Source organism: Streptomyces sp. R44 (genome assembly GCF_041053105.1).
Classification (GTDB): Bacteria; Actinomycetota; Actinomycetes; order Streptomycetales; family Streptomycetaceae; genus Streptomyces.
Window position 1 is genome coordinate 1,011,445 of record NZ_CP163444.1, and the last position, 57,671, is coordinate 1,069,115.

At 73.8% G+C, this 57,671-nt stretch carries 45 protein-coding genes (2 of these 45 only partly in view); 22 read left to right on the top strand and 23 right to left on the bottom strand.

Annotation, left to right across the window (positions count from 1 at the left end; translation table 11 throughout):
• From AB5J54_RS04850 to AB5J54_RS04875, 6 genes are all read right to left on the bottom strand, one after another.
• Positions 1-848: the 5' portion of a sigma-70 family RNA polymerase sigma factor gene (locus AB5J54_RS04850; RefSeq protein ID WP_369142634.1), read on the bottom strand. It extends 628 nt beyond the left edge of the window; 848 of the gene's 1,476 nt are visible here — the first part of the coding sequence; the start codon lies at positions 846-848; its stop codon lies beyond the left edge, outside the window.
• An 88-nt stretch (positions 849-936) separates the two neighbouring features.
• A complete protein-coding gene (locus tag AB5J54_RS04855) occupies positions 937-1,230 on the bottom strand; it encodes a hypothetical protein (protein WP_369142635.1) in 294 nt (97 codons plus the stop codon).
• 143 nt (positions 1,231-1,373) lie between these two features.
• Positions 1,374-3,593, bottom strand: a complete 2,220-nt coding sequence (locus AB5J54_RS04860; protein WP_369142636.1) for an NADP-dependent isocitrate dehydrogenase — start codon at positions 3,591-3,593, stop codon at positions 1,374-1,376.
• A 43-nt stretch (positions 3,594-3,636) separates the two neighbouring features.
• Positions 3,637-4,707 (bottom strand): phosphatase PAP2 family protein, encoded by a 1,071-nt coding sequence (locus AB5J54_RS04865; protein ID WP_369142638.1) that lies wholly within the window; start codon positions 4,705-4,707, stop codon positions 3,637-3,639.
• Positions 4,708-4,776: 69 nt separating this feature from the next.
• The gene (locus tag AB5J54_RS04870; protein WP_369142639.1) at positions 4,777-5,070 is read right to left on the bottom strand and encodes a hypothetical protein; all 294 of its coding nucleotides are present in this window, start codon (positions 5,068-5,070) and stop codon (positions 4,777-4,779) included.
• A gap of 44 nt (positions 5,071-5,114) precedes the next feature.
• A complete protein-coding gene (locus tag AB5J54_RS04875; RefSeq protein WP_369142640.1) occupies positions 5,115-6,956 on the bottom strand; it encodes a glycoside hydrolase family 15 protein in 1,842 nt (613 codons plus the stop codon).
• Positions 6,957-7,155: 199 nt separating this feature from the next.
• On the opposite strand from AB5J54_RS04875, the gene AB5J54_RS04880 reads away from it, so the two are divergent.
• The 4 genes from AB5J54_RS04880 to AB5J54_RS04895 all read left to right on the top strand — a co-directional run bounded on the left by AB5J54_RS04880 (position 7,156) and on the right by AB5J54_RS04895 (position 12,361).
• Positions 7,156-7,944, top strand: a complete 789-nt coding sequence (locus AB5J54_RS04880) for a glycosyltransferase family 2 protein (protein WP_369142641.1) — start codon at positions 7,156-7,158, stop codon at positions 7,942-7,944.
• A 506-nt stretch (positions 7,945-8,450) separates the two neighbouring features.
• Positions 8,451-10,295 carry a glycosyltransferase family 4 protein gene (locus tag AB5J54_RS04885; RefSeq protein WP_369142642.1) on the top strand — a complete coding sequence of 615 codons (1,845 nt, stop codon included), beginning with the start codon at positions 8,451-8,453 and terminating at the stop codon, positions 10,293-10,295.
• The gene (locus AB5J54_RS04890; RefSeq protein ID WP_369142643.1) at positions 10,277-11,149 is read left to right on the top strand and encodes a PIG-L deacetylase family protein; all 873 of its coding nucleotides are present in this window, start codon (positions 10,277-10,279) and stop codon (positions 11,147-11,149) included. Before AB5J54_RS04885 ends, AB5J54_RS04890 begins: the two co-directional genes overlap by 19 nt.
• A gap of 117 nt (positions 11,150-11,266) precedes the next feature.
• Entirely contained in the window at positions 11,267-12,361 is a 1,095-nt protein-coding gene (locus AB5J54_RS04895) for a glycosyltransferase family 4 protein (protein ID WP_369142644.1), read from the top strand.
• A 25-nt stretch (positions 12,362-12,386) separates the two neighbouring features.
• On the opposite strand, the gene AB5J54_RS04900 is transcribed toward AB5J54_RS04895, so the two are convergent.
• The 5 genes from AB5J54_RS04900 to AB5J54_RS04920 all read right to left on the bottom strand — a co-directional run bounded on the left by AB5J54_RS04900 (position 12,387) and on the right by AB5J54_RS04920 (position 20,035).
• Positions 12,387-13,163, bottom strand: a complete 777-nt coding sequence (locus tag AB5J54_RS04900; RefSeq protein WP_369142645.1) for a class I SAM-dependent methyltransferase — start codon at positions 13,161-13,163, stop codon at positions 12,387-12,389.
• Entirely contained in the window at positions 13,163-17,641 is a 4,479-nt protein-coding gene (locus AB5J54_RS04905) for an aminotransferase class I/II-fold pyridoxal phosphate-dependent enzyme (RefSeq protein WP_369142646.1), read from the bottom strand. The genes AB5J54_RS04900 and AB5J54_RS04905 overlap by 1 nt, the downstream gene beginning before the upstream one ends.
• Positions 17,642-17,761: 120 nt before the next feature.
• Complete coding sequence (locus AB5J54_RS04910; RefSeq protein ID WP_369142647.1) at positions 17,762-18,796, bottom strand: LacI family DNA-binding transcriptional regulator; 1,035 nt, start codon at positions 18,794-18,796, stop codon at positions 17,762-17,764.
• 95 nt (positions 18,797-18,891) lie between these two features.
• On the bottom strand, positions 18,892-19,221 hold the full coding sequence (locus tag AB5J54_RS04915; RefSeq protein ID WP_369142648.1) for a putative quinol monooxygenase: 330 nt from the start codon (positions 19,219-19,221) through the stop codon (positions 18,892-18,894).
• A 46-nt stretch (positions 19,222-19,267) separates the two neighbouring features.
• Positions 19,268-20,035, bottom strand: coding sequence for an IclR family transcriptional regulator (locus AB5J54_RS04920; RefSeq protein ID WP_369142649.1), 768 nt, complete (start codon positions 20,033-20,035; stop codon positions 19,268-19,270).
• A gap of 484 nt (positions 20,036-20,519) precedes the next feature.
• On the opposite strand from AB5J54_RS04920, the gene AB5J54_RS04925 reads away from it, so the two are divergent.
• Together AB5J54_RS04925 and AB5J54_RS04930 are read left to right on the top strand one after the other, a co-directional pair.
• Positions 20,520-22,310 carry a VanW family protein gene (locus AB5J54_RS04925; protein WP_369142650.1) on the top strand — a complete coding sequence of 597 codons (1,791 nt, stop codon included), beginning with the start codon at positions 20,520-20,522 and terminating at the stop codon, positions 22,308-22,310.
• A gap of 103 nt (positions 22,311-22,413) precedes the next feature.
• On the top strand, positions 22,414-23,445 hold the full coding sequence (locus tag AB5J54_RS04930; protein ID WP_369142651.1) for a serine hydrolase domain-containing protein: 1,032 nt from the start codon (positions 22,414-22,416) through the stop codon (positions 23,443-23,445).
• On the opposite strand, the gene AB5J54_RS04935 is transcribed toward AB5J54_RS04930, so the two are convergent.
• Positions 23,442-26,309: a BTAD domain-containing putative transcriptional regulator gene (locus tag AB5J54_RS04935; RefSeq protein ID WP_369142652.1), complete on the bottom strand. Its 2,868-nt coding sequence runs from the start codon at positions 26,307-26,309 to the stop codon at positions 23,442-23,444. The genes AB5J54_RS04930 and AB5J54_RS04935 overlap by 4 nt on opposite strands.
• A 141-nt stretch (positions 26,310-26,450) precedes the next feature.
• On the opposite strand from AB5J54_RS04935, the gene AB5J54_RS04940 reads away from it, so the two are divergent.
• The 4 genes from AB5J54_RS04940 to AB5J54_RS04955 all read left to right on the top strand — a co-directional run bounded on the left by AB5J54_RS04940 (position 26,451) and on the right by AB5J54_RS04955 (position 30,607).
• Positions 26,451-27,896 carry a glyceraldehyde-3-phosphate dehydrogenase gene (locus AB5J54_RS04940; RefSeq protein ID WP_369142653.1) on the top strand — a complete coding sequence of 482 codons (1,446 nt, stop codon included), beginning with the start codon at positions 26,451-26,453 and terminating at the stop codon, positions 27,894-27,896.
• Between the two features lie 59 nt (positions 27,897-27,955).
• The gene (locus AB5J54_RS04945) at positions 27,956-28,732 is read left to right on the top strand and encodes a DUF817 domain-containing protein (RefSeq protein WP_369142654.1); all 777 of its coding nucleotides are present in this window, start codon (positions 27,956-27,958) and stop codon (positions 28,730-28,732) included.
• Between the two features lie 200 nt (positions 28,733-28,932).
• The gene (locus tag AB5J54_RS04950) at positions 28,933-29,136 is read left to right on the top strand and encodes a cold-shock protein (protein WP_150210372.1); all 204 of its coding nucleotides are present in this window, start codon (positions 28,933-28,935) and stop codon (positions 29,134-29,136) included.
• Between the two features lie 94 nt (positions 29,137-29,230).
• Positions 29,231-30,607, top strand: a complete 1,377-nt coding sequence (locus AB5J54_RS04955) for a DEAD/DEAH box helicase (RefSeq protein WP_369142655.1) — start codon at positions 29,231-29,233, stop codon at positions 30,605-30,607.
• 61 nt (positions 30,608-30,668) lie between these two features.
• Here the strand turns inward: AB5J54_RS04955 and AB5J54_RS04960 are convergent, their stop codons facing one another.
• The 4 genes from AB5J54_RS04960 to AB5J54_RS04975 form a co-directional block, all read right to left on the bottom strand.
• Positions 30,669-31,277: a hypothetical protein gene (locus AB5J54_RS04960; RefSeq protein ID WP_369142656.1), complete on the bottom strand. Its 609-nt coding sequence runs from the start codon at positions 31,275-31,277 to the stop codon at positions 30,669-30,671.
• A 115-nt stretch (positions 31,278-31,392) separates the two neighbouring features.
• Complete coding sequence (locus AB5J54_RS04965; RefSeq protein ID WP_369142657.1) at positions 31,393-33,957, bottom strand: MDR family MFS transporter; 2,565 nt, start codon at positions 33,955-33,957, stop codon at positions 31,393-31,395.
• Positions 33,958-34,073: 116 nt separating this feature from the next.
• Positions 34,074-35,621, bottom strand: a complete 1,548-nt coding sequence (locus tag AB5J54_RS04970; RefSeq protein ID WP_369142658.1) for a PQQ-binding-like beta-propeller repeat protein — start codon at positions 35,619-35,621, stop codon at positions 34,074-34,076.
• 39 nt (positions 35,622-35,660) lie between these two features.
• Positions 35,661-36,209, bottom strand: a complete 549-nt coding sequence (locus tag AB5J54_RS04975) for a hypothetical protein (protein ID WP_369142659.1) — start codon at positions 36,207-36,209, stop codon at positions 35,661-35,663.
• Positions 36,210-36,383: 174 nt separating this feature from the next.
• On the opposite strand from AB5J54_RS04975, the gene AB5J54_RS04980 reads away from it, so the two are divergent.
• The 7 genes from AB5J54_RS04980 to AB5J54_RS05010 all read left to right on the top strand — a co-directional run bounded on the left by AB5J54_RS04980 (position 36,384) and on the right by AB5J54_RS05010 (position 45,198).
• Positions 36,384-39,506, top strand: a complete 3,123-nt coding sequence (locus AB5J54_RS04980) for a BTAD domain-containing putative transcriptional regulator (RefSeq protein ID WP_369142660.1) — start codon at positions 36,384-36,386, stop codon at positions 39,504-39,506.
• A gap of 121 nt (positions 39,507-39,627) precedes the next feature.
• Positions 39,628-41,067, top strand: coding sequence for a hypothetical protein (locus tag AB5J54_RS04985; protein WP_369142661.1), 1,440 nt, complete (start codon positions 39,628-39,630; stop codon positions 41,065-41,067).
• A gap of 43 nt (positions 41,068-41,110) precedes the next feature.
• Positions 41,111-42,364 (top strand): AAA family ATPase, encoded by a 1,254-nt coding sequence (locus AB5J54_RS04990; RefSeq protein WP_369142662.1) that lies wholly within the window; start codon positions 41,111-41,113, stop codon positions 42,362-42,364.
• Entirely contained in the window at positions 42,361-43,683 is a 1,323-nt protein-coding gene (locus tag AB5J54_RS04995) for a VWA-like domain-containing protein (RefSeq protein ID WP_369142663.1), read from the top strand. Before AB5J54_RS04990 ends, AB5J54_RS04995 begins: the two co-directional genes overlap by 4 nt.
• Before the next feature lie 123 nt (positions 43,684-43,806).
• Complete coding sequence (locus tag AB5J54_RS05000) at positions 43,807-44,244, top strand: DUF3995 domain-containing protein (RefSeq protein WP_369142664.1); 438 nt, start codon at positions 43,807-43,809, stop codon at positions 44,242-44,244.
• Complete coding sequence (locus AB5J54_RS05005; RefSeq protein ID WP_369142665.1) at positions 44,231-44,752, top strand: RNA polymerase sigma factor; 522 nt, start codon at positions 44,231-44,233, stop codon at positions 44,750-44,752. The genes AB5J54_RS05000 and AB5J54_RS05005 overlap by 14 nt, the downstream gene beginning before the upstream one ends.
• An 8-nt stretch (positions 44,753-44,760) precedes the next feature.
• Positions 44,761-45,198 (top strand): hypothetical protein, encoded by a 438-nt coding sequence (locus tag AB5J54_RS05010; RefSeq protein ID WP_369142666.1) that lies wholly within the window; start codon positions 44,761-44,763, stop codon positions 45,196-45,198.
• On the opposite strand, the gene AB5J54_RS05015 is transcribed toward AB5J54_RS05010, so the two are convergent.
• The 6 genes from AB5J54_RS05015 to AB5J54_RS05040 form a co-directional block, all read right to left on the bottom strand.
• On the bottom strand, positions 45,195-45,617 hold the full coding sequence (locus AB5J54_RS05015) for a VOC family protein (RefSeq protein WP_369142668.1): 423 nt from the start codon (positions 45,615-45,617) through the stop codon (positions 45,195-45,197). The genes AB5J54_RS05010 and AB5J54_RS05015 overlap by 4 nt on opposite strands.
• Before the next feature lie 135 nt (positions 45,618-45,752).
• The gene (locus AB5J54_RS05020; RefSeq protein ID WP_369142669.1) at positions 45,753-47,168 is read right to left on the bottom strand and encodes an amidase; all 1,416 of its coding nucleotides are present in this window, start codon (positions 47,166-47,168) and stop codon (positions 45,753-45,755) included.
• A 77-nt stretch (positions 47,169-47,245) separates the two neighbouring features.
• The gene (locus AB5J54_RS05025) at positions 47,246-48,331 is read right to left on the bottom strand and encodes a chitinase (RefSeq protein WP_369142670.1); all 1,086 of its coding nucleotides are present in this window, start codon (positions 48,329-48,331) and stop codon (positions 47,246-47,248) included.
• 138 nt (positions 48,332-48,469) lie between these two features.
• Positions 48,470-49,285 carry a ribonuclease BN gene (locus tag AB5J54_RS05030; protein ID WP_369149222.1) on the bottom strand — a complete coding sequence of 272 codons (816 nt, stop codon included), beginning with the start codon at positions 49,283-49,285 and terminating at the stop codon, positions 48,470-48,472.
• A 135-nt stretch (positions 49,286-49,420) separates the two neighbouring features.
• Positions 49,421-50,116, bottom strand: coding sequence for a DUF6766 family protein (locus tag AB5J54_RS05035; protein ID WP_369142671.1), 696 nt, complete (start codon positions 50,114-50,116; stop codon positions 49,421-49,423).
• A gap of 81 nt (positions 50,117-50,197) precedes the next feature.
• Positions 50,198-50,605: a hypothetical protein gene (locus tag AB5J54_RS05040; RefSeq protein WP_369142672.1), complete on the bottom strand. Its 408-nt coding sequence runs from the start codon at positions 50,603-50,605 to the stop codon at positions 50,198-50,200.
• Positions 50,606-50,746: 141 nt separating this feature from the next.
• Here AB5J54_RS05040 and AB5J54_RS05045 point away from each other — a divergent pair, with 141 nt between their 5' ends.
• Complete coding sequence (locus tag AB5J54_RS05045; RefSeq protein WP_369142673.1) at positions 50,747-51,100, top strand: PRC-barrel domain containing protein; 354 nt, start codon at positions 50,747-50,749, stop codon at positions 51,098-51,100.
• Between the two features lie 25 nt (positions 51,101-51,125).
• Here AB5J54_RS05045 and AB5J54_RS05050 read toward each other — a convergent pair whose 3' ends face one another.
• A complete protein-coding gene (locus AB5J54_RS05050) occupies positions 51,126-52,337 on the bottom strand; it encodes an MFS transporter (RefSeq protein ID WP_369149223.1) in 1,212 nt (403 codons plus the stop codon).
• A gap of 55 nt (positions 52,338-52,392) precedes the next feature.
• Between AB5J54_RS05050 and AB5J54_RS05055 the strand changes: the two genes are divergently transcribed.
• The 4 genes from AB5J54_RS05055 to AB5J54_RS05070 form a co-directional block, all read left to right on the top strand.
• Positions 52,393-53,811, top strand: coding sequence for a PLP-dependent aminotransferase family protein (locus tag AB5J54_RS05055; protein WP_369142675.1), 1,419 nt, complete (start codon positions 52,393-52,395; stop codon positions 53,809-53,811).
• Positions 53,812-54,086: 275 nt separating this feature from the next.
• Positions 54,087-54,686, top strand: a complete 600-nt coding sequence (locus AB5J54_RS05060) for an RNA polymerase sigma factor (RefSeq protein ID WP_369142676.1) — start codon at positions 54,087-54,089, stop codon at positions 54,684-54,686.
• Positions 54,683-55,042 carry a hypothetical protein gene (locus tag AB5J54_RS05065; protein WP_369142677.1) on the top strand — a complete coding sequence of 120 codons (360 nt, stop codon included), beginning with the start codon at positions 54,683-54,685 and terminating at the stop codon, positions 55,040-55,042. The genes AB5J54_RS05060 and AB5J54_RS05065 overlap by 4 nt, the downstream gene beginning before the upstream one ends.
• Before the next feature lie 312 nt (positions 55,043-55,354).
• On the top strand, positions 55,355-57,671 hold the beginning of the coding sequence (locus tag AB5J54_RS05070) for an SDR family NAD(P)-dependent oxidoreductase (protein WP_369142678.1). Its footprint extends 7,091 nt past the window's final position; 2,317 of the gene's 9,408 nt are visible here — the first part of the coding sequence; it begins with the start codon at positions 55,355-55,357; its stop codon lies beyond the right edge, outside the window.

The window sequence follows — 57,671 nt, forward strand, 5'->3', positions numbered from 1 at the left end:
CGGCCGCCCCGTACGGAAGGGGTCTCCGCGTACGCCGTGTACTCCACCGCGGGTGCGTCCGCGAGCTTCGCCGCGACGGTGAGCGGCGGCACGAGGCCGATGCCGACGAGGAGGCCCTCGACGGGGGCGAGTCCGCTGCGGCCGGTCGCGCGGGAGGCGCAGGCGGCGCAGCCGCGCAGATGGCGGGCGATCCGCTTGCGCCAGAGCGGGGAGGGCCGGCCGTCCCAGGCCGTGAGCATCTCGGTGAGCTCCGGGCAGGGCGGCATCGCGTCCAGGGCGCGGACCACCGCGCGTCCGGTGTCGAGGCGTTCCCTCATCCGCTGGACGCGGACGGCGGCGTGCGCCGGGGTGACGCCGAGGCCTTCGGCGAGCTCGGCGCGGGTGAGTTCGCCGGCGGCCTCCAGCCACCACAGCGCGAGGAGTTCGGCGTCGTCCTCGTCGAGCCAGCGGGTCGCGCGGGCCACGTCGCGGCGCTGCCCGGAGAGGCCGAGGCGGAGGATGGTGAGCTCGGTGAAGTCCCCGGCCGGGTCCGCGAGCTCCGCGGCCCGGTCGAGGCCGGGGACGGGCCCCCGACGGCGTTCCTGCCAGCGGCGCCGTATGCCGTTCATGGCGATGGCGACGAGCCAGGACCGGAAGCGCGACGGGTCGCGGAGGCCGGTGAGGCCGTCGAGGGCGCGGACCATCGTCTCCTGGACGATGTCGTCCGTGTCGGCGTGGCCGTCGAGGGCCCGGCCGACGATGTTGTGGACGAGCGGAAGATGGTCGCGGACCAGGGTGTCCCTGGCGTCCGCGTCACCCGCCCTGGCCGCCTTGACCAGCGCGGTGGTGCGTCGCTCGTCGCTGTGCATGGGTCTGCTCCCTCATCCCTGGTCCGAGTCCCCCGTCGTCAGGAGACCCGTGGGCAAGGGAGGGATAACACTTTCCGATGGCCGACGGCTACCGCGGTGGTGCCGCGGGCAGGGTCGGGACCGTGGCCCCGTTCCCCTCCCGGACGGCCGCCACGACGGCGTCGTGCAGCTCGCGGCTCTCCTCCTCCGAATCGCACGGAACGGGACTGCCCGACATGGTGAACCAGTCGGACGCGCCGCTGTACTGCACGGCCACGCGTGCCTCGCGATCGGCGAACGTCGTGTGCACGGTCACATCGCCCGTGAGGACACCCGCCTCGTCGGTCAGCACCCCACCTCGCCCGGTGTAGACACCGGCGGTCGTCCAAGATGCCCAGCTCATGCCCTCCAGGGTCACACCGGTGGGTGAGATGCGCCACCGACGGGACCGCCCCGGCCGGAGGGATTCCGGCCGGGGCGGTACGGGTCGCGCGCCGAGGCGGTACGGGTCGTCGCGCGCCGGGGCGGACGACGGTCCGCGCCGGATCAGGCGAGGGACGCGACGGCCTCGTTGAACGTGGCGGACGGGCGCATCACGGCCGCGGCCTTGGCCGGGTCGGGCTGGTAGTAGCCGCCGATCTCGGCCGGGGAGCCCTGGACGGCGATCAGCTCGTCGACGATCTTCTGCTCGTTGGCGGTGAGCGTCTCGGCGAGCGGGGCGAAGGCCTTCGCCAGCTCCGCGTCCTCGGTCTGGGCGGCCAGCTCCTGGGCCCAGTAGAGGGCCAGGTAGAAGTGGCTGCCGCGGTTGTCGATACCACCGAGGCGACGGGTCGGCGACTTGTCCTCGTTGAGGAAGGTGCCGGTGGCGCGGTCGAGGGTGTCGGCGAGGACCTGGGCGCGGCTGTTGCCCGTGGTCGTCGCGAGGTGCTCGAAGGAGGCGGCCAGGGCGAAGAACTCGCCGAGGCTGTCCCAGCGGAGGTAGTTCTCCTTGACGAGCTGCTGGACGTGCTTCGGGGCGGAGCCGCCGGCGCCGGTCTCGAAGAGGCCGCCGCCCGCCATCAGCGGGACGACCGACAGCATCTTGGCGCTGGTGCCCAGCTCCAGGATCGGGAAGAGGTCGGTCAGGTAGTCGCGCAGGACGTTGCCGGTGACCGAGATGGTGTCCTCGCCGCGGCGGATGCGCTCCAGGGAGAACTTGGTGGCCTCGACCGGGGAGAGGATCTTGATGTCCAGGCCCTCGGTGTCGTGCTCCGGCAGGTACTGCTCGACCTTGGCGATGAGCTGCGCGTCGTGGGCGCGGTTCTCGTCCAGCCAGAAGACGGCCGGGGCGCCGGTGGCGCGGGCGCGGGTGACCGCGAGCTTGACCCAGTCCTGGATGGGCAGGTCCTTGGTCTGGCAGGCGCGGAAGATGTCGCCCTCGGCGACCTCCTGCTCCAGGAGGACGGTGCCCTCGGAGTCGACGAGGCGGACGGTGCCGGCCTGGGCGATCTCGAAGGTCTTGTCGTGGGAGCCGTACTCCTCGGCCTTCTGCGCCATGAGGCCGACGTTCGGGACGGAGCCCATGGTGGACGGGTCGAAGGCGCCGTGGGCACGGCAGTCCTCGATGACGGCCTGGTACACGCCGGAGTAGCTGTGGTCCGGGAGGACCGCGAGGGTGTCGGCCTCCTGGCCGTCCGGGCCCCACATGTGGCCGGAGGTGCGGATCATGGCCGGCATCGAGGCGTCGACGATGACGTCGGACGGCACGTGCAGGTTGGTGATGCCCTTGTCGGAGTCGACCATCGCCAGGGCGGGGCCCTCGGCGAGCTCGGCCTCGAAGGAGGCCTTGATCTCGGCGCCGTTCGGGAGGGCGTCGAGGCCGTTCAGGACGGTGCCGAGGCCGTCGTTCGGGGACAGGCCGGCGGCGGCGAGCGCCTCGCCGTACTTCGCGAAGGTGTTCGGGAAGAAGGCGCGGACGACGTGGCCGAAGACGATCGGGTCGGAGACCTTCATCATCGTGGCCTTGAGGTGCACGGAGAAGAGCACGCCCTCGGCCTTGGCGCGGGAGACCTGCTCGCCGAGGAAGGTGCGCAGGGCGGCGGCGCGCATGACGGCGGCGTCGACGACCTCGCCGGCGATGACCTTCAGCGGCGCACGGAGCTCGCTGACGGTGCCGTCGGCGGCGGTGAACTCGAAGCGGAGGGTGTCGTCCTTGGCGATGGCGACGGACTTCTCCGTGGAGGCGAAGTCGTTCTCGCTCATCGTGGCGACGTTCGTCTTGGACTCGGGGGTCCAGGCGCCCATGCGGTGCGGGTGGTTCTTGGCGTAGTTCTTGACCGAGCCCGGCGCGCGGCGGTCGGAGTTGCCCTCGCGCAGGACCGGGTTGACGGCCGAGCCCTTGATCTTGTCGTAACGGGCGCGGACGTCCTTGTCCTGGTCCGTCTGCGGGTCGTCCGGGTAGTCCGGGAGGGCGTAGCCCTGCGCCTGGAGCTCGGCGATCGCGGCCTTCAGCTGCGGGATGGACGCCGAGACGTTCGGCAGCTTGATGATGTTGGCGCCGGGCGTCTTGGCCAGGTCGCCGAGCTCGGAGAGGGCGTCGGCGATGCGCTGGCCCTCCTCCAGGAACTCGGGGAAGACGGCGATGATGCGGCCCGCGAGGGAGATGTCACGCGTCTCGACCGTGACTCCGGCCTGCGAGGCATACGCCTGGATCACGGGCAGGAACGAGTACGTCGCCAGGGCGGGCGCCTCGTCAGTGTGGGTGTAGATGATGGTCGAGTCAGTCACCGGGTGCTCCGCTCCACGTCTGCGTATGCGAGATTGCTCGACATCAAGATATCTCGTGATCGTGCTCCTCGGTAAAGGGCCCCACGAGCTCGGCGTCGCGGGGGACGCCGGCGGCCTCCACGAAGGGCCCGCCGAGCCGGTACGCGGCGGGGGCGCCGTCCACGTCGACGCGCCGGAGCACGGCGAGCAGGATCAGTCCGGTGGCGGCGACGACGCCGGCGGCGAGGGCCTGGCCGCAGCGGTGCGCGAGCCGGAGCTCGGCCGGGTCGTACGGGGCGGTGGCGGGCAGCGCGAGGGTGTCGCCGAGCAGCCAGAGCCCCGCTCCGAGGCCGCCCAGGGCCAGCAGGGCGAGCGGGACGGTCACCGGGAGACCGGGCAGGGCGGGTCCCCGGCGCGGGCCGGGGCGGACCTTGCCCCGGCGGGCGATGACGGCGAGGAGGCCCGAGGTCACGGCGAGGACGACGAGGGCGGCGGCGATGACGTCGCCGGGCCGGTGCTGCCCCGCCGCGAGGGTGTACGCGCCGACGGCGACGGCCCAGAGGGTGGCGGCGCCGACGGCCAGGGCGCGCTGCCGGTAGGGGGCGACGAGGACCAGGCCGAGGGCGATGCCGACGGCGAGCGTGCTCTGGGCGCTGGGGAAGCCGCTGGTGGCGAGGCCGGCGGTGTCGGCGAGCCGGGGGCGGGGGGCGTACCGCTGGAGGAGTCCGGTGACGGCGAGGGCGGTGACGACCGCTCCGGCGGCGGCGCCGGTGAGGGCGTACCGCTTGCGTATGAGGCCGGTGGCGAGGAGGAGGACGCAGCCGAGGACGAGGGAGACGGTGGTGGCCCCGGCGAGGGAGGGATGCTCGCGGAGCAGGGTGGCGGCGGCGGGGTCGGCGCGGCGGCCGGTGACGGCGGCGTCGCCCCAGCGGCGGCCGGTCGCGGTGAGCACGAGTCCCGCGTAGATGACCGTGAGGAGGAGGACGGCCCCGAGGCAGGCACGGCGGGTCCGGGTGCGGACCCGTGTGCTGAACGAGCCGGCGGCTTCGCCGGCCACGGCGGCGTACCACCAGGTGTCACCGGTCTCCAGCGGCCTCGGGGAGCCGCCGGCGCGGAGCCTGTCGTAGGAAGCCATGCCCCGATTCGAACCCATGCGCGCCCGTGGCGCCCGCTGGACTCACCCGAACGACACGTCGGAGGCGGGTCAGGCGTCCTGGCGCGGGCGCTGGGAGAGGACGAGGAGGATCAGTCCGGCGAGGAGGAAGCCCAGGGCGATGCCCTGGACGGTGGAGCGCGCTCCCCGGTCGTCGAGGAGCGCGGTGGCCGCCTGGAGCGCCAGCGCGGCCCCCATCGACAGCTGGGCCCAGCCGAAGAGTCGCGGCCGGTGGACGTAGCCGCGCTGCCAGGGCATCACCCAGCCGCTGCGGAGCGTGGCCGTCCCGCCGACGAGAGCCAGCAATGCGACCACGGCGCTCGGAATCGCCATGTACCAGGACACGGTCCCCCCTCGATCTTCCAGCACCGCGCCGGAAGTCGACGCGATCATGCCACAGCGAGCCGGCCGGCGCGGTCGCGGTCGTGGCGGCGTGTGCCGTAGAGGGTGAACGCCGTGTTCACCAGGGCGACATGACTGAGCGCCTGGGGCATGTTGCCGAGCTGACGGCCGGCCACCGGGTCCCATTCCTCGGCGAGGAGCCCGACGTCGTTGCGGACGTCGAGGACCCGCTCGAAGACGGCCCTCGCCTCGTCGGCGCGGCCGGTCACGGCGAGGGCGTCGGCGTACCAGAACGTGCAGGCGACGAAGCTCCCCTCGGTGCCGCCGAGGTCGTCGAGCTCGTGCGTGCCGCCGTCGCGGGCGTCGCCGTACCGGCGCAGGAAGCCGTGGTCGTCGAGCCGTTCCATCGCCCGGACGGTGCCGAGGACACGGGGGTCGGCGGCCGGGAGGAAGCCGAGCCGGGGGATCAGCAGGGCGGTGGCGTCGACCTGCCGGCTTCCGTAGTACTGGGTGAAGGAGCCCTGTTCCTCGCTCCATCCGCGGGCGCAGATCTCCGCGTGCAGTTCGGTGCGGAGCGCCTGCCAGCGTGCGAGGGAGCCGCGCAGTCCGGCGAGGCGGGCGAGGCGGACGGCACGGTCGGCGGCGACCCAGGCCATGACCTTGGAGTGGACGAAGTGGCGGCGCGGGCCCCGGACTTCCCAGATGCCCTCGTCGGGTTCGCGCCAGCGCTTGCCGAGGTACTCCAGGAGCGAGGCCACCAGGGACCAGGCCGCGGGGTCGAGGTCGACGCCGGCCCGGACGGCCGAGTAGACGGTGCTGAGGACCTCGCCGTAGATGTCGAGCTGGAACTGGCCGACGGCGGCGTTGCCGAATCTGACGGGGCGTGAGTTCTCGTAGCCGGGCAGCCAGTCGGCGTACGTCTCGGGCAGCCGCCGCTGCCCCTCGACCCCGTACACCGGCTGGAGGTCGGCGGGGTCGCCCGCGACGGCGCGCAGCAGCCAGTCGGTCCAGGCCAGGGCCTCCCTGCGGTATCCGCTGCGGAGCAGACAGGAGAGGGTGAAGGTGGAGTCGCGCAGCCAGCAGAAGCGGTAGTCCCAGTTGCGGCCGCCGCCGACGGACTCGGGCAGCGAGGCGGTGGCGGCGGCGACGATGCCGCCCGAGGGGGCGTAGGTGAGGGCCTTGAGGGTGAGCAGGGAGCGGAGCACGGCCTCGCGGGCGGGCCCTTCGTAGCGCAGGTTCGCTGCCCAGTCGTTCCAGAAGGCGAGGGTACGGGCGAGGGCGGCGGCGACACCGGCGGGCGAGGCGGGCGGCGGCGCGGGGGCGTACGAGGGGCTCCAGCCGAGGACGAAGGCGACCCGGCGGCCGGCCGTGACGGTGAACTCGCAGCTCGTACGGTCGGGGGTGACGTCCAGTTCGACGCCGGGCCCGCAGGAGAGGTGGGCGGCGTCCGGCCCGGCGAGGGAGACGACGGTGCGCCGGTCCTTCGCGCGGGTCCAGGGCACGATGCTGCCGTGGTCGAAGCGGACCCTCAACTCGCCCCGTACGGCGACCCGTCCGGCGACCCCCTCGACGATGCGGACGATCCTCGGGGAGTCCTCGCCCGGGCTGCGGGGCGGCATGAAGTCGGTGATCCGGACGGTTCCGGAGAGGGTCTCCCAGACGCTGTCGAGGACGAGCGTGTCGCCGCGGTAACTCCTGCGCGTACAGCGGCCGTTGCCGACGGGGGCGAGGATCCATCGGCCGTGGTCCGGCTCGCCGAGGAGGGCGGCGAGGCAGGCGGGCGAGTCGAAGCGGGGTGCGCACCACCAGTCGACGGACCCGTCGGTCCCGATGAGCGCGGCGGTCTCCAGGTCACCGACGAGGGCGTAGTCCTCAATTCGCCCTGCCATGACCGGATTGTATTCCTCCGGGGGATCGCGTGCAGAAACAACCTGGTGACAGGGGGGAATGACCCGGCGGCAGAGCGGGTCATCCTTTCGCGCGGGTCCGCATATCCTTCCGCTCTTCTTGACGGCGTCGCCCCGGGCGCAGGATTCTGAGAACGCGGGCCGGCCATCGAGAGGCCGGGCCGGCGAGAAGGCCGTACCGATGAGTAGCGATTCGCATGCGCATCCCCTGCGCCGGTCGACCGACCGGGCACCCGGTTCTGGCACCCTGACGGTGAGCCTCGTCCTCACGGCCCGTCCGGACGGCGGGGACCCGGGAGCGGCGCTCGACCGGATCCTCGACCAGGTGCCGTCGAGCGTGCGGGAGGTCGTCCTGATCGGCGGACCCGCCGGAGGGACCGAGGAGCGCGCCGGGCTCGGCGTGCTCCGGCTCGGGGCCTGGGACTTCACCCGCGGCGACATTCCGCACGCGGCCCTGCTCGCCGCGACCGGGGATCTGGTCGTTCTGATGAACGCCGACGGAAGCATGTCGCCGCAGGAGATCCCGCATTACCTGCATTACCTGGAAAGCGGTTACGACTTCGTCAAGGGATCGCGTTTCATCGCGGGCGGGGATTACGCCGACTATCCGCTGTCACGGCGGATCGGGCACCGCGCTCTGCTGCGGGTCGCCCGCCGCCTCTACGGCCAGCACCTGACGGATCTCTGGTACGGATTCTGTGCGTTCCGGCGCCCCTTCGTCGACCTCCTCGACCTGCGCGAGGACGGGGTGGAGCTCGGCGCCGAACTCGTCACGCACGCGCTGCACTACGGGCTGCGCGTCGCCGAGGTGCCGAGTCTCGAACTGCCCCGCCGTCACGGCCCGTCGCATCCCCGCACGATCCGCGACGGCGCCCGTATCCTCGGCGCCCTCCTCCAGGAGCGACCGCACAACGCCCTGTCGCGCCTCACGCGGACCCCTTTGCGCGGCTCGCGGGACGCTTCCGGTTGACGAAACGGCCCCAAGGGTGCTAACGCTGAGATGAGCAACATTTCTGGACAAACCAGACAGTGAGCGCACACCCTCGGCAGGGTCGGTTGCCGGAAGAGGCTCGTCGTGACCTCCATCCATTCCAGCCGGACGCCGGTGGCACCCGTGCCGCACCCCCTGCGGCGGGTGACCGACTGGCCCCTCGCCGATGCCCGGCACCGCTCGCTCTGCCGCCCCCCGCACCGTCCGACGGCCCATCCCGCCCGCCGCGCCACCGACCGGATCGGCCGCCATGTCCCCGCGCCCCTGTGCCTGACCCGCAGGCCGCGCGGCGCAGGGCGGCGACGGCGCGCGCGTACGGCCCACACCCGCACCGCGCGACGGAGTCGCGGCTCCGGCCGATCGTCCGGCGCGTCCGGCTCATCAGGCTCACCCGGCCCCTTCGGCGGGTGCGGTGCGACCCACCGCGCCGCCCCTTTCCGCGCCCCCGCCCCGGTGCGGGCCCGGAAGCCGGGGAGGCGGGTGCCATGACCGGCTTCCGCGGACCCCTGCTCGTCGCCGTGTCGGGTCCCGACGACGCGGGCACGTCCTCGCTGGTGCGCCGGCTCGGGAGACTGCTCCGCGAGCGCGGCGTCACCGTCGTCACCGTCCATGGCCACGGCTGCTTCCTGTGCCGCCGACTCCCGGTTCCGCCACGCGTGAGGGAGACCGGGGAACCGGGTGGGGGCGGGTGGGCACGGCGCGCCTCGGATCCCGAGCGCCGGGGACCCCGGCTGCGCCGTGTCCACGCGCTCCTCGAAGCCGCCGAGCTCGCGGCCCGGATCGCCGCGGCCCGGCGGTTCGCGCGGGCGCGGGCCCACGGCGGGCAGGCCGTGGTCGTCACCGACCGCGGCCCGCTGGACGGCCTGGTGAGGTTCGACCCGCCGGCCTCCTCCGGGACGGCGTCCGCCTTCTGCCGGATCGCCGCGGGCTACGCCCTGACGCTGCTGGTGGAGACGGGGCCCTGGGCCCGGCCGGTCCGCGGCCGGGAGGAGACCGAGGGATCACCGGCCGCCCGGTGGGGCCGCTACCGGAGCTGGTCGCTGCGGCTGACGGGCATCGCGCGCCTCGACGGCGCACGGGCCCCGTCCCTGGTGGCGGGCGCGGCCCTGGAGCGGATCCTCGACACGGTGTGGGAACGGGAGCGGGTGGTCGCCGAGCCGGAGCCCGAGCCGGCCGGGGAGCGGCGGCACGTGGTGCTGTCGGTCTACGACGACGCGGACGACCCCGCCCACCGGGGCGAAGGGCCGCTGCTCGCGGGCAAGGTGGCGCGGCGGCTCGCCGAGGACTTCCGGGTGACCATCGTGACGGCGGGCCGACGCGGCGGCACCGAGGACCGGGACGGCATCCGGTACGTCCGGCTCCCGGTGGGCCGGGCGGGCCCACGCACCGGAAGGCTGCTCTTCCTCGCGATGCTGCCGTTCGCGGCCCGGCGGATCCGGCACGACCTGTGGCTGGAGAACTTCACTCCCCCGTACTCGACGAGCTTCCTGCCCCTGACGACCCGCGCCCCCGTGGTCGGCATCGACCACGGGGGCGCCGAGGCCCCGTGGTGGCGCCACCACGTGCCGTTCTTCCTGGTGGAGCGGCTCGGCCTGCGCTGCTACCGGCACATCGTGGTGACGAACGCGGCGGACGGATCGGTGATCCGCAGGCTCAGCCCCCGGGCCGACGTACAGGTCGTTCCCAACGGGGTGGAACAGCCCTTCCCTGACGAGGCCCGGCTGGGCGCCGGGCAGTTCATCCTCTTCCTGGACCGGATCGACACCTGGGTGAAGGGCCTCGACCTGCTGATCGACGCCTACGACCGGGCCCGGCCGCCGCTCGACCTGCTGCTCGCGGGCACGGGTCCCCCCGCGGAGGAACGCCGGCTCACCGCGCTCCTCGCCGCCCACGCCCGCGGCCCCGAACCCCGGATCCACTGGGTCGGACCCGCCGGAGAGGCCCGCAAGCGCCAGCTGCTGCGCGACAGCGCCTTCCTGGTGATGCCGTCCCGGCACGAGACCTTCGGTCTGGTGGCCCTGGAGGGCATGGCGTACGGCAAGCCGGTGCTGCACTTCGACCTGCCGGCGCTGCGCTGGATGCGCGACGGCGGCGACGTGGCCGTCCCGCCGTTCGACGTGGCGGCGTTCGGGGCGCGCATGACCGAACTGGCGACGGACACGGCGCTCCGGCGCCGACTGGGCCACCGCGCCGGGATCGCGGCGCGGCACTACACGTGGGACGAGACGACGGGCCGCTATCTGGCCCTGGCCCATCGGCTGCTCGACTCACCCGCCGCCGCGCGGCGGCCGAGGAAGAGGGGTGCGTCGTCATGGCAGACGACCCGCTGACCGGATTCGTCCGCACCGTCCTGGGCACCGGCGTCCCGATGCTCGTGCTCTCACCGCATCTGGACGACGCCGTGCTGTCCTGCGGCGCGCTGCTCGGCTGGGCGGGGCGGCGGGCCCCGGTGACGGTCGCGACGCTGTTCACGGAGGCCGCGCCGCCTCCGTACACCCTCTCCGCCCGGCAGTACCTGAAGCGGGCCGGGGCCCGGGACGCGCAGGAGCTGTTCGCCGACCGGCGCGCGGAGGACCGGCGGGTCCTGGAGCTGCTCGACGCCGACTGGCGCCATGTCGGCCTGGTCGACGGGCTGTTCCGGCGGCTGCCGCGGATCGGCCCGGGCACCGCCCGGCTGTCCCGGGTGCTGCCCGAACTGGCGCATGTGTACCCCACGTACCGCCTGCACCTGTCCCGGGGCCGGGTCTCCTCGTACGACGCCGAGACGCTGCGCGTGGCCGGGGAGGTCGTCGACGCGCTGCTGCCCGCCCGCTCCGGCGGCCTGGTGCTCGCGCCCCTCGGCGTGGGCGGGCACGCCGACCACGTCCTGGCCCGCACCGTCGCGGAGCGCAGCGGCCGCCGGGTCGTGTACTACAGCGAGTTCCCGTTCAACCAGACGGCCGCCGCCGACGCGGAGTTCACCGGCCGGCACCGTCTGGTGGCCCGCGCCTGGGAGCGTGACCTCGACCGGAAGGCGGAGCTGATCCGCGGCTACCGGACGCAGACCGGGACGCTGTTCCCCGGGGGCGGCATCCCGCGGGCGCCCGAGGTGTATCTGCTGCCCGAGGCCGCCGACCCCGCCGTGTCCTGGGAATCCGATCGCCTGCGCGGCACCCGGGCCCGGACCGCGGGAGGTGTGGGGTGACCGCCCCGGACACCGTCCCCGTCCTCGCGCCCGGCGCGGGCGGGCGGGCGGGGGTCGCGTGCCGGCGGCCCTCCCCGCTGTGCCGGGCGCCGGGACCGGACGCCTCGGAGGTGCCCGATGCCGCGCCATGAGCGGCGGCCCCGTGTCCTGCTCCTGACCGCCGGCGCGCTGGACGGTCCGGAGGCCTGTGGCGTGCGGCTGGCCGCCGACGTCCTCGGGGCCCTGCCCGACGTGGACTTCGTCTGGTTCACCCAGGGGCCGCGACGGCGCCAGGCCCCGCCGGAGCGCGGGCGGCCGGTCCGCGTCCTGTCCCGGGACGGCGGGCCGCACATCACCCTCCGCGCGCAGTCGGCGCTCGCCGGGGCCGTGTTCGCCCGCCGGGTCGACCTCGTGCACGCCTTCCTGAGCATCGGCCGCGCCTTCCCCGCCTTCTCCTGGCTGCGCCCGCTGCTGCTCAGCGGACGGCCGGTGGTGCACACCGTGCCCGGGGTGACCGACAACCGCTCCCTGCGGCGCGCCCGGCCGCTCGGGACCACGGTCGCCCTGTCCGAGTCGATGGCCCGCCGGCTGCGGGCGGCGGAGTTCGGGGACGTCCGGGTGGTCCCGCCCATGGTCCGGCTCGACGAGTGGCCGTACCTGCCGCGGCCCGAGGGCTTTCCCGTGGTCCTCTTCGCCGGTCACCACGACCCGCACGGCGGGGCGGAGATCGCGATCGAGGCGGCTGCGGTGGCCCACGGCGAGGGGGCCAGGTTCCGGCTGGTGCTCGCGATGCGGGGACGGCCGGGGCAGGACGCCGAGGCCCTCGACGAGGCGCTGCGGGAGCGGGCCGGCGCGGCCGGGCTGCCCGAGGTCGACGTCCGCGGATACGTCGACGACATGCACGCCCTGCTGGCCTCCGTCCAGGTGCTGCTGTTCCCGCCGGCCCGGCTCGGCGGCCACGCGGACATCCCGCTCACGGTGCTCCAGGCGCTGGCCTCCGGGCGGCCGTCGATCCTCAGCGACCTCCCCCAGTTCGCCGACTTCGGCCATGCCGTGCTGCGGGCCCCGGCGGGCGACGCGCGCCGCACCGGGCAGCAGCTGGCGTGGCTGCTCGACCAGCCGCGCTCCTGGGACATGCTCGCGGAGCGGGGGCGGGCCCTGGTCGAGGACCACTTCGGCCCCGAGCGCTTCGCCGCCCGGTACGCGGCGCTCTACCGGGAGCTGCTGGCCTGACGGCCCGGCCTCACCCCCGTACCGGTCACGGCGAACCGTCCGGCCGGGTCGCCGAGAGGAGCAGGACGCCGGTGTCCCCGTACTCGGGCAGGGTGCGGTCCTTCGCGAGCCGGGTGATCCGCAGGCCGGTGGTACGGGGGACGAACACGGCCCGCAGGGCGGGCTCGTCGACCGGGCAGGCGGGCCAGACCGGGCCGGTGCCGATGCGGTAGCTGGGCATCTGCTCCATGAAGGCGGCGATGAGCGTCCCGCCGGGCCTGACGGCGCGGACGAAGGCGTCGCAGACGGCGGTGAACTCGCCGAAGTCCTCGGTGACGCTCTCGGCGACGAAGTTCATCGAGGCGAGGTCGTACGTGCCGGGGACCAGGTCGTCGGCGGTGCCCCGGACGACCCTGACCCGGTGGAGCGCCTCCGCGCACTCCGCCGGGAGGGCGGGGTCGAGGGAGCGGCACAGGGCGTAGAAGGGCCGCCAGCTGTCGTCGATGCCGTACGTGAGCTGTGCGCGCAGATAGCGGACGCTGGCGGCGCTGGGCTCGACGGCGTCGACGCCGCGGCTCGCGGCGCCCGCGAGCATCAGCGGGTACAGATTGGGTCCGGCGCCGAGCTCCACCGTGCGGGAGAGGCTGCCGGGGGTGAAGCGCCGGTAGACGGCGGCGTGATGGCGGATGACGCCGATGTCGCAGGGGTGGAGCCTGCGGTAGTTCTCGGCGAGGTAGGCGTCGACCGGCCAGGCGTTCCAGTCGGCGTCCCGGTTGCGGCGGACCCGGCCCGTCTCCTGGGGGCCCGGCGGATTCAGGTCCATCACTCCTCCGCGGGCCTTCCGGCGGTGACGGAACGGGAGGCCTCGGCGGGCTGCAGCGCGAAGCGCGCGGCGAGCTGTGTGAGGGCGGTGCACAGCTGGTCGATCTCCTCGTCGGTGTTGGCGGCGGTGATCTGGACGCGGAAGCCGACCCGGTCGCGCGGGACGAGCGGATAGGACGCGAGCGTCACGTAGATGCCGTGCTCCCAGAGGAAGGTGGCGACGGCGTCGAGGTCGCGGGCGTCGCCGAGCGGGATCTCCACGATCGGCAGGCCGTCCGTGTTGGGGGTGGCGATGCCCAGGGCCCGCACATGGTCGAGGACGCGGGCCGTCCTGCGGTAGAGGCGGGCCCTGATCTCGTCCCCCCGCTCGTCGTTCAGTTCGAGCCCGGCGAGGGCGGTGGCGAGCGAGGCGGTCGGCGAGGGCCCCGAGTAGAGGTACGGGGCAGCCGCCACCTTGAGGTGGTCCTTGAGCCACCTCGGTACGGCGAGGAAGGCGAGCAGCGAGGAGAAGGCCTTGGAGAAGCCGCCGACCAGGACCAGGTTGTCGTACGTCTCGCCGACATGCCGGACGATGCTGTTGCCGCGCGAGCCGTACGGGCTGCTCTCGCCATCGCGGCGCTCGCCGATGACGCCGAAGCCGTGCGCGTCGTCGACGTACAGCAGGGCGCCGTTCTCCCGGCAGATCCGGGCCAGGACGGGCAGGTCGGGGAAGTTGCCGGTCATGCTGTTGACGCCGTCCATGCAGACGAGCCGGCCCGCCTCCGGGGGCGCGCCGCGCAGCAGCGCGGCCAGCTCCTCCGGCTGGTCGGCGCGGAAGCGGTGGATCTCGGCGCCCTGTCCCCGGGCGCCGACGCAGCCGTCGTACACGGTGCGGTGGGCCTGCGCCTCGACGAAGACCTGTCCGGTGCCGGCGAGGAGCGGGATGACGGACTGGTGGATGAGGGTGATGGTGGGCAGCAGCAGGGTGTCGGGGGCGCCGAGGAGTTCCGTGAGCCGCTCCTCGATGCGGGGGTAGAGCCGGGGGCTGCCGATGAGCCGGGACCAGCTGGGGTGGGTGCCCCACCGCCGGACCTCGGGTTCGATGGCCTCGATGATGGCGGGTTCGAGGTCGAAGCCGAGGTAGTTGCAGGAGGCGAAGTCGATGAGCCAGTCGTCGCCGACGCGGATGCGGCGGCCGTCGACCTCGTCGATGACGGCGTCGCACATGAGGCTGGTCCGCTGGAGGTGCTCCAGGTCCCGCCAGCGGGACTCGCGCGGGGGCCGGACGGTGCGGACCGCCGGGACGGGGCCCGCGAGCCGGACGGCGGGGCGGGCGGTCGGCCCGGTGGCGGCGGGCGGGGAGCGGTGCAGATAGGACTCGGTCTGGTGGGCGGTCATGGGGCGGGCGAAGAGGTAGCCCTGCCCGTACCGGCAGCCCATCTGGGCGAGCAGTGCCCGCTGTTCCTCGTGCTCGATGCCCTCGGCGACGACCTGGAGGCCGAGGACGTCGGCGATGCGCACGATGCCCTCCACGAGCGCCACCTGCTGCAGGTCGGTGGTGATGTCGTCGATGAACGACTTGTCGACCTTGAGGACGTCGATGGGGAACTCGCGGAGGTAGCTGAGCGAGGAGAATCCGGTGCCGAAGTCGTCGATGGCGATGCCGACGCCCAGCTCCTTGAGGGCGGCCATGGTGGTCCGGATCTGGGCGTCCTTGCGCATCAGTACGGTCTCGGTCAGCTCCAGGAAGAGCGAGTCGGGTGCGAGCCCGGAGGAGTGGAGGGCGCGCCGCACCTCTTCGAGGAAGCCGGGGTCGCGGAACTGCCGCGGGGAGACGTTCACATTGGCCCGCAGCGGCGACTGGCGGGGGTGCATGCGCTGCCAGCGCGCGATGTCGAGGGCCGCGTGTTCGAGGACCCAGGCGCCGAGCGGCATGATGTGGCCGCTCTCCTCGGCCAGGGTGATGAACTGGTCGGGCGGCACCATGCCGCGTCGGGCGTGCGGCCAGCGGATGAGCGCTTCGAGGCCGGCCGTGGCGCCTTCCTCCACCTCGACGATCGGCTGGTAGCGCAGGGCGAAGGCGTGGTCGGCGATGGCGTTGTCCATGCCCGCCTGGAGTTCGTGGCGGGCGACGAGCCGGGAGTGCAGCTCGGGGTGGAAGAGCCGCCACCGCTTCTTGCCGGCGGCCTTGGCCGCGTACAGGGCGAGGTCGGCGTGGCCGAGGAGCTCCTCCGCGTGCGCGCTGTCGAGCACGGTCGCGATCCCGACGCTGGTCGACACGGAGACGGCGCCGTCGGTGAGGTGGAACGGCTGGCTGAGGGTGTGCACGATCTCGGCCGCGAGGGCCTCGGCGTCGCGGGGCTCGCGCGCGCCCTCGATGAGGACGGCGAACTCGTCGCCGCCGAGCCGGGCCGCGGTGTCGGTGAGCCGCAGGACCGAGGTGAGGCGGCGGGCGACGGCGACGAGGAGTTCGTCGCCGACGGAGTGGCCCATGGTGTCGTTGACGACCTTGAAGTCGTCGAGGTCGACGAAGAGCATGCAGGTCAGGGTGGACTCGCGGCGGCCGCGGAGCAGCGCCCGCTCGATGCGTTCGAGGAGGAGGACGCGGTTGGGGAGCCCGGTCAGCGAGTCGTGGAACGCCCGGTGGGTCAGCTCCCGTTCCAGCTTCCGCTGCTCGGTCACGTCCCGGAGGGTGAGGACCAGGCCGTGGACGGTGCGCTCGTCGCGCAGGTTGCTGCACCGGACCTCGACCTCCAGTTCGCCCGAGCCGCCGTGCAGCAGCTTCCAGTCGTCCCGGGCGTCGGCGGCGCCGCGGGCGCGCGCGTCGGCGACGAGACGCAGGGCGCTCGCCGTGTCGGCGGGGGCGAGGAGGTCGACGAGCGGGGTCCCGGGGAGCAGCGAGCGGCCGAACATGGACTCGGCGGAGGGGCTGGCGTACCGGATGCTGTCGTCGTCGTCGACGATCAGGATGACGTCCGAGGTGTTGTGCACGAGGGTGCGGAAGTAGGCCTCGCTGGTGCGGCGGTTGACCTCTTCGCTGAGCCCGAAGCGTTCGAGGGCCAGGGCCGCCTGGGAGGCGAGGGACTGGGCGGGTGCCGCGATCTCCGCGAGCTTCTTCTCCGGTCCCGCGAAGAGCATCACGCCGAGCACCGGTTCGCCTCCGGCGGGGACCTGGAGCTCGAGCGGGCACAACAGGGCGTGCGACTCGGGCGTGATCTCGGCTGTGATGGACGGGTCGAGGCGGGTCACCGGGAGCAGCCGGGCCCCTTCGGCGACCAGCTCGGGCCAGGGGGTGCCGCGGGGCCGGATCAGCTCGTCGGTGCGGCAGCTCCAGGGGTGTTCCGCGGTGGCCACGGCGGTCAGGCCGCCGCGGCGGTCCCGGGTGAGCAGCAGGACCCGGTGGGAGGGGCCGGGGCCGAAGAGGGTGGCGGAGGCCGTCTCGACCGCTCCGGCGACCTCGCGGGGGCTGAGGGCGGCGACGAGGGAGGCGGCGGCGACCCTGAGGCTGCGTTCCCGGGCCTCGGCCTTGCCGTGGTCGAGCATCATGCCCCAGAGCCGGGCGAGGACGAGCAGGAACATGATCGCCGAGAAGATCGCGATGACGCCGATGTCCTCGTTCCGGTCGTGGCGCAGGGACTGCAGGAGCAGCAGGACCGGGGCGACGAGGGAGGCTCCGGCGAGCAGCGCGAGCCGCCGCTCGGCGATGCGCGGGGTCGGTTCGGGGGCGGTCTCGGTCAGGCCGGTCATGGAGGGGTGGAGGGCGGCGAGGCCCCAGGCGGTGAAGAAGACGACCCAGCCGAGGTCCCAGGGGGTGCCGACCATCCAGGTGCCCTTGAGCTGGAGGATGCCGTAGATGACGTCCGACGCCAGGATGCCGCAGGTGCCGAGGGTGAGGAGCTGCACGGAGCGGGAGCGCAGTCCGCCGGGGACGAGGAGCCGGGCGAGCATCGCCAGCATCAGCACGTCGCCGAGGGGATACGCGATGGAGATGGCCTTCTCGGTCCAGGTCATGTCCTCGCTTCGGGCGAGCGGGGTGATCAGGTTGACCCAGCAGAGCAGCGCGAGGCCCGAGGTGAGGATCAGCGCGTCGAGGAGGACGGCGAGGTCACGGCCGACGGCCCGGTAGCGGATGAACCCGAACAGGCCGACGGCGAACAGGGGATACGTGGCCAGGTAGAGGGCGTCGGCGATGGACGGGAAGGGTCTGGTCTGGCCGAAGAAGGCCTCCAGGGCGTTGTACGCGGTGTCGCCGCTCACGAAGGTGAGGTTCGCCGCGGCCAGGACCAGCCAGGGCCAGCGGCGGGCGGGCCGGTGCAGATGGACGCCGACGAGGATGGCGACGACGCCGCTGAGCCCGATCAGCGCCCAGAGGGTGGTGTGGCGGGCGGGGATCTCCAGGTACGCGACGGTCAGCAGGGTCACGAACAGGAGGTAGACGACGGTCCAGGTGCGCAGGGCCCGGCGCTCGGTGGCATGCCGGTTCGGCCGGCGCAGCGACATCGTCCACCGCCCCCTTGCCGGGTCGGACGCCGTCGGCAGCGCCCTGGTCGCGGATACGGACCCCGTACGGTGTCCATTCTCCGGGGCCCCCGGGAGGGCTGCATCTCGGCTGCTCCCGCGTCAGGAGGAGGCGCGGACCACGAGCTCGGTGGGCAGCATCCGGCGGGGCTGGTCGTCGGGGTCGCCGGGCGAGGCGATCTCCTGCAGGAGCAGGCGCGCCATGGTGCGGCCCATCTCCTCGATGGGCTGGCGCACGCTGGTCAGCGGCGGGTCCATGTGCCGGGCGACCGCCGAGTCGTCGACGCCGACGAGGGCCACGTCCTCGGGGACCCGGCGGCCTGCCTCGCGCAGGACGCTCCGCGCGCCGGCCGCCATCACGTCGGAGGCGGCGAAGACGGCGTCCAGGTCGGGCCGGCGGTCCAGGAGCTCCCGCATGGCGCGGCGGCCGCCCTCCTCGGTGAAGTCGCCGTTGGCGACCAGCGTCTCGTCGGGCGCGAGGCCGGCCTCCGTCAGGCCCTCGCGGTAGCCGTCGAGGCGGCAGCGGGCCACGTACATGTCGAGCGGTCCGGTGACGGTCGCGATACGGCTCCGGCCGCGTGCCACGAGGTGGGCGACGGCCGTCCGCCCGGCGCCGGTGTTGTCGGAGTCGACGAAGGCGACGCGCTCGGCCTCGGTGCGCCGGCCGTTGAGGACGGCGGGCAGGCCGAGGGCGCGGACCTGGTCGGGCAGCGGGTCGTCGGCGTGCACGGAGACGAGCAGGACGCCGTCCACGCGCTGCGCGGCGAGGTACTGCTCGAAGCGCTGCCGCTCCTGTTCGCTGCGGATGAGGGTGAGCAGCAGCTGTTTGTCGGCGTCGGCGAGTTCGGCGCTGACGCCGCGGATGATGTCGAGGAAGTACGGCTCGGCGAAGAGGCGCGCCTCGGTCTCGGGGATCACCAGGGCGACGGCGTCGGTGCGGCTGCCGGCGAGGGCGCGGGCCGCGCGGTTGGGGACGTAGCCGAGTTCGGCGACGGCCCGCTCGACGGCGGCCTTGGCCTGTTCGCTGACCTTCGGGGAGCCGTTGATGACGCGGGAGACCGTGCCGCGGCCGACTCCGGCCCGGGCCGCGACCTCCTCCAGGGTGGGCCTGCCGGTCTGCCGCCCGCTCACCGCCATGTCCCGTTTCTCCCCTCGGGCCGCCGCCCCCGCCTGCGTGTGCACGCGAACCTATCAGGCGGGGCGGCGGGGGCCGGGGGCCGTGGCGGAACGGCTCAGGCGCCGGTCGGGGCCAGCTCGGCCATCGCGCCCCAGCCCTGCTGCGGGACCTCGACGTTGATGATCTCGGGGGTGGTGGCGATGGCCCCGGCCATGGCCGCCAGGCCGGCGGTGAAGTGCTCGGAGGCGACGTGGACGGCACCCGCCTCGGCGTCGGCGAAAGCCTCCAGGAGGACGAACACGTTCGGGTCGTCGACGCTGCGGGACCAGTCGAAGAAGAGGTTGCCGGGCTCCGCGCGGGTGGCGCGGGTGAAGTCGTCGACCAGGTCGAGCCAGCGGTCGGCGTGGTCGGGTCGGACGGTGAAGCGGACGGCGATGAAGATCATGCGTCCACCCTGCGGCGGGCGGAGCCGGCGGGGCGAGCGGGACGGCTCAGGATTCCGGCAGGATCGGAAAGGCGGGTACGGCACGGGTCAGCGCGGCCCGGATCTCGCCCTGCCGCCGGCCGAACTCGGCGGTCGGCAGGGAGACGGAGAGGGCGTGCACGATGCCGTCGCCGCGCTCGGGCAGGGCCACGGCGAGACAGGTGTACGCGAGGTCGGCCTCGCCCACGGAGACGGCGAAGCCGTGGCCGCGCACCCGGTCCATCTCGGCCTCGAAGCGCTCCGCGCTGGTGATCGTCCGCTCGGTGAAGCGAGCCATGCCGTGCTCCGCCAGGTAGCGGCGGCGCAGCGGGCGCGGCAGCGCGGCGAGCAGAGCCTTTCCGTGCGCGGTCGCGTGGGCGCGGGCCTCGGGGCCCGGGCTGAAGGGGTGTCCGGCGTCGGTGACCGGCGCGGTGGTGTCGACGACGGTGATCAGGCCGTCGCGGTAGGCCGTGTGGTACGCCTCCGCTCCCGTGGCCCGCCGCAGCCGGCCGAGGAGCTCCCCGGTCCCGGCACCGAGCCCGTGGTGCCGCTGGTGCGAGCGGTACAGAGCCGGGACGCGGGGGCCGGGCGCGTACCCCTCGGCGGTCCGGACGAGGTAGCCGCGGGCGAGCAGGGGTCCGGTGAGGTGGTAGACCGTCGAGAGCGCGCAGCCGAGCCGCCGCGCGAGCGCCTTGGCCCCGACGGGCCGGTCGGCGTCGGCGACGACGTCGAGCACGGCGAGGGCCCGCTCGACGGACTGGGGGCCGGGACGCCGGGGCCCGGTGCTGTCAGGCATCACCCCAGCTTATGCGGCCCGCCGTTGTGGGCAGGCGCTCCGCAAGGAGCGGTGCCCACCCCGTTGTGGGCAGGCGTTCCGCAAGGGGCGATGGGGGTCCCCCCTGCTCGAGCGAAGCCGAGAGCTTGGGGGAGGGTGGGCACAACGGACGGCGCCCTTGCCGGCGCCAGAGGCTTCCGCGCCTGAACCCGCACCACGTCGCGCACCGCGCAAGGTGGTGCGGGCCAGGGCGCGGAACGCGGAGGCGCCGCTGAAGGGCGCCGTCCCGTGTGCCCACCCGTCCCGCCCAGCGGGACGATTGCCCACACGGCGGCGGGGTACCGCCCGCCCGGGCGCGGGCCCACACGGGCGGTGGGCGTACGTTCCGTAGCCGGTCCTAAGCGCCCCGTATCCCCGCAGGTCAAACCGCCCTTATGTGCATAAGACACTCTTTCGGCGTACCGTCGTGTGGTTCCCCCCTTCCCTCGACGCACCGGGAGAGCGCGTGCCCCGCTCCACGACCGACCTTGACCCGACGCCCCGCGAGGGGCGCCGACCGCGTCTTCGGGCGGTGGCGATCGCGACGGGTGTGGTGGCGGTCGCGGCGGGCGGCCTGTATGTGGCGGGGCTGCTGGCGACCGGGGACGACATATCCGCCGGCACCCGGGTCGACGGCGTGGACATCGGCGGCATGAGCCGTGCCGAGGCCGAGGCCGAGCTGACCTCCGCGGCCCCGGCCTCCTGGAAGGCGCCGATACCCGTGCGGGTCGGCGACCGCGCCGCCACCGTGGACCCGGCGTCCGCCGGGCTGACCGTGGACGTGGCGAAGACCGCCGACCGGGCCGCCGACCCGTCCCATGACCCCTTCACGGTCATCGGGCGGTTGTTCTCCTCCGGCGAGCGCGAGGTCCAGCCGGTCCTGGCGTACGACGAGGCCAAGACCCGGGCCACCGTCGCCGACCTGGCGAAGCAGAGCGATCTGAGCGTCCGTGAGGGCTCCGTCGCCTTCCGGGACGGCAAGGCCGTCGCGACCCAGCCGGTGACGGGCCGGAAGCTGGACACCGGGCAGGCCACCGAGGCCCTGCGCGCCTCCTACCCGGCCGCCACGGGCGCCTCCCCGGTGACGCTGCCCGTCGCCCTGACCCAGCCCAAGCTGCCCGCCGCCGAGGTGACCCGGTTCCTCGACACGTACGCCGAACCGGCCGTCTCCGGCCCCGTGACGCTCACCGCCGGCGACCAGCGGGTGCGGATCTCCGCCGCCACCCTCGGCGACCACCTCACCGTCAAGAACGACGGCGGCCGCCTCACCGCCTCCCTCGACGAGAACGCCCTGCTGCGCGACCCGGACGTGGCGCGTCCCCTCGCCGCGCTGACGGGCGCGCCCGTGGAGGCCTCCCTCGGGGTACGGGACGGCAAGGTCGTCGTGGAGTCGGACGGTCGCCCTGGCCACGAGGTGACCGCGAAGGCCCTCGGCGACGCCGTACGCCCGCTGCTCACCAAGTCCGGCGACGCGGCCCGTACGGCTCCGGTGGCGACCCGGGTCACCGAGCCCGAGCTCTCCTCCGGCTCCCTGGCCCGCCTGGGCATCAAGGAGCAGATGTCGACGTTCACGGTGAACTTCCCCACCGCCCCGTACCGGACGACGAACATCGGCCGGGCGGCCGAGCTGATCAACGGCTCCCTGGTGCAGCCGGGCGAGGTGTGGAGCTTCAACAGGACGGTCGGCGAGCGGACCCCGGACAACGGCTTCGTCGACGGCACGATGATCCTCGACGGCTCGTACCGCTCCGCGCCCGGCGGCGGCGTGTCGGCGATGGCCACCACCGTCTACAACGCCATGTTCTTCGCCGGCGTGCAGCCCGTGGAGCACGGTGCCCACTCCTTCTACATCGAGCGCTACCCGGCCGGCCGCGAGGCGACCGTCGCCTGGGGCTCGCTCGACCTGAAGTTCCGCAACGACACGGGCAAGCCGATCTACATCAAGGCGGGCGCCACCGACCACTCGGTCACGGTGAGCTTCCTCGGCACGAAGAAGTACGACTCCGTGGAGGCGGTCGCCGGGCCGCGCACCAACCTCACGCAGCCCACGAAGCGCGAGGGCACCGGCGAGGCCTGTGTGCCGCAGCCGCCCCTGGAGGGCTTCGACATCTCGGTGGACCGCGTCTTCAAGAACGGCGGCGCCGAGGTCAAGCGCGAGACGTACAAGACCCACTACACCCCGCGCGACGAGGTGACCTGCAAGCCGGTCGCCGAGGACGGCGCCCGGGACGGCGGGCAGGGCGGCGACCGCCGCTGACGGAAGGGTGTCTTCCCGTTCGGCCGGGGCATGACTTCGGAGCGCGGCCCGTCGCCCCTCGACCGGGCCGCACCGAACCTCCCCGGACCGTCGGAGGCACGCCTTGGCACAGCGCAGCGACCCCTTCGAGCGGCTCCTCGGCGAGGCCGCGCGCGCGGGCACGTACCCCGGCGCCGCGTGGGCCGTGGGCGACGCCCGTACGACCCTCTCGGCCGGGGCGGTCGGGCTGCTCGAACCGTCGGACCCGGGGGGACCGGCACTGCCCGACACGCTCTTCGACGTCGCCAGCCTCACCAAGATCCTCACGGTCTGGGCGGTCGTCGGCACCCTCGTCGACGCCGGGAAGCTCGACCTGACCGCCCCGCTCGGCTCGTACTGGCCGGAGGCCGCCGGCCGGCCGCTCGCCGGGGCCACGGCGCACCACCTCCTCACCCACACCGCGGGCCTGCCGCTCCGCGCCAACCTCCGGCACCTGTACGGCTCCGATCCGCAGGACGTCCGCGACGGCGTCCTCGCCGAGCCGCTCCGGCACCGGCCCGGGGAGGCCGTCGCGTACACCGACCGGGCGGCGCTGATCCTCGGCTACCTCGCCGAGCACCTCACCCGGCAGCCGCTCCCCCGGCTCGCGGAGGACCGGGTCTGGACGCCCCTCGGCATGACGGAGACGCGGTACGGGCCGCTGGCGGCCGGGGCGAGGCGGCGGTGCGCGCCCACGGAGTACGACGCGGAGAGCGGCGCTCCGCTGCGGGGCGTCGTCCATGACTTCTCGGCCCGGCTCCTCGGCGGCGCCTGCGGGATCGCGGGGGTCTTCACCACCACCGCCGACATCGGCCGCTTCCTGCGCCATCTGCTCGTCCCGGTGCCCGGCACCTTCTCCGCGGAGTGGACCGCGGCCTCGCTGCGCGTCCACACCGGCCCGCTCATCCCGCCGCGCGGCCTCTTCTGGCATCCGGCGCCCGGCATGGAACCGGCGGAGGACGTCTGGGCGCACTTCGGCTTCACCGGCACGGCCCTGTGGGTCTCCCCCGCGAGCGGCCGCTGGGCCGTGCTGCTCACCAACCGGCTCCGCCTCACCCGGGACCCGGACCCGCTGACCCGGGTCAGGAACGAGTTCCGGACCCTGGCCTTCCGCTAGCCGGCACGGGTCCCTTCCTCCGCGGCCCGGGACGCGAGGGCCTTCAGGCCTTCCAGGCACTCGTCGATCCGCTTGGCGAGGTTGTGCCGGCGGGCGAGCTCCAGGCACGACTCCCAGGTCTCGCGGGCCGCCTCCCACTCCCCGAAGTGGTGGTGGGCCCGGGCGGTGAAGACCAGGCAGTCGGCCGTACCGCCCTGGTCGTCCATCCGCAGGCGGATCGACAGCGCCTCCGCCAGGACCTCGAACGCCTCGTCGCGGTCGCCGAGGACCCGCAGCACGTCGCCGTAGTTGGTGAGGGCGGTGGCGAGGAACACCCCGTGGCCGGTCCCGCGGATCAGCTCGATGACCCTGCGGTAGTCCGCGGCCGCCAGGTCCGGTTCGCCGAGCATCTTGTGGACGTCCGCGATCCGGCTGAGGAGGAGCGCCTCGCCGCGGGCGTTCCCGGCCTCGCGGTAGAGGTCACGGGAGCGTTCGGCGTGGACGAGCGCCTGCTCGGGGTCCTCCGACTGCAGGTACAACGCCGACATGTTGCCGAGGATCGACGCCCGGGCCGCGAGGTCGCCGCGCTCGGTGAAGAGGTCCAGGGCGATCCGGAGGTGGTCGAGGCAGGCCTCGTTGCGGAAGGCCATGCCGTGGGCGACGGCCGTGCGCCGGTGCAGCCAGGCCTGTCCGAGCCGGTCGTCGTGGGCCCGGGCGATGTCCATGGCCTGCTCCAGGCAGGCGTCCCACTCCCCCGTCCACCAGTGCGTGCTCGCATGCCCGAAGAGGCCCACGGCGAGCCGCCAGGCGATGTCGGAGCGGCCGAGCTCCCCGGCGCGGGTGAGGGCGTCCCGGACGGCCGGCAGCTCCTTCGCGGTCCACCGGATCGCCTCGTCGTCGTCCGCGAACTCGGGCAGCGAGAGGTTCTTCAGGGCCTCGGGGTCGAGCGGCGGCGGGGACTGGGTCTCGCGGGTGGCCGCGCGCGTCGCGGCGGCGAGGGCCGCGGCGTACCAGGAGAGCAGCCGGAGGAGCGCCGTGGTGCGCTCCTCCTCGGTGTCCTCCTCGTCGCGCTGCGCCGCGTACTCGCCGAGCAGGTCGTGCAGCTGGTACCGGTCGGGCTCGGGGTTGAGGACGAGGTGGGCGTCGGCGAGGACGTCGAGGACGGCGGCGGCCCGGGCCTCCGTGACGTCGAGGAGCGCCGCTGCGGACTGCGGGGTGACCGCGTGCGCCGACCACTCCCGCCCCAGGAGCCGGAAGGCCCGCGCGGCCTCGCGCTCCAGCGGCTGGTCGCTGTCCCGCATGGCCACGTAGCTCATGGCGAAGGTCCGTCGGACGTCGAAGTCCCCCATGGCGAGGGTGTCGAGCCGGCCCTGGTGGGGGGTGAGCCGTTTCGCCAGGAGCGCGAGGGGCCAGGAGGGCCGGGAGGCCAGCCGTCCGCCGACGATGTGCAGGGCGAGCGGCAGGCCTCCGCAGGCGGCCATGATGGCGGCCAGCGCCTCGGGCTCGCTCCGTACCCGCTCGGCGCCGGCGAGCCGGGCGAGGAGCGCGTGCTGGTCGGACTCCGGCAGCGGGGAGAGCGGGACCTTGGCGGAGCCCGGCAGGTCGGCGAGGAGCTGGCGGCTGGTGATCAGGGCGGCGCTGGGCCCGCCGGCGGGCAGCAGGGGCGCCACGTGGGCGGCGTTGCGCGCGTTGTCGAGGACCAGGAGCACCCGGCGCTCGGCGAGCGCCGAGCGGAAGAGCAGGGCGCGGTCGTCGGTGTCCTCGGGCAGGGCGTCCTGGTGGACGCCCAGGTCGGACAGGAACCGGGCGAGCAGCTCGTGGGCCGTGCGCGCCCCGCCGACGCAGTAGCCGCGCAGGTCGGCGTAGAGGGCGCCGTCGGGGAACGCCTCGCGCACCCGGTGAGCGACGTGGACCGCGAGGGCGGTCTTCCCGACGCCGCCCATGCCGGACACCACGACGGCCCGGACCGCTCCGGGACCCGGCCCGTTCCCACCGGCCTCGGGCCGTCCCCCCAGGAGGGCCCGTACGGTCGCCGCCTCGGCCTCCCGGCCCGTGAAGGCGTCGGCCTCGCACGGCAGCTGGAAGGGCGGGCGGGTCGAGGCGGCGTGCGGGCCTGGCCGGGGCGCGGGTTCTCCCGCGAGCACCTCCGCGTACGCCTCCTGGACGGCCGCGCCGGGTTCCGTGCCGAGCTCCTCGACCAGGCTCCGGCGCAGCCGCTGGAAGACGGAGAAGGCCTCGGCCTGGCGGCCCGAGCGGTGCAGGGCGAGCATGAGGCTCCGGTGGAAGCCCTCGCGCAGCGGGTGCTCGCCCGCCAGGGCGGTGAGCGGGGCGACGGCCTCCTGGTGGCGGCCGAGGCACAGTTCCGCGTCGAAGCTCCATTCGAGGGCCTGGAGCCGCGCCTCCGCGAGCTGGTGGATCCGGAGCGCGGGCGTCTCGGTCTCGGAGTAGGGGGCGAGGTCCGCGAGGGGGGTGCCGCGCCACAGCGGCATGGCGAGGTCGGCCTCCCGGCGGACCGCCTCCCAGTCCGCCCGCCGGTACGCCTGCCGGACGGCCTGGACCCCGGCCTCGAAGACGTCGGCGTCGAGCTCGCCCTCGCGGACGGTCAGCTGGTAGCCCGGGGCGACGGTGCGCAGCCGCTCGTCGGTGCCGCCGTCGGCGGCGGCGAGGACGCGGCGGAGCCTGGTGAGGTGGTTGGCGAGGGCGGCGTCGGCGCTGGCGGGGACCGAGGCGCCCCAGAGGGCTTCCTTGAGGGCGTCCCGGGAGACCGTGCGGTTGGCCTGGAGCAGGAGTGCGGCGAGGAGGACGCGGACCTTGAGGCCGGTCACCGGCCGCAACTCCGTCCCGTCGTGGACGACGAGCGATCCGAGCAGCCCGAACTTCACCACCGTGCCCCCGCATCCTGGTAGGTGGGTCCGCCCGACAGCGGCGGCTCCCGACGTGACCCATCGTACGGTTCGGCACCCCTTGATTGATCAAACCGACCGCGGGTTAACATGTGAGCGCCGCCTAGCTCGAAAGATAATCTTGTGACTGTCAATGACGACTCGTTCACCAGCTGGAAGAACCGCGAGGAGATCGCGGAGTCGATGATCCCGATCATCGGGAAGCTGCACCGGGAGCAGGACGTCACCGTCCTGGTCCACAGCCGCTCCCTGGTGAACAAGTCGGTGGTCAGCATCCTCAAGACCCACCGCTTCGCCCGGCAGATCGACGGCGAGGAGCTCTCGGTCACCGAGACGCTGCCGTTCCTCGAGACGCTCACGACCCTCGACCTGGGCCCCTGCCAGATCGACATCGGTGTGCTGGCCGCGGACTACAAGACCGACGACCGCGGTCTCTCGGTCGCCGAGTTCACCGCCGAGGCCGTCGCCGGCGCCACCGGCGAGAACAAGATCGAGCGCCGTGACGGCCGCGACGTCGTCCTCTACGGCTTCGGCCGCATCGGCCGCCTCGTCGCCCGCCTCCTCATCGAGAAGGCCGGCTCCGGCAACGGTCTGCGCCTGCGCGCGATCGTCGTCCGCGGCGGCGGCGACCAGGACCTCGTGAAGCGCGCCTCGCTGCTGCGCCGCGACTCCATCCACGGCCAGTTCCAGGGCACGATCACGGTCGACGAGGCGAACAGCACCATCGTCGCCAACGGCAACACGATCAAGGTGATCTACGCCAACGACCCCTCCGAGGTCGACTACACGGCGTACGGCATCGAGAACGCCATCCTCATCGACAACACCGGCAAGTGGCGGGACCGCGAGGGCCTCTCCAAGCACCTGCGCCCCGGCATCGACAAGGTCGTCCTGACCGCGCCCGGCAAGGGTGACGTGCCGAACATCGTGCACGGCGTCAACCACGACACGGTCAAGCCGGACGAGCAGATCCTGTCCTGCGCCTCCTGCACCACCAACGCGATCGTCCCGCCGCTCAAGGCCATGGACGACGAGTACGGCGTGCTGCGCGGCCACGTGGAGACGGTCCACTCGTTCACGAACGACCAGAACCTCCTGGACAACTACCACAAGGCCGACCGCCGCGGCCGTTCCGCGCCGCTCAACATGGTGATCACCGAGACCGGTGCCGCCTCGGCCGTCGCCAAGGCGCTGCCCGACCTGAAGGCCCCGATCACCGGCAGCTCGATCCGCGTCCCCGTCCCGGACGTCTCGATCGCGATCCTGAGCCTGCGCCTGGGCCGCGAGACCACCCGCGAGGAGGTCCTGGAGTACCTCCGCGACGTCTCGCTGCACTCGCCGCTGAAGCGCCAGATCGACTTCACCACGGCCCCCGACGCCGTCTCGATGGACTTCGTCGGCTCGCGCCACGCGTCCATCGTCGACGCCGGCGCGACCAAGGTCGACGGCGACAACGCGATCCTGTACCTGTGGTACGACAACGAGTTCGGCTACTCGTGCCAGGTCATCCGGGTCGTCCAGCACGTCTCCGGCGTGGAGTACCCGACCTTCCCGTCCCCGGCGGTCTGATCTCCGACGGCACTTCCGCACGGCGAACCGAACACGGGTGCCCCCGCGTCCCTCCCGCCATGAGGACGCTCACCCAAGGGATACGCCAGCTGCTGCGCTTCGCGGTCCTGGAGGCGCGCTGCTGCGCCTTCGCCGTCGCGCTCGTCGCCGGCATCGCCGTCTCCACCCTGCTGCCCGAACTGCCGGTCGCCCGCTACGACCTGCTGTTCCTGTACGGCGTCGGCCTCACCCTCCTCGCGTGGAAGGTCGGCTGGGACACCGGCCGGGACGTCGCCGTGATCGCCGGGTGCCATGCCATCGGCCTCCTCTTCGAGCTGGTCAAGGTGCGGATGGGCTCGTGGAGTTATCCGGAGGACGGCCTGACGAAGTTCGGCGGCGTCCCGCTGTACGGCGGGTTCCTGTACGCGGCGCTGGGCAGTTACGTCTGCCGGGCCTGGCGCCTGTTCGACCTGCGGCTCACCGGCTACCGGCCGCGGATCACGGCGGCCCTCGCCGCGGCCGTGTACGTGAACTTCTTCAGCCACCACTGGCTGCCCGACGCCCGCTGGGCCCTGGCCGCGCTGCTCCTGGCCGCGACGGCGGGGACCTGGGTCCGGTTCCGGGTCGGCGAGAGCGATCACCGGATGCCCCTGGCCCTGTCGTTCGTCCTGATCGGCTTCTTCCTCTGGGTCGCCGAGAACGCGGCCACCTACGTCGGCGCCTGGAGCTATCCCGACCAGCTGCACGGCTGGCAGCCTGTGTCCCTGGCGAAGTTCGGCGCCTGGGCGCTGCTCGTCACGGTCACCTTCGTCCTGACGGCCCGGCACAGCAATCGGGAGAATCGGACATTTTTCTAGCATGGCCACCGGATGCCGTGCTACAGTCGAGATCAGTTGCAGTCGTGGTTCCCAAAGAACTGACAAGTGCCTTTGACGATTCGACATCGTCAGGCACTTTATGTGTTTTCGGTGCAGTTTTCCGGACGGGGCAATCATCACGGCGACGCCGGGATCCGCACAGTGCGGGTTCCAGGGCTACGCCCCGAAGGAGATATGACATGGCTAACGGCACCGTGAAGTGGTTCAACTCGGAAAAGGGCTTCGGCTTCATCGAGCAGGAGGGTGGCGGCCCGGACGTGTTCGCCCACTACTCCAACATCGCCACCCAGGGCTTCCGTGAGCTCCAGGAAGGCCAGAAGGTGACCTTCGACGTCACGCAGGGCCAGAAGGGCCCCCAGGCGGAGAACATCCTCCCCGCCTGACGTTGACACGTCCGACGCGGCCGGGACCCCACCCTTGTGGTGCGGGCCCCGGCCCGTCGCTTTTTCCAGACCTTTCCGACGGACCAGGTGCCGCATGACCACCACGCCCCGCAACGACGCCCTCGCGGCGGCCACGACCTTCGCCGCGTTCGGCCTGCCGGCCGACCTGCTCGCGGAGCTCACCCGCCGCGGTGTCGAAGCGCCCTTCCCGATCCAGGCCGCCACGCTGCCGGACGCCCTCGCGGGCCGCGACGTCCTGGGCCGCGGGCAGACCGGGTCCGGCAAGACGCTCGCGTTCGGCCTGCCGCTCCTCGCCCGCACCGCCGGGCGCCGGGCCGAGGCCCGCAGGCCGCTCGCCCTGGTCCTGGTCCCCACCCGCGAGCTGGCGCAGCAGGTCACCGACGCCCTCGCCCCGTACGCCGAGGTCCTGAAGCTGCGCCTGGCCACCGTGGTCGGCGGTCTGTCGATCGGGCGGCAGGCGGCCGCGCTGCGGGACGGCGCCGAGGTCGTGATCGCCACCCCGGGCCGGCTCATGGACCTCGTCGAGCGCAAGGACTGCCGGCTCGACCGGGTCGCCGTCACGGTCCTCGACGAGGCCGACCGGATGGCCGACATGGGCTTCCTGCCGCAGGTCACCGAGATCCTGGACCAGGTGCCGGGCGCCGGCCAGCGGATGCTGTTCTCGGCCACGCTCGACCGGGACGTCGACGCGCTGGTCGAGCGCTACCTCAAGGACGCGGCCGGCCACTCCGTCGACCCCTCGGCCGCCGCGGTCTCCACCATGGAGCACCACGTGCTGCACGTGCACGGCCCCGACAAGTTCGCCACGGCCACGGAGATCGCCGCGCGCGACGGGCGCGTGATCATGTTCCTGCACACGAAGGCCTCCGTCGACCGCTTCACCAAGCACCTCCTCGGCAGCGGTGTGCGGGCCGCGGCCCTGCACGGCGGCAAGTCGCAGCCGCTGCGGACCCGGACCCTGGACCGCTTCAGGACCGGCGAGGTCACCGTCCTGGTCGCCACCGACGTGGCGGCGCGCGGCATCCACGTCGACGAGCTCGACCTGGTCGTCAACGTCGACCCGCCCGCCGACGCCAAGGACTACCTCCACCGCGGCGGGCGCACCGCGCGCGCCGGGGAGTCCGGGCTCGTCGTCACGCTGGTGACGGACGAGGAGCGTCGGGACGTGGCCCAGCTCATGACGGAGGCGGGCATCCGGCCCCGTACCACCCGGGTCCGCTCCGGCGAGGCCGAGCTGACGCGGATCACCGGCGCCCGGAAGCCCTCGGGCGTGCCGGTCGACGGCAGCGCGCCGAGCCAGGAGGGCGGGAAGCGCGGCGGCGCGGCCTTCCGGGGCATCGGCACCACCCCGGGCCGCCCGGGCCGCGCGAAGAACGAGTCCCGCCGCGCCGCCGAGGCCCGCAAGACGGCCGAGGCCCGCCGGGCGGCGAAGGTCCGGCGGGGCGGCTGAGCGGACGGTTCGACGGTCACACCGGCCGGAGCCTGGACTCCGGCCGGTGCGGCGGACGCCGTCAGACGCTCCAGATCTCCTTCATCGTGTCCACTTCGCCCTTGGCGTTCAGCGTGACCTCGTAGACATTGCCGTAGCAGCCGTAGGGGGCCTCCACCTTGGGGTAGTCCTCGGTGGGAGCCCCGATCTCCTGGGCGTGGCAGCGGTCGATGTGCAGCGCCAGCTGCTCGTGGTCGACCTGCTTCGTCTGGCCGGGGCCGAGGGCCAGATACGCCTTGACGTCGTCGGGAAGGACGTAGTGCTTGGTCGGGTCCCCCTGCTCGGCGCCGTAGATCCAGTCGTTCGGCGTGCAGTGCGGCTTGGCCTCGGCGGCCTCGAAGCCGCCGGAGTCACGCATGAGCTGGACCTTCAGCTTCATGAGCCCGGCCGGCAGGGTCGGCGGCGTGCCGCAGTCGCCGCCCTTTCCGTCACCGTCGACGTCGTCGGCCGGGGCTCCGTCTCCGGCCTCGCCGGGGTCCGATGTCCTGGACGCCGTACCCGACGGCGCGGCGGCGGCGCCGGAACCTCCGGTGGTGCCCTGTGCGCCGGGGTCCTCCGGGCCGCAGGCGGCGATGCCGCTCAGCGCGGCGAGAAGCGCGATCGCGCTGAGGACACGGCGAGTTGAGGTCATTCTTCCATTCCCCCGAATGTAGAGAGCTCGATGTCGTGATCATGATTGATCGACGGGGCTTTCTACACCACGGGGTTGTCGAAGGGCCAATTGGCGCGCCCTCGGGCGCGGACCGTCAGTCCCGCACAGGAGCCCTCGTCGTGACCAGCAGGCCCACCAGGAGGCTCGCGAGGAGCAGGAGGCCGGACGTGGACCAGAGGGCGACGGAGTACGAACTCAGGACGGCCGCGTTCGACTGCGCGACGGCACCGGACGCCGCTGCCGGGAGGTGGTGCGGGTCGATGAGCGCGCCGCGGCTGACCGCTTCCGTCAGGGCTTGCGGAAGGCCCTCGACCTCTGACAGGCGGCTGGAGATCCCCGAGGCGATGATGCTGCCGAACAGCGGGACGCCGAGCCGGCCGCCGAGGCTCTGGGCCGCCAGGACCGTGCCCGCCGTGCCGCCGGAGCCCTGCGGGCCGGACGCGCCGGTCGCGGTGTCGAGCAGCGGCCCGAGGGCCAGACCGAGGCCCAGACCGAGGAGGAGGATGCCGGGCAGGACGAGGCCGGTGTACGAGCTGTCGGCCTCGAGCCGGGCCAGGAGTCCCACGCCGGCGGCCGCGAGGACCAGGCCCGGGACGGCGAGAAGGCGGGGCGCGAGCCTGGCCGGGAGGCGGCCGGAGACCTGGGCGGCCACGAGGACGGCGGCGGCCAGGGGCAGCAGGGCGAGTCCGGTCCGGGACGGCGTGTAGCTCAAGCCGGCCTGCAGGTACAGGGACAGGACCAGGAAAACGGTGGGCGTGCTCATGCCGACGAGGGTCAGGGCGAGGAGGGAGCCGACGCGGTCACGGTCCTCGAAGAGACCCGGCGGGACGAGCGGGCTGCTCGTGCCGGTCTGCCACCAGGCGAAGGTCACCAGGAGGGCCGCGCCGAGCAGCAGGAGGAGGACGGTCAGGGGTGTGGTCCATCCGCTGCCGTAGGCGACCTCCGCCCGGTGGAAGCCGTAGAGGAGAGCGGCGAGCCCGCCGGTGCCGAGCAGCAGGCCCGGTACGTCGAGGCGGGCCGGGGTGCGGGCAGACCGGTCGTCCGCCAGCCGGACCGCGGGGATCACGGCGGCGAGGGCGAGCGGGACGGCGGCGTAGAAGCACCAGCGCCAGCTCAGGGTCTCGACCAGCCAGCCGCCCGTGAACGCTCCGACGGCCAGGCCGCCGCCCGCGAACACGGCGTAGATCCCGAAGGCCGTGCCGCGCTCCTTCCGGTCGGTGAATTCGCCGGCCACCAGGGCGAGGGCGGCCGAGGAGAGCAGCGCGGCGAACGCGCCCTGGAGGGCGTAGGCCGCGAGGAACACGGGGGTGGCGGGGGCGATTCCGCCGAGCACGGAGGCGGCGGCGTAGCCGGCGAGGCCGATGATCGCCGCCCGTTTGCGGCCCAGGAGATCGCTGAGGTGCCCGCCGAGCAGGAGCAGGGCACCGAAGGCGATCCCGTACGTGAAGGGCAGCAGCTGGAGGTCGTCGACGGAGAGGGCCAGGTCGGCCTGGATCACCGGCAGCGCCGCGTTCGTGCTCGTCGAGCCGACGAGGACCAGGAACTGCGCCAGCGCGGCGACGGCGAGTCCGGCCCACCGCCGGGGCGACGGGTCCGTCCGGCCGGCCGGGGCGGTGGGCGGGCCCCACGCTCCGGGCACGGCGTCCACGACGGGCCCGAACCCGGGCGGCGGATTGCCGCCCGCCGGCGTGGTCGGGGTGTAGGCGGGGTGCGGCGGGGCCTGCACGGGGATCCGCGGGTCCGGAACCGTCGCCCGCGTCTCGGGGGCGAAGTCCAGCAACTTGGCCGCATGGCGGCCGAGTTGGGCGAGTACGGAGCCGGGCAGCCACTCCTCCGCCGGGTCCGTCGCCGTGCGCACCGCCACTTCGGAGGGTGTCGGCCGCCGCGTCGGGTCCTTGTGGAGGCACTCCCGTACGAGATCGACCAGCGAGTCCGGCACGCCCGTGAGGTCCGGCTCGTCCTCCGCGATCCGGAAGAGGTGCGCGCTGAGGCCGGTGTCGGTGGCGCCGAAGAGGAGCCGCCCGGTGGCGGCGTACACGAGGACGGCACCCAGGCAGAAGACGTCGCTGGCCGGGGTGAGTTCGAGCCCGCGTACCTGCTCGGGCGACATGAACCCCGGCGAGCCGATCAGCATGCCCGTACGGGTGTGCAGACTGTCTCCGCCGAGGCCGTCCATCGCCCGCGCGATGCCGAAGTCGATCACGCGCGGCCCGTCCACGGTCACCAGCACGTTGGACGGCTTCAGGTCGCGGTGGATCAGTCCCGCCGCGTGCACGGACTGCAGCGCCGCGGCCAGCCGGTGGGCGAGGACGCGGACCGAGTGCTCGGGCAGCGGACCGAAGTCCTTGGCCACGACGGTGGTCAGGTCGGGCCCGGGGATGTACCGGGTCGCCACCCACGGCACCGGAGCCTCGGTGTCGGCGTCGAGCACGGCCGCCGTCCACTCCCCGCCCACCCGGCGTGCGGCCTCCACCTCGCGCGCGAAGCGCCGGCGGAACTCGGGTTCCCTGGCGTACTCGGCCTGCACCACCTTCACGGCGACCGTCCGCCCGGCCTCGGACCGGCCGAGGTACACCAGTCCCATCCCACCCGCGCCGAGCCGGGCGATGAGGCGGTACGGGCCGATGCGCGTCGGATCTTCGGTGATCAACTGGTCCACGGAAGCAACATAGTTGAGGCGCGCCCGGTCCGGTGCGGGATCAACGGAACCATGGGCCACGTCACGAAGGTGATCGCCGTCCCCGGGACCGGTCCCGGGTCCCCCGTGCCGGCCGGTCACGAGGGCTCCGGGCCGAAGGACAGCATCCGGGCCTCGTGCACCCTGTCGTCACCGCTCACGCCAGACGGCGTGATCACGATCCGGCCCTTCGCGTAGGCCAGGTGGCCGGCGAGCATGCCGTACTCGGTGGAGCGGGCGGACTCCGGGTGGTTCAGGACCCGTTGCTCGGTGTCCGCGCCGCCCGGGCCGAGGCGGAGGATTCCGCCCGGCCGGCGGAGCGAGGCGGCCTCGTAGACGAGAGCCGAGGAGCCCGCCTCCGCGTGCAGGGGATGGAGGGTGCTGTCCGCGGACTTCACGCCCCAGACGAGTTTCCCGGTTCCGAGGTCGTAGGCCCCGACCCGGTCCGTACCGCCGAGGTAGACGGCGTTCCGGCCGACGAGCGTGCCCGGGCAGTCCTCGATGTCCTCGCCCGAGTCCCCCGTGCCGGCGCAGTACGCGAAGCCCTTCGGCCGGGGGTCGATGGTGGTGCGGGGCTTCCCGTCCGGCCGCAGGACGACGATCCGCCAGTCGGCGGTGCGCTTCGTGGCGTGGAAGGTGGTGAAGACGGCCGGGTCGACGGAGAGCACCTTGCCGATCTCCCATCCCGACTGGGTACGGAAGCGCCACAGGACCTTCCCGGTACGTGGTTCCAGGGCGCGGAGCAGGCTGTAGCTCTTCGTCCGGTCGACGCTGATCGCGCAGTCGGCCTTCACCAGGAGCCGGGTGCCGCCCGCCACGTCGTCGGGGTGGCACTTCCCGGGGTTCTCCACGGGGATGTCGTAGAGCTTGCTGCCGTCGCCGACGCGGTACGCGGCGGCCTTCATGCTCTGGCCGACGGCGAGGACGTCGCCGCTCAGGGCGCTGTTCACGATGATCGTGTCGTCCCCGGCGCCGGTCTCGGCGAGCTGTCGGTGCCAGCCCGCTCTGCCGGTCCGGAGGTCGATCATCCGGAGCTGGTCGCAGCGGTATCCGGTCCAGGCCTCACGGTTCTGGTACACCACGACCACCTTGCCGTCCGGAGTCGGATGGGCGGGGGTCTCGCAGACGGGCGCGGGCAGGTCCACGCTCCACAGCTCGGCGCCGTCCGAGAGGCGGAAGGCCGTGACCTTCTTGTAGAGGGCCTGGACGACGGTGTCGCCGACGATCCACAGGTCGCGGGCCTCGATGGAGCGCCGGGGCAGATCGGTCCGGTCGTCGACGATCCACGCCTGCGCGTCCCCCGGCTTCCGCCCCGCGTTGATCTCCTCCGACGTCGGGATCCGCTTCGGTTCGGGCGGGCGGACGGATGGGGTACGGGACGGGGTCGGCGTCCCCGCGGGCCGCGGGGTCCGCTCGGCCACCGGTGCGGTCGGACCGGTCCACCGGCCGCCGCCGACGGCGTACCCGCCGGCGCCCACCGCGAGGAGCAGCAGGGCGACGACCGCGGCGAGCACCGGGCCCTTGCCGAAGCGTCCGCGCCGGGGCGGCGGCCCGGGCGTGGTGTATCCCTCCGGGGCGTACGGGTTGCCCGGCACCGGCTGTCGGGGTGGGTGCGGTGAGTACCAGGGCTGCGGCGGGCGCTGCATGACGGGCCTTTCTTCGTCCTCGCTGTCGACCGGGAGGCCTCAGGTCGCGAGGCGTTCGCCGGACGGGTCGGCGACGACGATCCGGAGGTGCGACGGTGCGTACACGCGGGCCTTGGTCACCATCTTCCGCAGGTCGAACTTGGCGCGGAGGACGGCGACATGGATCGGCGCGGGCATGTCCGGGTCGTGCGCGGGCACGGGCCCGCCCGCCGGCAGGGCCGCGCCGGGGCGCAGCCGTGCCCCGATCAGGGCGTGCGTGCCGCCCTCCGGGGTGGCCACGACGAACTCGGTGATGTCGCTCCAGGGCAGCGGGACGGCGCCGAACCGGACGCCGGCCGCGTCGAACTGGAACGCCGTCCGCCGGTTCTCGTACCAGGAGACGATGAAGGGGACCGCGGCGACGATGACGACGCCGCCCTTCATGTCGAGCGCCCATCCGAGCAGGACGGCGAGCGCGACGACGCCCACGATCGCCCCCCACAGTCCCGCCTGGTCCTTCGCGGAGAACGGGTGGGTGACCCGGTAGCGCTCCCATCGGGCGGCGCGGCGGGCGGGCCGCGCGCCCGGTGTGCTGCCGGACTGTGACATGGCGCTGTCTCCCTCTCTCGACGACGCGGGCCGGCTGCCGCCCCCACGGCGGCAGCCGGCCCGACGGCGCCCACCCTGTCGCGCCGCGCTGCAAGGCCGATGAAATGCTGCTGAAGCGAAGGTCTGGGGAAGCGGTGCGGGCACCGCGCGCACGGGGGACGTGGGGGCGACGACGTGAGTGGGGAACCGAAGGGCCGGGGCCGCGGCCCGGGCGGAGCGCTGCGGATCGATCTGCTCGGGCCCGTGCGCGCCCTGCGCGGTGACGTCCCGGTCGTCCTCGGTCCGGTACGGCGGCAGGCGGTGCTCGCCGCCCTGGTGCTGCGCGCCCCGGGCTTCGTGACGTACCGGCAGCTCCTCGACGACGTCTGGGGGGCCGAACCGCCGGGCACCGGCCACCGCGTCCTGCCGAGCTATGTGTACGCGCTCCGCAGGGCCCTGGACCCGGCGGACGCCGGGCCCGGCCGGTCGGTGATCGGCGGCGGGCGCGGCGGCTACCGTTTCGAGCCCGGCGGAGCCCGCACCGACCTGGCCGAGCTCGCCGAACAGGCGGCGCTCGGCCGGCACGCGAAGGCCTCCGGGGACCTCGCCGGCGCCCTCGACGCGGGCGGCCGGGCGCTCGCGCTGCTCCGCGGCGAGCCACTGCCCGGCCTGCCGGGTCCGCTCGCCGACACGGAGCGGCAGCGGCTCGTCCGGCTGCGCCGGGCCCTGCACCAGGAGCGCGCGGAGTGCCTCGTCCTGCTCGGGCGCCACCAGGAGGCACTGGACGGCCTCATGGCGGCGCCGGTGGCCCTGCCGTACGACGAACCCCTCGCCGCCCTGCGGATGCGCGCGCTGTACGGCAGCGGCCGGCAGGCCGAGGCGCTGGCCGTCTACCGGGAGACCCGTGCCCGACTCCTCGACGAGCTGGGCGTGGAGCCGGGCGAGGACCTGCGCCGCGTGCACCAGGCGGTCCTGCGCCGCGACGACGCGCTGCTCCTCGGCCGGGCGGCACGGATCGCGGGCGCGTCCGCCCTGCGGGCGACCGCCGCGGACCCGGACGAACCGGTTCGCGCCGGCCGCGAAGAGACCCCCGGCCGGCCGACCGGCGCCGGTACGGGGACTCTCGGCCGAGCGGTCGAAGCCGGCCGTGGCAGGACCCCCGACCGGCCGGGGGACGCCGGCCACCCGGCCGGGCCCGGCAGCACCGTCCGCCCCCGTCGCAACGAACTCCCCGGTGACACCGCCCGCCTGGTCGGGCGTGAGGCGGAGCTCGGCGTCCTGACCGCTCCCGTCCATCCGGGCGCGGTGACCGTGATGACGGTGGACGGGACGGCGGGGGTCGGCAAGACCGCGCTCGTCGTGCGCGCCGCCTGGGCGCTCGCCGACGAGCACCCCGACGGGTGTCTGTTCGTGGACCTGGAGGCGCACGGCGCCGACGGCCCGCACCGGGCCCTGCGCCGGCTGCTCCGCACGGTCCGGGGCGCCGCCGGGGAGCTCCCCGCCGGGCAGGACGACGCGGACGGCCTGGAGGACCTGGTGACGGCCTGGCGGGCGGCCACGAGCGGGCTGCGGCTGCTGCTCGTCGTGGACGGCGCGCGGAGCGCCGAGCAGGTCCGGCCGCTGCTGCCCGCCGGACCGGGGAGCCGGGTCCTCGTCGCGGGCCGCCGGCGCCTGCCCGGCCTCGACGCCGAGGCGAGGCTCACGGTGGAACCCCTGGGCGCCGGCGACGCCGTCGGGCTGCTGCGCGCGCTCCTCGGGGAGTCCCGGGCCGACCGCGAGCCGGAGGCGGCCGCGGAACTCGCCCGGCGCTGCGGCGGTCTGCCGCTGGCGCTGCGGATCGCGAGCTCCCGGCTGCAGAACCGCCCGTCCTGGACCCTGTCGTACCTGGCGGGCCGGATGGCCGACGACGCGCACGGCCTCGGTGAGCTGCGGGCGGAGGACCGCAGTGTGGAGGCCGCCTTCCGGGTCTCGTACGACCGGCTCGAACCCGAAATGCGGCGCGGATTCAGGGTGTTGGGCGTCGTCCCGACGGTCCGGTTCGACGGGCTCGGGCTGGCCGCCGCGCTGGGCCGTCCCCGTGCGCACGCCGAGGGGATCCTGGAGGACCTGGTCGACGCGAGCCTGCTCCAGGAGCCGCATCCGGGCCGCTACCGGCTGCACGACCTCGTCCGGGCCCACGCCCGGCAGCTCGCCGCCACGGCGCCCGGGGAGGCGGCCGCGGACCGCGCGGCCGTCCTGAGCCTCTACACGGTGGCGGGTCGGCTCGCGGGCGACTGGGGTCCGGACGCGTTCCCGACGGGCCCCGACACCACCGGCGCCCCGTTCGCCGGCCGGCGGGAGGCGTCGGCGTGGCTGGACGCGGCGGGCGGGGAGCTGGTCGACGTGGTGGCGTACGCGGCCGCCGCCGGGGAGTTCGACCATGCCTGCTGGATCGCGGAGGCCCTGGTGGACCATCTGCTCCGGCACGGGCACCCGCACGAGTGCCGGGCGGCCCTGGAAATCGCCCTGCCCTGCGCCGACCGGGCCGGTGACCGGCGGATGCCGTCCTCGCTCCGCACCTGCATGGGGGTGGTCGACGTCCACCAGGGGCGCTTCCGGCAGGCTCACTCCTGGTTCACGGAAGCGCTGCGCACCAGCACCGGCGTACGGGACCGGGCGCGGGCCGTCGCGGGCCTCGGCGTCTGCGCGTGGACGCAGGGCCGCGTCGCGGAGGGAACCGCGCACCTAGAGGAGGCGGTGGAGCTGGCGGCGGGACACGGCGACGACTGGCTGACCAACGTGGTGGCCTGCAACCTCGGCATGATCCACCACCAACAGGGCCGTCACGAGAAGGCACTTGAGCTCTTCCTGCCGGTCCTCGCGCTCGCGGAGAAGAACGGCCGGCCCCGCACGATCAGCAGCACCCTGTGCTTCGTCGCCGAGGCCCGACTGGCCCTGGGTCGCGCCGGGGAGGCCGCGGACCTGCTGCGGCGGGCGGCCGACCTCGCCCGCGAGGCCGACGACGCGCCGCTGCACGCCGCGGCCCTGTCCCGCCTCGCCACCGCCGAACACGCCCGGGGCGAGCTGCGCACGGCCGTCGACACCCATCACGAGGCCCTGTCCAATCTGACCGAACACACCAGCACCTGGCTGGAGATGGAGATCCGCATCCGCCTCGGCAGCACCTACGCGGCGGCGGGCCGTCGCGCGGAGGCCCACGAGGAGTTCGCCACGGCCCTCTCGCTGCCCGACGCCGGCGACCACCCCCAGCAGTACGACCGCGCCCGCGAGGGCCTGGCCGCCACGGGCGCCCCCGGACGGGCCGCCGCCGACGGGTAGGCGTGCCGGTCCTCCGCGCGAAAAAGCGCGTGCCGCCGCCGGCGGGAGGCGGTACGGTGATCGCGATGATGACTCACCTCCTTCACAGATCGGGGGTCCCGTCCGCGCAAGGTGAGTGCTGATGGCCTCTCCCTCCGCGTACGAGGATTCCCACCTCTCCCGCTGGCTGCGCGTGCGCGAGTTCGCCGTGCCGCCCTCCATGATCGAGACCGCGACGACCCGCCGTCGGGCCGGGGACTGGGCGGGCGCCTGCGCCGCCGCCCACGTCGACGTCGATCTCGACCTCCGCGCCCTGGCACGCCGTCACGGCACCGAGCTCGCGGCCCGCGTGCGCGCCGATCTGCGCCTGCTCGCCCCGGACCTGCTGCGCTGGCACATGCCGAGGATCGCCCCCGACGGGCTGCTGCGCCCGGGCCTCACCGTCGCGCTCGCCCGCTACGGCACCGCGGGACGCGAGCGTGCGCGCCCCCTGCACCTGGTGGCGCGGACCGCGCCCGCCTGGGCGGACTCCGGGCAGCGGATCAGCCTCGCGCTCTGGGATCCGTCCTCCGGCACGGGCCCCGCGCACTCCCCTCCACACCCCCATCCGCACCCCCGGTTCCGGCTGGACCTGCACCGCCATCTCTGGGACGCGAGCCGGGCCGGTGAACTGCGCACGCGCTCCGGGGCCGACGGACCGCCGGACGCTCTTCCCGCGCGGGATCCCGGACTGCCGCAGGGCGGGCCGCACGGGGCCGTGGACCGGTGGGCCGACGAAGCCGCGATCCTGCTGCGCGCCGAGGGCCGGCCGGCGGGCCCCGTGGCCGTACGCCTGGGCAAGGGGCAGCGGTTGTTCGTGCACGCCGACCCGACCGGTGCCCGGTCGTCCCCGGCGTCCCGGACCGCGCCCGCCCGGCGCGCCTCCGACACGCCGCCCGTCCTGCCGGACGCGGCCACCTGGCTACTGCCCGATCTGCGGTTGCTGCGCGCCGGTCTCATCGAGGCCGGGCAGCTGCACCCGCTGGTCGCCGCCGCGCTCGTGCCCGGTCACCAGCCGAGCGGTGCGCCGCGGCCGCCCGACCGGGCGGGCGCACCACGCCTGGTGGACTGCCGGGGTGCCCGGCACCGGATCGGTCTGGTCGACGGCGTACTGACACCGCTCGACCACGACCCGGCCGAACTCCGGCGCGAGGAGCTCCTCGTCGCGCTGACCGGCACCGCGCTCCCCTGCGTACGGGCCGTCGACGAGGCGCACCGGCGTCCGGACTGCCTCACCGGAGTCCGCGAGCGGCTCGACCACGGTGACATCGCCGGGGCGCTGGCCGTCGTCGAGGGCCTGCTCGGTCCCGCCGCACTGCTGCGCGACGGCGCCCTCCGGGACGCGCTGGAGGCGGCGGCGCGGCAGCGCGTCACCTACGGGCTGTACCGGGCGGGGCTCTTCGGGCCCGCGCCGGGACGGGAGCTCGCGCCCCCTGCCCCACCCGCCCGCAGAACCCGCCCCGACAGCCGCCGCACGCGCACGCGTGGCGCGCGTCCGCGCCACGCCACGTCCGCCTCCCCTTCCTCCTCCGCGTCCCGCTGACGGAGACCCCGTCTCCCTCCTCTCCTTCCTCAGGTGATCACCCATGCCCACGCTCATGTCCTCCGCCGCGGCCTCGTCCACCGGACTCGACGTCGCCGGCACCCTGTTGTCCCTGCTGCGCGACACCACCACCGAGCCCCGGCCCGACCCCCAGCTGGAGGCGCTGACCCTCGCGGTCGCCGCCGACCTTCCCGTCCTCCTGTGGGGTGAGCCCGGCATCGGCAAGACCGCGGCGCTGACCCAGCTCGCCGCCTCGCTCGACCTGCCGCTGACCACGGTCATCGCGAGCGTGCACGAGCCCACCGACTTCTCCGGTCTGCCCGTCGTCGGCGACGACCCCGCGGAACAGGGCGTGCCGATGGCCCCGCCGGAGTGGGCCGTGCGTCTGGTGCGGGCCGGCCGGGGCCTGTTGTTCCTGGACGAGCTGTCCACCGCTCCCCCGGCCGTCCAGGCGGCCCTGCTCCGTCTCGTCCTGGAGCGGCGGGTCGGGACCCTGGTCCTCCCGCCCGACGTGCGGATCGTCGCCGCCGCCAACCCCCGGTCCTCGGCCGCCGACGGCTGGGAGCTGAGCCCGCCGCTGGCGAACCGTTTCGTCCATCTGCGCTGGACCCACGACGCCGAGGTCGTGGTCCGCGGCCTCGGGGGCGTCTGGCCGCGCACCACGCTCCCCCGGCTCGACCCGGAGAAGCTGACGGAGGCCGTGGACGTCGCCCGGCGGGCGGTCTGCGGGCTGCTGACCGCCCGTCCGGCGCTCGTGCACCGGCTGCCCGGCGGCGAGGCGCTGCGGGGCGGTCCCTGGCCCTCGCCCCGGAGCTGGGAGATGGCGCTGCGGCTGATCGCCTTCGCGACCGCCGCCGGTGTCACGCGGGACGTGCTCTCCCAGCTGGTCAGGGGGGTCGTCGGGGACGGGCCGGGGCTCGAACTCCTGGCCTGGCTCGACCGGATGGACCTCCCGGATCCCGAACTGCTCCTCGCCGACCCCGAGGGGGCCGAGCTGCCCGAGCGCGGGGACCGTCGCCAGGCGGCCTTGGAGGGCGTCGTGGAGGCGGTCGGCCGTCGCCCGGAGAAGTCCCGCTGGGATGCGGCGTGGGCGCTGCTCGTCCGGGCGCTGGAGTCCGGCGCCCCGGATCTGGTGGTGGTGCCGGCGACGACGCTGGCGGGGCTGCGCCGGGAGGACTGGGACGTTCCGGAGTCGATCGAGCGGCTCGCCGGCGTGGTGTCCCTGTCGCGGCGCGCGGACCGGGCGGGCGGCCGTGCGGCGGCGGGCGCGGGGGCGGGCACGGGGGCGCGGCGATGAGGCCGGCCGCAGCGGTGCCGAAGGCTGCGCTGGATCTGGAGAACGCGCTGGCTCTGGAGAACGCGCTGGCTCTGGAGAACGCGCTGGACCTGGAGAACGCGCTGAACCTAGAGAAGCTGTACGCCGCCCGCCTGTACGCCGTACGCGTCCGGCCGTATCTGGCGACCGCGCTGTTCGCGCTGCACACCGTGGAGTCGCGGGAGGTGCCGACGATGGCGGTCGACCGCCACTGGCGCTGTTATGTCTCGCCGGCGTTCGTCGACCGGACCCCGGTGGAGGAGCTGGCCGGCGTGTGGGTGCACGAGGTGACGCATCTGCTCCGCGATCACCACGGGCGCAGCGACCGGGTGGCGCGGGAGCGCGGTCTCACGGGTTCGGGCGAGCGGCTGCGGATGAACATCGCGGCGGACTGCGAGATCAACGACGACGTGTTCGGCGACGGGCTGCCGATGCCCGAAGGGGCGGTTCATCCGGCGATGCTGGGGCTTTCCGAGGGGGAGCTCATGGAGGACTATCTGCGGCAGTTCCAGCTCGGCGCGCGGACGAGGGACGCGGGCTGGCTGGACTGCGGCAGCGGCGCCGACGGCCTCGACCGGGCCTGGGATCTGGGGGCGGACGGCGCCCGGGGCCTGAGCGCCCAGGAGCAGGACGCCGTACGGTTCCGGGTGGCCCGGGCGATCACCGGCCGGCCGGGGAACACGCCGAAGGGCTGGCGGCGGTGGGCCGAGGAGGCGTTCCATCCGCCGCAGGCGTGGCGCGAGTTGCTGGGGGCGGCGGTCAGGTCGGCGGCCTGTGGTTCCGGCGCCGGGGACGACTACTCGTACGGGCGGCCGTCGCGGCGCTCCGCCTCCGTGCCCGGCGCGGTGCTGCCGAGCCTGCGGCGCAGTCCGCCCCGGGTCTCCGTCGTCATCGACACCTCGGGTTCGGTCAGCGACGCCGAACTGGGCAGCGCGCTCCTGGAGGTCGCCGCGATCTCCCGGGCGGTGGGCGGGCGGCGCGATCTGGTCACCGTGCTGCCGTGCGACGCGGCGGCGCGGATCGTCCATCCGTTGTGCCGCGCCGAGGGCATCCCGCTCCTGGGCGGTGGCGGTACGGATCTGCGGACCGGTTTCGCCGCGGCCCTGCGGGCACGGCCGCGCCCGGACGTGCTCGTGGTGCTGACCGACGGTCAGACGCCGTGGCCGGCCACGCGGCCGCCGTGCCGGACGGTGGTGGGCCTGTTCCCGCGCGCGCGACGGTTCCGTTCGTGGGACGAGGACGACCCCCACCATGTGCCGGCCGGGCCGCCGGAGTGGGCCCGGGTGGTCGACATCGGATAGACGCCCCGGAGTGGACGTGACCCGGATCACAGGGAACGTTCGGCGCGTACGGGTCCTCCTTCAGGTGTCGGCGCACGGGGCGCCTGATGCGATCTCGACCTCGACCCGATACGGAGGGACCCCATGGCGGTCATCGACATCGAGCGGCCTCGTGCGGCCGGCGGCGGGCGTGCCGTCGCCGTGCTGCTCGCCGTGCTCGCGCTGGTGCACGTCTACTGGGCGACGGGGCTGACGTGGCCCGCCGCCGACGAGCGGGGGCTGTCGCTCGCGGTGCTCGGCAGTGTCGTGTCCTTCGGGCCCGCGGTGGTGCTGCCGCTCGCGGTGGTCGAAGGCGCTGCCGCGGTCGCCGTGGCCGCCCGGGCGCGCGGGATCCGCGGTCGGGTCCCGCGCCTCGTAACGTACGCCGTGGCCGGCGGGATGCTGCTGCGCGGGGCGGCCGGTCTGCTGTGGATCGTGGTGGGCCGGGACGGTTCCGGGGCGGCCTTCCCCTGGCTGAACGCGCTGCTGTACACCCCGCTGAGCCTGGTCTTCGGCTGGACGGCCCTGCGTGCCGCCCGCTGAGGCCGCAGGTCCCGTCGACCGGGGTGTCGCGCTCGTCCGGGCCGCCCGGCGGGGCGACACCCTGGCCCTGCACGACCTGCTGGACCACCTCACCCCGTACATCTCCCGGATCTGTGGGCCCATCGCCCTCGACGACGGGCCGGACGCCACCCAGGAGGCCCTGGTCGCCGTCTTCACCTCCCTGCGGTCGCTGCGCGAGCCCGCGGCGCTGTACGGGTGGGTGCGGGCGATCGCCGTACGGGAGGCGGTCCGGGTCGCCCGGCGGGCGGCGCGGGCGCGGCCGGCGGAGCTGCCCGACGTGCCGGAGCGGGGCGATCCGCAGCTGGCCGCCGACATCGGCGACGTCCTGGCCCGGCTGTCGCCGGCGCACCGGGCGGTGCTGGTGCTGCGGGACGTCGAGGGGATGGACGAGGAGGCCGCGGCGGCGCTCCTCGGAGTGCCGGCCGGCACGGCGAAGTCCCGGTTGCACCGGGCACGGCAGAGCTTCCGAAGGGCGTGGTCCGCATGAGGGACGGGATGGCGATCGACGACGTGCGCCGGCTGCGGGTGATGGGCGCCGGTGTCCGGGGCGCGCGGATCGTGGAGCGGGTGCTGCCCGCGCCGCTGGAGGTGGTGTGGGGTGTGATGGGCGATCTGGAGGGCGGCTTCGGGGAGTTCCAGCCCGATATGCGGTCGGTGCGGGTGGTGCGCCGGGACGGTGAACGGGTGGAGGCCCTCGCCCGCAGCCGCTACGGCCTGGGGGCCCGGTTCCACGGGGTGCTGCGGCCGGGCTGGTGCTGGCTGCAGAGCCGGTTCCTGGTCATCGGGATGGCGGCGGTCGAGGAGGCCGGCGGGACCCGGGTGGCGCTCACCGGCGGCGTCCGTGTCCCGGGGCGGGCCGCGCTGGTGCCGTTCGGGGCGCGCCGTGAACTGGAGCGGGCCATGGCGCGCCTCGCCGAACGGGTCGCCGACTAGGCCCTGTCCGGGCTGGTGATGTTGACCATCCAGGTGATGCCGAAGCGGTCCGTGCACATGCCGAAGACGTCGCCCCACATCTGCTTCTCCAGCGGGACGGAGACCGTGCCGGTGCCGGAGAGCTGCTCCCAGTAGCCGCGGAGTTCGCCGTCGTCCTCGCCGCTCACGCTGACGGCGATGTTGGTGCCGGGCTGGTGCGGCATGCCCGGGGGGACGTCCCCGGCCATGAGGGTGAAGCCGCTGTCGGTCTCCAGCATGGCGTGCATGATCTTGTCGGCGTTGTCTCCGGCGTCCTTGTCGCCGAAGGAGGCGCCGTAGGTGTTGAGCGCGAGGGTGCCGCCGAAGACCTCCTTGTAGAACTCCATGGCCTGGCGGGCGTCGCCGTCGAAGGTGATGTACGGGTTGAGCCGAGAGGGCACGAGCCTCCCCTTCCGTGACGGGTCGGTGGTTCCGGCCGAGGCTAGAGGACGGCCCGCCGCCGACCGGTGCGGCGCTTCGGCCGGCGGCCCGGAATTCGACCTGTTGCCCCAACCGGCCGGCGCCTCACCGCACGGTCACGCGTCCTGGATCCGGCGGAACGGCCGGTCCGCCTCCAGGGTGAACGCCACGTCCAGGAGGGTCCGTTCGCTTCCGGGGCGACCGGAGAACATGACGCCGACGGGCAGCCCTCCGTCCGTCGCCCGGGTGCTGGGCAGGGAGATCGACGGGGTGCCGACGACGTTGTCGACGGGGGTGAACGCGACGTACTGGAGGATCCGCTCGATCAGCGTCGGGTACGGGACCGTCGGGGCGAGCTGGCCGATCGGCGGGGCGGGGTGGGCGAGGACCGGGGTGAGGAGCAGATCGAGTCCGCGGAAGGCCGCCGCGTACGCGACCCTGGTCTGCTTGAGCCGCCGCAGTACGCCCGGGGTGCGCCGCCAGTTCTCCCGGTACGTATCGCGCAGCCCGCGGCTGAGGCCGTCCATGCGGTGCCGGTCGAAGTCCTGGCCGAGGGTGCGGCCGGTGGCGCCGAGGAGGAAGGACAGCATCCCCCAGTAGGTGAGGAAGTCCTCGGTGAAGCGCGGGTCGATGGTCATCTCGACCGGCTCCATGGTGTGCCCGAGCCCTTCGAGTCGCGTCACCGTCTCGGTGACGGCTTCCCGGGTGACGGTGTCGGAGGCGACGCCGTTCGGCGAGTCCAGGAGGAATCCGATGCGGAGGCGTCGCCCGGAGGGTCCTTCGACCAGGCCGACGGGCGGCAGCTTCGGGTTGCGCCAGTGGGTCTCGGCGGCGGCGAGGAACGCGGCGGTGTCCCGTACGGAGCGGCTCACGATCCCGTCGACGACGAGGTCAAGGGGCAGCCGGCGGCTCTGGTCGTTGGGCACGACCCGGCCGCGGGTCGGCTTGAGGCCGACGAGCCCGCAGCAGGCGGCCGGGATCCGGATGGATCCGCCGCCGTCGTTGGCGTGGGCGATCGGGACCGCGCCGGCGGCGACGAGCGCGGCGCTGCCGCCCGAGGATCCGCCGGCGGAGTGGCCGGTGTTCCAGGGGTTGCGGACGGGTTCGGCGTTCTCGTACTCCGTGGTGGGGCTGAAGCCGAACTCGGGCAGCCGGGTCTTGCCGAGCACGGTGACGCCGGTGCTGAGGAACTGCCCGGTGAAGGGCGCGTGCCGGCGCGCGGCCTTCGGCGTGAAGGCCGCGCTGCCGTGGCCGGTGGGCAGCCCCTGGTGGTCGGTGTTGTCCTTGACGAAGGTGGGGACGCCCGCGAAGGCGCCGCCGGTCGCGGTGCCGGGCGCCGGGGCGTCGGCGTGCACCTGGACGGCGTGGAGCCGCTCCTCGACGGCCCGCACCCGCTCGGCCGCGTCCCGGGCGGCCTCGGCGGCGCCGACCTCGCCGCGGCGGATGGCCGCGGCGAGCCCGACGGCGTCGTGCTCCCCCAGGGCGTCGTCCCGGAAGGCGTGCACCCTGGTCTTCTCGTCGTACGTCGTCACCGTCAGCCCCCGGCCGTGTGGATGGTCGCCCACCATCATTGCCTACCGGCGGGTAACAGGCGAGGGGAAGGCGGGGGTCATCGTCCTTGGAGCGCCTTGACGTTGTCGCCGAAGGTCCAGTTCTTCGAGCCGTCCCAGTTGGCCGACCAGGTCATCAGGCCCTTGAGGGAGCCGCCGTAGTGGTTCCAGGCCTGGGCGACGGCCGACGGGGTCATGTACCCGCCACCGGCGCCGGGCTGCGCGGGGAGGCCGGGGACCTGCTTGTCGTACGGGACCTTGACGGTGGTGCCCTGGATCACGAGCCCGCGGTTCAGGCAGTCGGTCTGGGCGACGAACCCGGCGACCGTGCCGGCGGAGTAGGAGTCGCCGGAGCAGCCGTACATGCTGCCGTTGTAGTACTGCATGTTCAGCCACCACAGGCGCCCGTTGTCGGCGTACTTCTTGACGATCGGCAGGTACGCGCCCCAGATCGACCCGTACGCGACGCTGCCGCCGGTGACGTACGCGGTCTCCGGCGCCATCGTCAGGCCGAAGCCGGCGGGCATGCGGGCGAGGACCCCGTCGATGATGCGCACGAGGTTGGCCTGCGAGGTGGAGAGGGTGCCGATGCTGCCGCTGCCGACGAGGCCGGTCTCGATGTCGATGTCGACGCCGTCGAAGTTGTACGTCTTCAGGATCGGCACGATCGTCTCGACGAAGCGGTCGGCGACGGCGCGGGAGCTCAGGTCGATCCCGGCGGCGGCGCCCCCGATCGACATCAGGATCGTCGCCCCGGCGGCCTTGGCGCGGCACATCTCCGCCGGGGTGGCGACGCGGACGGTGCTGTCCATGCCGTCCTCCCACAGCACCGTCCCGTCCGAACGGATCACGGGGAACGCGGCGTTGATCACGTTGTAGCCGTGCGCCGCGAAGCGCGCGTCGTCGATGGGTGCCCAGCCGAAGGGCGGGTGGACGCCGTTGGCCGAGCCGTCCCAGTTCTCCCAGTACCCCTGGAGCACCTTCCCGGCGGGCCTCGGCTTGAGGGCGCAGGTGTCCGCGGCGGCGGAGGACGGGGACTGCGCGGGCTTCGTGTCCTCGGCGGCGGCGGGGCCGGCGAGGACGGTGGCGGCGAGCAGGGTGGTGAGCCCCGCTCCGAGGACACGGGTGATCCGAGGGCCTGGCATGCGTGCTCCTGGGGACGTGGGGGGTGGTCCTGGGCGTGGCGCGCGCTCCAGCAGACCGTAAGTTGGTCCAGACCTTTCGTCAACCACCCGTGCGTCTAAGGGAGTTGCCGCGAGGCGGCTTGACTCCGCGCATCTCCGTCACGCCGGAGGCGGTGTCCCCGGGGGCCGCCCGCGGCGTCCCCCCGCACGCATCACCTGCGGAAACTCCTCGTCGATCAGGCGTCCGGTGAGCGCGCCGCCGAACACGACGACGCCCACGGCGACGAGCCAGGTCTGGATGACGAGGAACGCGCCGAACGGGCCGTAGGTGACGGCGCTGGACGCGATCAGCGGGGAGAAGACGAGCCGGGAGAAGATCCGCAGCCCGACCAGCCCGAGCGTGGTGCACATCGCCCCGGGCAGCAGGGCGAGCCAGGCGACACGGCCGCCGAGCAGCAGGCGCTGCGACCACCAGAAGAACAGCGTGCCGGTGAGCGCGGTGGCGAGCCCACGGGCCGGCGTCCCCTGCCAGAACGAGGAGACCGCGAACAGGTAGAGGAGCCCGATGAGCACGGCGAGCCAGAGCACGTGCCTCCACCGGGCCCACAGCAGGGCCGGCGGGAGGTCCCAGACCTTCTCGTATCCGTTCTGCACCACCGTCCCGAACGTCAGGCCGAAGGCGGCGAGCAGGGCCAGGCCGAAGGCCGTCGTGGTCCGCCGCACCTGGCCCGGCAGCGCGAAGAGCCGCTCGATCTCGGCCCTGGCCGCCTCGGAGACCCCGATGCCGTCACCGAGCCACTGCGCGAACCCCTTCCCGCTGCCCGCGTCGGCGTCCGCCGCCGACACGACGATCAGGAGCGGCACCAGGGTGAGGAAGGCGAGCGCCGCGAACCCCAGCGCGCGCTGCCAGAGGCCCAGCTCCCTGACCGGAGCCCACCGGTGCCCGGCCCGGATCCGGCGAATCCCCCGGAGCATCCGCCCGGACCCGGCCCGGCGGATCGCATCGAGCATCCGCCCGGCCCGGGACCGACGCCCGGCGGGACGGGAGACCATCTCTCCACGGTAGAACCGCGCCGGTCCGGCAACCAGCGGGTCCGCCCGGCGCCGGCGTCAGCCCTCGACGCCGGTGGCCTCGTGCGCGGCGCCCACGGGCTTGGACTCGGGGGAGCCTCGCTGGCGCAGATAGACGGAGAGGATCGCCATCGCCGCCACGGCCAGCAGCTCCGACTGCCAGTTCTGCAGGGACCGGTTCCAGAAGTCGGCGGAGCCGAGGTACGCGTGCCAGGCCACGGGGGCCTGGAGCTGCCGCAGCCGCAGTTCGTTGAAGGCGGCGGCGCCGGAGATCGACTGCGCCAGCCAGGACAGCAGGAAGAAGGTGGCCATGACGAGGCCGAGGGACCGGGAGTACACGGCCTGCCGCCAGTCCTTCGTACCGGCCCAGTGGGGCGAGTCCGGCCGGGCGTGGTCACCCATATGCTGCTCGCGCTCGCTCTCCGTGCCCGCCTTGTGCAGCTCCTTGGACTCCGGGGAGCCGCGCTGGAGCAGGTAGACCGTGCCGAAGATGTACAGGAAGAACTGGAGGAACTCCGACTGCCAGTTCTCGGTGACGTCGACGGCGAAGTCCGAGGACATCAGGTACTCGCCGAAGCCGATCTGCTGCAGTCCCTCGACGGCGAGCTGCTCGTTGAACTCCGCACGGCCGGCGACCGCCTGGGCGCCCAGGACGACCAGGAACGCCACCCCGAAACCGAGGGTGAGACTGTTCGACCGCCAGAATCCGCCCTTCGGGGCCCGGTCGTCCGTCACCGGTGCATCGCTCCGATCACGCTGAAGTAGGCGAGCCCGCCCACGACGGTCACCACGCACACGACGAACAGCGTCCGCACGTCACGCCCCCTTCAGTACGCAGCTGTACGGCGTGTCGCCCGTTCCGGGCGCGCATCCGGCGGCGGTCACCCGCCACCCCTCGTCGAACTGCGACAGGAACAGGATGTCGCCGCGGAGGCGGAGCAGCGCCTGCCGGCCGTAGACGTCCACGCTCCGCACGGCGCCGCCGCGCGGCAGCTCCTGCGACGGCAGCGCCGCCGCGCACGGCTTCTTCTCCCCCTCTTCGAGCTGCTCACGGCTCTCCGGGGCGAGCAGCCCGCAGGCGACGCCGAAGTTCCCGGCGGCGAGGGACTCCTCGAAGAACCGGCCCGCGTCGGTCGCTCCGTCCACGCGCGCCTGCGGCGCACCGCAGGCGGACAGGGCGGCGACCAGGGCCGTCGTCACTCCGATGAGCAGGGGCACTCTCACACCCACAGCCTGCCGGTGCGGGCGGCGTCGGCAAGGGGCGGGAGCCGAATGGGCACACGCCTCACCTGTTCGGGTCACCGCGGGTGACGACGTGCGTACCCCGGCGGCCCACGAGACCATGGAGACGGAGAGGGGTCCCCCATGAGTGAGTTCGACATCTGGAACTACCGCCCCGGCACCGGGTACCGACAGGGCGTCGACCTCGTCGGCTACAAGGTCGAGGCCACCGACGGCGCCATCGGGAAGATCGACAAGCACAGCGAGGAGGTCGGCTCGTCGCATCTGGTCGTCGACGTGGGCGTGTGGATCTTCGGCAGGCGGGTGCTCCTCCCCGCCGGGACCATCGAGCTGATCGACACCGCCGAGGAGAAGGTGTACGTCGACCGCACGAAGGACCAGATCAAGGACGCCCCGGACTTCGACGAGGCGAAGTACTCCGGCGAGCCCACCTATCTGGAGCAGTTCGCCCGGTACTACGGCCAGCCGCACATGTGAGGGCGTCGGACGCGACGGGCGTGCGCTACCGGCCGCTCGACGCGCTCTCCCCCAGGGCCTGCTCCGCACTCTCCGTCCGGCGGTCGCGCCAGGCCGGGACGAGGGCCGTGAGCATCAGGGCTGCGGTGAGGGCGAAGGCCGACGGGTAGCCGGTGCGGGCCGCGAGGAGCCCGAAGCCGACGGCCCCGACGCCCATGCCCGCGTCGAAGGCGACGTTCCACAGGGCGCTGACGGTTCCGTAACCGGAGGCGGGGACCCGCGCGTACATCAGGGTCAGGGTGGCGTTCTGGGTGACGCCGAAGCCGATCCCGAACACGGTGACGCCGATGACGACGGCGACCGGACTGCGGGTCAGGGCGGTGAGCAGCGTACCCCCGGCCGCGAGGGCGAGGCCGGGCAGGAGGAGGACGGCGGGACCGTGCCGGTCGCCGTGCCGGCCGGCCACCCAGCGGGCCGCCGTCGCCGCCGCGGACTGGGCGAACAGGGCCGTGGCGACGACACCCGCGGAGGCCGAGGGAACGGCGAGCGGGAGGAAGGTGACGAGGATCCCGGCGGCGAGGGCGCTGGCCGCGAAGACGAGAGTGGGCCGGAACAGCGCGGCGTTCCGCATCCCCGCCGTCACCCCGAGCACCCGTTCCGAGGCCGGTTCGCGGTCCGGCAGTCCCGGCACCGAGACGACGGCGGCCAGCGCGGCGACGGCTCCGGCGGCGAAGACCGGCCCGTACCCCACGTGCGCCGCCAGCCACACGCCCAGCGGCAGCGCCACCAGGGACGGGACTCCGGACACGATGCCGACGATCGCGAGGCCCTCGCCCCGGCGTTCGGCCGGGATGAGCGCGGCCGTCAGGGCGCCGCCCGCGACGACGGTGAAGGCGAAGCCCAGACCGCGCAGGACACAGACCGCCGTGATCCAGACGGGGCTCCCGGAGGCGGCGAGCGCGAAGGCGGGCGCGCCGAGGAGGACGAGTCCCGCCCCCAGCACGAGGCGGTAGCCGAAGCGGGCGACGAGCCGGGGAGTGGCCAGCTCGCCGCCGACGGTGGCGAGCATCAGGGCGCCCGTGGTGAGCCCGGCGGCATCGCCGTGGCCCCCGCCGGATTCCTCGGCGTAGAGGGGGACGACCGACAGGAGCAGATAGAAGCTCGTCGAGGCGCCGATGATCGAGACGAAACGCAGCAGCAGCGGCCGCGTCACCAGGGGCGGCCGCGAACCGGCGCTCTCCGCCCGGGAGTTCAGCATCTTGGTCACACGAGGACGCTAGGGGCGGGGCGGCTCGTGGGTAAGATCCGATTCCATGCCTCTGGAGTGGTCCGGTCTGTCGCCCGAGCTGCTCCTCGTCGTCGACCGGGACAGCGGCGAGCCGCTGCGGTCCCAGCTGGAACTGGGGCTGCGCGACGCGATCCGGACCGGGCGGCTCGGGGTCGGCGAACGGCTGCCGTCCTCCCGTGAACTGGCGCGGATGCTCGGGGTGTCCCGCGGGCTCGTGCAGGAGTGCTACGCCCAACTCCAGGCCGAGGGCTACCTCGTGACACGCGTCGGATCCGCCACCCGGGTCGCCACCGGCGCGGGGACACCGCCGGCGCCCTCGTCACCGCCCCCGGCCCCCGCCCGTCTCATGGCCGACTTCACCTGGGGCGTCCCGGACCTGGCCGGCTTCCCGCTGGCGGACTGGCTGTGGGCCACGCGCGAGGCGGCACGCGCCATGCCGGCCTCGGCGCTCGGCTACGGGGACCCGCGCGGCAGTGCGGAGCTGCGCGAGGTCCTCGCCGGATATCTGCGGCGCGTGCGCGCGGCCGCGGCGGATCCGGAACGGATCGTGGTCTGCTCCGGCTACGCCCAGGGCCTCGGTCTCGCCCTGCGCGCCCTGGCCGGGACGGGCGTCCGCACGGTGGCGTACGAGGACCCGGGCTCGCCGGCCGCGGTCTCCGCCGCCGCGTCCTCGGCGGGCATGGCGGCGGTGCCCGTGCCGGTCGACGAACTCGGCATCGATGTGCGGGCACTTGACGCGACCGGTGCCCGCGCCGTCGTCGTGACCCCCGCCCACCAGTGGCCCACCGGTGTCGCCCTGGCACCCGAGCGGCGGGTCGCGCTGATCGAGTGGGCCAGGCGCCGGGACGCGGTGATCATCGAGGACGACTACGACGCCGAGTTCCGCTACGACCGGGTGCCGGTGGGCGCCCTGCAGGGGCTCGCCGCCGACCGGGTGATCTCCCTGGGCACGGTGAGCAAGTCCCTCGCGCCGGCGCTGCGCATCGGCTGGATGCTCTGTCCGGCCGCGCTCGCGGGGACGATCGTCGAGCACAAGCTGCGGAGCGACCGCGGGTCGCCCACCCTGGACCAGCTCGCCCTGGCGGGACTGATCGAGTCCGGACGCTTCGACCGGCACCTGCGCCGGATGCGGGCGACCTACGCGGCCCGGCGTACGGCTCTGGTGGCGGCGCTCGCCGAGCACGCCCCCGAGGTCGGGGTGACCGGCCTGGCGGCGGGCTTCCACGCGGTCGCCCACCTCCGGGGGCCGGCCGACGAGCGGACCCTCGTCGCCGCGGCCCGCGCACGCTCCGTCGGCCTGTACGGCATGAGCGCCTGCCGCGCCCCGCGCACGAGCGCGCCGGTGCCGGGGCCCGTGCGGCTGGTCCTGGGCTTCGGCAACGTCGGCGAGCGTGCCATCACGGCGGGCGTCGCGGCGGTCGGCGACCTGCTCCGGGGCAGGTAGACGGCCCTTCGCCGACCGTCGGCCCGGGGCCTCGGAGCGGTTCGAAAAAAACTTCGGCGCGAGGCGAATCCTCTCGGGACCTCCCCGTCTCTTATGTGTGTACCGGCCGAACGGGCCGGACCGAATCGGGAGGAAACAGCAATTATGGTCACTGCCCTCATCGTCGTCGGCGTGGTGCTCGTGGGTGCGTGCAGCTGGCACCTGATGCGGCGCTTCAACAAGAGCCGAAGCTGACCAGCGCCTGCGCGCGGGGCGCCTTCCGGTATGAGTAGCGCATGAACCAACGCTTCCCCTGGCCTGACGAGCGGCTGATCAAGGCCGCTCAGGACGGCGACGTCACGTCGCTCACCACCGTCGTCATGGAATCGCAGCCGCATGTGCGCAAGTTCGCCATATCGCTGTGCGCCTCGCCGCAGGACGCGGAGGACGCGGCACAAGAGGCGCTGATCATCCTGTACCGGAAGATCGGCACCTTGCGGGCCACCGGCGCGCTCGCCTCCTGGATGTTCCGGATCGTGCGCAACGAGTGCCTCCGGCAGGTACGGCTGCTCGTCGCCCGACGTGACGAAGTACCGACCGAACCGGAGGCGAGCGCGGAGCCGTCCGCCGAGGAGGCGGTGCTGTACCGGCTGGAGGTGGAGCGGATCGCGGCCGCGGTCAGCGCCCTTCCCCGTGACCAGCGACAGGTCCTGATCATGCGGGACGTCCAGGGCCTGCCCGGCAAGACCGTCGCTCACACGCTCGGCCTGAGCACCGCGGCCATGAAGTCGCGGCTGCACAGGGCACGCGCGGCGCTGCGTCACGCGCTGGAAGCGACCGACCAGGCACCAGATCAGGCCATCGACCGACCAGTCGAAGGAGACTCACGACCATGAAGACCGTGAACATCGTGAAGCCCCCCGAGGGCGTGCAGTCCCCGGTGACCGCACCGTCCGCGACCCGGGCCGCCGCGCCGTCCGCGGCGCCGAACTTCGCGAGCAAGTCCGTCCCGCGCCACCTGGCGCGCGGCGTCATCGGCTTCGGGCTGATCATCGGCTCGATCGCCATGGTGCCCGTCGCCGGCCCGGCCACCCTGCTCGCGGCCCCGCTGGCACTGATCGCCTTCAAGGGCTGCCCCACCTGCTGGATGGTCGGCCTGGCGCAGACCATCTCCCGGGGCCGCCTGGAGCGCCAGTGCGTGGACGGCGTCTGCACCCTCACCAAGGCACACCCGGCGGCGAAGCACGACTGAAACCGCCCCCGGCTTCCGGCCTCCTGCCCCGGCCTGATCTCCACCCTCCCGAAAGACGTCCGGAGGGTGGTGTCACCGGGACCGGAGGCCTCGGCCATGCCCATTTCACACGTATGAGACGACCGTCTCATCGAGCCTGCGCAAGAGCCCCCCGGACTATCCGTCACATTCGTTTTGCATACCAACTCGCCGTCCTGGCCATTGGTTTACGGAGCGCCGCCTCGGTGCTAGGGTCCGAAACGAGATTGAGACGGGCAGGGCCGCTGAGTCGGCAACGCCGTTGATCGTGCTTCACGGGGGGAGCAGAACACTATGATCCGCCATGCCCAGATTGGGGCGGCAGATGACCGTACTGTCGCCGTCGTCGGGCTTTCCTGCCGTTTTCCCGGTGGTGCGAGCCCTGCCGAATTCTGGAATCTTCTGAGGAACGGCCGCGACGCCATTGCGGAGCCGCCCGCTGATCGCGCGCACCTCGGTGTCCGCGAGGACAGTTCGCCGCGCCCCGGTGGTTTTCTGCCCCGGGTCGACACCTTCGACGCCGAGTTCTTCGGGATATCCCCGCGCGAAGCCGCCGCGATGGACCCGCAGCAGCGGCTCGTGCTGGAGCTCGCCTGGGAGGCGCTGGAGGACGCCGGCATCGTCCCGGCCACGCTCGCCGGCACCGCCACCGGCGTCTTCGTCGGCGCGATCGCCGACGACTACACGGCCCTCACTCACGCGGCCGGCCCCGAGGCCACCTCCGCGCACACGGTGACGGGCCTGCACCGGGGCATCATCGCGAACCGCGTCTCCTATGTCCTCGGGCTCCAGGGCCCCAGCATGGTGGTCGACAGCGCGCAGTCGTCTTCGCTGGTCGCGGTGCATCTGGCCTGCGAGAGCCTGCGCCGCGGCGAGTCCGTGACGGCGCTGGCCGGCGGCGTCAACCTCAACGTCGCGCCGGAGAGCACCGAGGCCCTCGCGGCCTTCGGCAGTCTCTCGCCCGACGGGCGATGTTACTCGTTGGACGCCCGGGCGAACGGGTATGTGCGAGGTGAGGGCGGCGGCGTGGTCGCGCTGAAACTCCTCAGTCGGGCCATCGCCGACGGGGACCGCATCCACTGTCTGCTGCACGGTGGAGCCGTCGGCAACGACGGCGCGAGCGACACGCTTCCCACACCTGACGGAAAAGCCCAGGAACAGGTCATACGCAAGGCCTGGGAGAACTCCGGTTTACCTCTTGGAAACGCGCAGTACATCGAAATACACGGGTCGGGAACCCGGATCGGTGATCCCATCGAAGCCTCTGCTCTGGGCGCCGTATTCTCCTCCTCCCGCACTCCGGACCGTCCTCTCCGGATCGGCTCGGTCAAGACGAACATCGGCCACCTCGAAGGCGCCGCGGGCATAGCGGGACTCGTCAAGACGATTCTCTGCATCAAAGAGCGGGAAATCGTTCCCACGCTCAACTATCAGACCCCCAATCCGCAGATCCCGTTCGAGGATCTTCGCCTCGCCGCCGCCACCGAAACCGGGCCGTGGCCGCATCCCGACGGCCCGCTCCTCGCGGGTGTGACATCGATCGGAATGGGCGGGACGAACTGCCATCTGGTCCTCGGCGAATGGCGTGGAGAAGCCGCCTCGACCGAAGAGAACAAGCCGGACCCGACCGACCACGCGGACGCGTCCGATTCCCTCGCGTGGGTGCTGTCCGGACGCGGCGACAAGGCCCTCCGCGCCCAGGCCGCCCGACTCCGCGAACACCTTGCCGCGCACCCGGAGTCCGACGTCGCCGAGGTCGCCCGCGCCCTCGCCCACGACCGCACCGCCTTCACCCACCGCGCCGTCCTCACGGGCGCCGGCCGTGACGAGCTCCTCGCCGCCCTGGACGCGGTCGCCGACGCCCGCGTCACCCCGGCCGCCGTCGAGGGCAGCAGCCACCGGACCGTCCGCGAGGCCGTGTTCGTCTTCCCCGGCCAGGGCTCCCAGTGGGCCGGCATGGCCGCCGGACTCCTCGACAGCTCCCCCGTGTTCGCCCGGGTCGTCGAGGACTGCGAGCGGGCGCTCCGCCCGTACCGCGACTGGTCGCTGACCGACGTGCTCCGCGGGACCGCGGGTGCCCCGGCCCTGGACCGCGACGACGTCGTGCAGCCCGCTCTGTGGGCCGTGATGGTCGGACTCGCCGCCCTGTGGCGGGAGGCCGGTGTCGAACCGGCCGCGGTCGTCGGCCACTCGCAGGGCGAGATCGCCGCCGCCACCGTCAGCAGTGCCCTGACCCTCGACGACGCCGCACGGCTCATCGCCGTACGCAGCACCGCTCTCGGCGCGCTCGCCGGTCGCGGCGGCGGCATGCTCACCGTGTCGCTGCCCGCCGACCGGGTCCGCGAGGACCTGGCCGGATTCCCCCGCCTGAGCGTGGCCGCCGTCAACTCCCCCGGCATGACCGTGGTGGCCGGTGACGGGGACGCCCTCGACGCCCTGGCCGCGCACTACGGCGAGGACGTCAGGACCCGGCGCATCCCCGTCGCGTACGCCTCGCACAGCCCGCACGTCGACGCCGTACGCGACACGCTGCCCGCCGAACTCGCCGGCGTCGCACCGCGCGCCGGAACCGTGCCGCTGCACTCCACCGTGACCGGCACCGCCCTCGACG

What these genes read in the sequence shown, in the direction of transcription:
- AB5J54_RS04855 (WP_369142635.1), bottom strand. Translation starts at nt 1,230, where the DNA reads ATGAGCTGGGCATCTTGGACGACCGCCGGTGTCTACACCGGGCGAGGT.
- AB5J54_RS04865 (WP_369142638.1), bottom strand. Translation starts at nt 4,707, where the DNA reads ATGGCTTCCTACGACAGGCTCCGCGCCGGCGGCTCCCCGAGGCCGCTG.
- AB5J54_RS04875 (WP_369142640.1), bottom strand. Translation starts at nt 6,956, where the DNA reads ATGGCAGGGCGAATTGAGGACTACGCCCTCGTCGGTGACCTGGAGACC.
- AB5J54_RS04880 (WP_369142641.1), top strand. Translation starts at nt 7,156, where the DNA reads ATGAGTAGCGATTCGCATGCGCATCCCCTGCGCCGGTCGACCGACCGG.
- AB5J54_RS04885 (WP_369142642.1), top strand. Translation starts at nt 8,451, where the DNA reads ATGACCGGCTTCCGCGGACCCCTGCTCGTCGCCGTGTCGGGTCCCGAC.
- AB5J54_RS04890 (WP_369142643.1), top strand. Translation starts at nt 10,277, where the DNA reads ATGGCAGACGACCCGCTGACCGGATTCGTCCGCACCGTCCTGGGCACC.
- AB5J54_RS04895 (WP_369142644.1), top strand. Translation starts at nt 11,267, where the DNA reads ATGCCGCGCCATGAGCGGCGGCCCCGTGTCCTGCTCCTGACCGCCGGC.
- AB5J54_RS04900 (WP_369142645.1), bottom strand. Translation starts at nt 13,163, where the DNA reads ATGGACCTGAATCCGCCGGGCCCCCAGGAGACGGGCCGGGTCCGCCGC.
- AB5J54_RS04905 (WP_369142646.1), bottom strand. Translation starts at nt 17,641, where the DNA reads ATGTCGCTGCGCCGGCCGAACCGGCATGCCACCGAGCGCCGGGCCCTG.
- AB5J54_RS04910 (WP_369142647.1), bottom strand. Translation starts at nt 18,796, where the DNA reads ATGGCGGTGAGCGGGCGGCAGACCGGCAGGCCCACCCTGGAGGAGGTC.
- AB5J54_RS04915 (WP_369142648.1), bottom strand. Translation starts at nt 19,221, where the DNA reads ATGATCTTCATCGCCGTCCGCTTCACCGTCCGACCCGACCACGCCGAC.
- AB5J54_RS04920 (WP_369142649.1), bottom strand. Translation starts at nt 20,035, where the DNA reads ATGCCTGACAGCACCGGGCCCCGGCGTCCCGGCCCCCAGTCCGTCGAG.
- AB5J54_RS04945 (WP_369142654.1), top strand. Translation starts at nt 27,956, where the DNA reads ATGAGGACGCTCACCCAAGGGATACGCCAGCTGCTGCGCTTCGCGGTC.
- AB5J54_RS04950 (WP_150210372.1), top strand. Translation starts at nt 28,933, where the DNA reads ATGGCTAACGGCACCGTGAAGTGGTTCAACTCGGAAAAGGGCTTCGGC.
- AB5J54_RS04955 (WP_369142655.1), top strand. Translation starts at nt 29,231, where the DNA reads ATGACCACCACGCCCCGCAACGACGCCCTCGCGGCGGCCACGACCTTC.
- AB5J54_RS04960 (WP_369142656.1), bottom strand. Translation starts at nt 31,277, where the DNA reads ATGACCTCAACTCGCCGTGTCCTCAGCGCGATCGCGCTTCTCGCCGCG.
- AB5J54_RS04970 (WP_369142658.1), bottom strand. Translation starts at nt 35,621, where the DNA reads ATGCAGCGCCCGCCGCAGCCCTGGTACTCACCGCACCCACCCCGACAG.
- AB5J54_RS04975 (WP_369142659.1), bottom strand. Translation starts at nt 36,209, where the DNA reads ATGTCACAGTCCGGCAGCACACCGGGCGCGCGGCCCGCCCGCCGCGCC.
- AB5J54_RS04985 (WP_369142661.1), top strand. Translation starts at nt 39,628, where the DNA reads ATGGCCTCTCCCTCCGCGTACGAGGATTCCCACCTCTCCCGCTGGCTG.
- AB5J54_RS04990 (WP_369142662.1), top strand. Translation starts at nt 41,111, where the DNA reads ATGCCCACGCTCATGTCCTCCGCCGCGGCCTCGTCCACCGGACTCGAC.
- AB5J54_RS04995 (WP_369142663.1), top strand. Translation starts at nt 42,361, where the DNA reads ATGAGGCCGGCCGCAGCGGTGCCGAAGGCTGCGCTGGATCTGGAGAAC.
- AB5J54_RS05000 (WP_369142664.1), top strand. Translation starts at nt 43,807, where the DNA reads ATGGCGGTCATCGACATCGAGCGGCCTCGTGCGGCCGGCGGCGGGCGT.
- AB5J54_RS05010 (WP_369142666.1), top strand. Translation starts at nt 44,761, where the DNA reads ATGGCGATCGACGACGTGCGCCGGCTGCGGGTGATGGGCGCCGGTGTC.
- AB5J54_RS05025 (WP_369142670.1), bottom strand. Translation starts at nt 48,331, where the DNA reads ATGCCAGGCCCTCGGATCACCCGTGTCCTCGGAGCGGGGCTCACCACC.
- AB5J54_RS05030 (WP_369149222.1), bottom strand. Translation starts at nt 49,285, where the DNA reads ATGCTCCGGGGGATTCGCCGGATCCGGGCCGGGCACCGGTGGGCTCCG.
- AB5J54_RS05045 (WP_369142673.1), top strand. Translation starts at nt 50,747, where the DNA reads ATGAGTGAGTTCGACATCTGGAACTACCGCCCCGGCACCGGGTACCGA.
- AB5J54_RS05050 (WP_369149223.1), bottom strand. Translation starts at nt 52,337, where the DNA reads ATGCTGAACTCCCGGGCGGAGAGCGCCGGTTCGCGGCCGCCCCTGGTG.
- AB5J54_RS05055 (WP_369142675.1), top strand. Translation starts at nt 52,393, where the DNA reads ATGCCTCTGGAGTGGTCCGGTCTGTCGCCCGAGCTGCTCCTCGTCGTC.
- AB5J54_RS05060 (WP_369142676.1), top strand. Translation starts at nt 54,087, where the DNA reads ATGAACCAACGCTTCCCCTGGCCTGACGAGCGGCTGATCAAGGCCGCT.
- AB5J54_RS05065 (WP_369142677.1), top strand. Translation starts at nt 54,683, where the DNA reads ATGAAGACCGTGAACATCGTGAAGCCCCCCGAGGGCGTGCAGTCCCCG.